The 55,471-nt window shown below is 37.8% G+C and carries 63 protein-coding genes and 1 tRNA gene (2 of these 64 cut by a window edge); 35 read left to right on the forward strand and 29 right to left on the reverse strand.

Annotated elements, in window-relative coordinates:
• The 4 genes in view from LEP1GSC203_RS04685 to LEP1GSC203_RS04700 are tightly spaced (at most 21 nt apart) and all read right to left on the reverse strand, a layout consistent with a single transcriptional unit that may run on beyond the window.
• Positions 1-160: the beginning of a hypothetical protein gene (locus LEP1GSC203_RS04685; RefSeq protein ID WP_002972355.1), read on the reverse strand. 530 nt of this gene lie to the left of the window's left edge; 160 of the gene's 690 nt are visible here — the first part of the coding sequence; its start codon is at positions 158-160; its stop codon lies off the left edge, out of view.
• A gap of 14 nt (positions 161-174) precedes the next feature.
• The gene (locus tag LEP1GSC203_RS04690; RefSeq protein WP_002972246.1) at positions 175-1,191 is read right to left on the reverse strand and encodes an aldo/keto reductase; all 1,017 of its coding nucleotides are present in this window, start codon (positions 1,189-1,191) and stop codon (positions 175-177) included.
• Between the two features lies 1 nt (position 1,192).
• Positions 1,193-1,480, reverse strand: a complete 288-nt coding sequence (locus LEP1GSC203_RS04695) for an acylphosphatase (protein ID WP_002972948.1) — start codon at positions 1,478-1,480, stop codon at positions 1,193-1,195.
• Between the two features lie 21 nt (positions 1,481-1,501).
• Complete coding sequence (locus LEP1GSC203_RS04700; protein ID WP_002972859.1) at positions 1,502-2,020, reverse strand: RNA pyrophosphohydrolase; 519 nt, start codon at positions 2,018-2,020, stop codon at positions 1,502-1,504.
• 72 nt (positions 2,021-2,092) lie between these two features.
• On the opposite strand from LEP1GSC203_RS04700, the gene sixA reads away from it, so the two are divergent.
• A complete protein-coding gene (sixA, locus tag LEP1GSC203_RS04705) occupies positions 2,093-2,581 on the forward strand; it encodes a phosphohistidine phosphatase SixA (RefSeq protein WP_002972386.1) in 489 nt (162 codons plus the stop codon).
• 57 nt (positions 2,582-2,638) lie between these two features.
• A tRNA-Pro gene (locus LEP1GSC203_RS04710) sits at positions 2,639-2,710 on the forward strand.
• Between the two features lie 84 nt (positions 2,711-2,794).
• Here LEP1GSC203_RS04710 and LEP1GSC203_RS04715 read toward each other — a convergent pair.
• Positions 2,795-3,085 carry an LIMLP_16025 family protein gene (locus LEP1GSC203_RS04715; RefSeq protein WP_002972751.1) on the reverse strand — a complete coding sequence of 97 codons (291 nt, stop codon included), beginning with the start codon at positions 3,083-3,085 and terminating at the stop codon, positions 2,795-2,797.
• A gap of 44 nt (positions 3,086-3,129) precedes the next feature.
• Here LEP1GSC203_RS04715 and LEP1GSC203_RS04720 point away from each other — a divergent pair, with 44 nt between their 5' ends.
• Together LEP1GSC203_RS04720 and LEP1GSC203_RS04725 are read left to right on the forward strand one after the other, a co-directional pair.
• Positions 3,130-4,224, forward strand: a complete 1,095-nt coding sequence (locus LEP1GSC203_RS04720; RefSeq protein WP_002972610.1) for a hypothetical protein — start codon at positions 3,130-3,132, stop codon at positions 4,222-4,224.
• A 3-nt stretch (positions 4,225-4,227) separates the two neighbouring features.
• On the forward strand, positions 4,228-4,749 hold the full coding sequence (locus tag LEP1GSC203_RS04725) for a DUF1697 domain-containing protein (RefSeq protein WP_002972520.1): 522 nt from the start codon (positions 4,228-4,230) through the stop codon (positions 4,747-4,749).
• 2 nt (positions 4,750-4,751) lie between these two features.
• On the opposite strand, the gene LEP1GSC203_RS04730 is transcribed toward LEP1GSC203_RS04725, so the two are convergent.
• A complete protein-coding gene (locus tag LEP1GSC203_RS04730) occupies positions 4,752-5,222 on the reverse strand; it encodes a hypothetical protein (protein ID WP_002972832.1) in 471 nt (156 codons plus the stop codon).
• 1 nt (position 5,223) lies between these two features.
• Positions 5,224-5,814: a TetR/AcrR family transcriptional regulator gene (locus tag LEP1GSC203_RS04735; RefSeq protein WP_039937243.1), complete on the reverse strand. Its 591-nt coding sequence runs from the start codon at positions 5,812-5,814 to the stop codon at positions 5,224-5,226.
• 137 nt (positions 5,815-5,951) lie between these two features.
• Between LEP1GSC203_RS04735 and LEP1GSC203_RS04740 the strand changes: the two genes are divergently transcribed.
• Positions 5,952-6,701, forward strand: a complete 750-nt coding sequence (locus tag LEP1GSC203_RS04740) for an SDR family oxidoreductase (protein ID WP_002972376.1) — start codon at positions 5,952-5,954, stop codon at positions 6,699-6,701.
• On the opposite strand, the gene LEP1GSC203_RS04745 is transcribed toward LEP1GSC203_RS04740, so the two are convergent.
• Entirely contained in the window at positions 6,693-7,169 is a 477-nt protein-coding gene (locus tag LEP1GSC203_RS04745; RefSeq protein WP_002972239.1) for a crossover junction endodeoxyribonuclease RuvC, read from the reverse strand. The genes LEP1GSC203_RS04740 and LEP1GSC203_RS04745 overlap by 9 nt on opposite strands.
• Before the next feature lie 133 nt (positions 7,170-7,302).
• On the opposite strand from LEP1GSC203_RS04745, the gene LEP1GSC203_RS04750 reads away from it, so the two are divergent.
• The 4 genes from LEP1GSC203_RS04750 to LEP1GSC203_RS04765 all read left to right on the forward strand — a co-directional run bounded on the left by LEP1GSC203_RS04750 (position 7,303) and on the right by LEP1GSC203_RS04765 (position 11,117).
• Positions 7,303-8,979, forward strand: coding sequence for an acyl-CoA dehydrogenase family protein (locus LEP1GSC203_RS04750; protein ID WP_002972248.1), 1,677 nt, complete (start codon positions 7,303-7,305; stop codon positions 8,977-8,979).
• A 154-nt stretch (positions 8,980-9,133) separates the two neighbouring features.
• Positions 9,134-9,511 (forward strand): bleomycin resistance protein, encoded by a 378-nt coding sequence (locus tag LEP1GSC203_RS04755; protein WP_002972577.1) that lies wholly within the window; start codon positions 9,134-9,136, stop codon positions 9,509-9,511.
• 215 nt (positions 9,512-9,726) lie between these two features.
• Positions 9,727-10,443, forward strand: a complete 717-nt coding sequence (locus LEP1GSC203_RS04760; protein WP_002972462.1) for a hypothetical protein — start codon at positions 9,727-9,729, stop codon at positions 10,441-10,443.
• A gap of 17 nt (positions 10,444-10,460) precedes the next feature.
• Positions 10,461-11,117, forward strand: a complete 657-nt coding sequence (locus tag LEP1GSC203_RS04765; RefSeq protein ID WP_002972414.1) for a hypothetical protein — start codon at positions 10,461-10,463, stop codon at positions 11,115-11,117.
• Between the two features lie 59 nt (positions 11,118-11,176).
• Here the strand turns inward: LEP1GSC203_RS04765 and LEP1GSC203_RS04770 are convergent, their stop codons facing one another.
• The 3 genes from LEP1GSC203_RS04770 to LEP1GSC203_RS04780 are packed head-to-tail and all read right to left on the reverse strand — an operon-like array spanning position 11,177 to position 13,597.
• Positions 11,177-11,860: an START domain-containing protein gene (locus LEP1GSC203_RS04770; protein ID WP_002972534.1), complete on the reverse strand. Its 684-nt coding sequence runs from the start codon at positions 11,858-11,860 to the stop codon at positions 11,177-11,179.
• Between the two features lie 3 nt (positions 11,861-11,863).
• Complete coding sequence (locus tag LEP1GSC203_RS04775; RefSeq protein WP_002972150.1) at positions 11,864-13,111, reverse strand: serine hydrolase domain-containing protein; 1,248 nt, start codon at positions 13,109-13,111, stop codon at positions 11,864-11,866.
• 12 nt (positions 13,112-13,123) lie between these two features.
• Positions 13,124-13,597 carry a TIGR04452 family lipoprotein gene (locus LEP1GSC203_RS04780; RefSeq protein WP_002972724.1) on the reverse strand — a complete coding sequence of 158 codons (474 nt, stop codon included), beginning with the start codon at positions 13,595-13,597 and terminating at the stop codon, positions 13,124-13,126.
• A gap of 23 nt (positions 13,598-13,620) precedes the next feature.
• Here LEP1GSC203_RS04780 and LEP1GSC203_RS04785 point away from each other — a divergent pair, with 23 nt between their 5' ends.
• Complete coding sequence (locus LEP1GSC203_RS04785; RefSeq protein WP_002972623.1) at positions 13,621-14,331, forward strand: class I SAM-dependent methyltransferase; 711 nt, start codon at positions 13,621-13,623, stop codon at positions 14,329-14,331.
• Positions 14,332-14,428: 97 nt separating this feature from the next.
• Here the strand turns inward: LEP1GSC203_RS04785 and LEP1GSC203_RS04790 are convergent, their stop codons facing one another.
• Positions 14,429-14,920 (reverse strand): TerB family tellurite resistance protein, encoded by a 492-nt coding sequence (locus LEP1GSC203_RS04790; protein WP_002972568.1) that lies wholly within the window; start codon positions 14,918-14,920, stop codon positions 14,429-14,431.
• 119 nt (positions 14,921-15,039) lie between these two features.
• Here LEP1GSC203_RS04790 and metG point away from each other — a divergent pair, with 119 nt between their 5' ends.
• From metG to LEP1GSC203_RS04810, 4 genes are read left to right on the forward strand one after another with little or no spacing between them, the layout of a single operon-like run.
• Entirely contained in the window at positions 15,040-17,079 is a 2,040-nt protein-coding gene (gene metG / locus LEP1GSC203_RS04795; RefSeq protein WP_002972904.1) for a methionine--tRNA ligase, read from the forward strand.
• 4 nt (positions 17,080-17,083) lie between these two features.
• The gene (locus LEP1GSC203_RS04800; protein ID WP_002972800.1) at positions 17,084-18,382 is read left to right on the forward strand and encodes an adenylate/guanylate cyclase domain-containing protein; all 1,299 of its coding nucleotides are present in this window, start codon (positions 17,084-17,086) and stop codon (positions 18,380-18,382) included.
• Positions 18,379-18,981 carry a phosphoribosyl-AMP cyclohydrolase gene (locus tag LEP1GSC203_RS04805; protein WP_002972379.1) on the forward strand — a complete coding sequence of 201 codons (603 nt, stop codon included), beginning with the start codon at positions 18,379-18,381 and terminating at the stop codon, positions 18,979-18,981. Before LEP1GSC203_RS04800 ends, LEP1GSC203_RS04805 begins: the two co-directional genes overlap by 4 nt.
• A gap of 2 nt (positions 18,982-18,983) precedes the next feature.
• Entirely contained in the window at positions 18,984-19,340 is a 357-nt protein-coding gene (locus LEP1GSC203_RS04810) for a rhodanese-like domain-containing protein (RefSeq protein ID WP_002972216.1), read from the forward strand.
• A gap of 66 nt (positions 19,341-19,406) precedes the next feature.
• Here the strand turns inward: LEP1GSC203_RS04810 and LEP1GSC203_RS04815 are convergent, their stop codons facing one another.
• On the reverse strand, positions 19,407-19,880 hold the full coding sequence (locus LEP1GSC203_RS04815) for a nuclear transport factor 2 family protein (protein WP_002972451.1): 474 nt from the start codon (positions 19,878-19,880) through the stop codon (positions 19,407-19,409).
• Positions 19,881-19,931: 51 nt separating this feature from the next.
• Here LEP1GSC203_RS04815 and LEP1GSC203_RS04820 point away from each other — a divergent pair, with 51 nt between their 5' ends.
• Positions 19,932-20,453 carry an SRPBCC family protein gene (locus LEP1GSC203_RS04820; protein WP_002972571.1) on the forward strand — a complete coding sequence of 174 codons (522 nt, stop codon included), beginning with the start codon at positions 19,932-19,934 and terminating at the stop codon, positions 20,451-20,453.
• 14 nt (positions 20,454-20,467) lie between these two features.
• Here LEP1GSC203_RS04820 and LEP1GSC203_RS04825 read toward each other — a convergent pair whose 3' ends face one another.
• A complete protein-coding gene (locus LEP1GSC203_RS04825; RefSeq protein ID WP_002972882.1) occupies positions 20,468-22,345 on the reverse strand; it encodes an alpha/beta fold hydrolase in 1,878 nt (625 codons plus the stop codon).
• 92 nt (positions 22,346-22,437) lie between these two features.
• Between LEP1GSC203_RS04825 and thyX the strand changes: the two genes are divergently transcribed.
• From thyX to LEP1GSC203_RS04845, 4 genes are all read left to right on the forward strand, one after another.
• Complete coding sequence (thyX, locus tag LEP1GSC203_RS04830) at positions 22,438-23,361, forward strand: FAD-dependent thymidylate synthase (RefSeq protein WP_039937150.1); 924 nt, start codon at positions 22,438-22,440, stop codon at positions 23,359-23,361.
• Between the two features lie 66 nt (positions 23,362-23,427).
• Entirely contained in the window at positions 23,428-24,123 is a 696-nt protein-coding gene (locus LEP1GSC203_RS04835) for a FecR family protein (protein WP_232225779.1), read from the forward strand.
• A complete protein-coding gene (locus tag LEP1GSC203_RS04840) occupies positions 24,120-25,517 on the forward strand; it encodes a hypothetical protein (RefSeq protein ID WP_039937154.1) in 1,398 nt (465 codons plus the stop codon). The genes LEP1GSC203_RS04835 and LEP1GSC203_RS04840 overlap by 4 nt, the downstream gene beginning before the upstream one ends.
• 10 nt (positions 25,518-25,527) lie before the next feature.
• The gene (locus tag LEP1GSC203_RS04845) at positions 25,528-26,823 is read left to right on the forward strand and encodes a protein-disulfide reductase DsbD family protein (RefSeq protein WP_002972619.1); all 1,296 of its coding nucleotides are present in this window, start codon (positions 25,528-25,530) and stop codon (positions 26,821-26,823) included.
• Positions 26,824-26,937: 114 nt separating this feature from the next.
• Here the strand turns inward: LEP1GSC203_RS04845 and LEP1GSC203_RS04850 are convergent, their stop codons facing one another.
• Positions 26,938-27,879 (reverse strand): NAD(P)H-dependent flavin oxidoreductase, encoded by a 942-nt coding sequence (locus LEP1GSC203_RS04850; RefSeq protein WP_002972730.1) that lies wholly within the window; start codon positions 27,877-27,879, stop codon positions 26,938-26,940.
• Between the two features lie 18 nt (positions 27,880-27,897).
• Positions 27,898-28,194 (reverse strand): hypothetical protein, encoded by a 297-nt coding sequence (locus tag LEP1GSC203_RS04855; RefSeq protein WP_002972789.1) that lies wholly within the window; start codon positions 28,192-28,194, stop codon positions 27,898-27,900.
• Between the two features lie 36 nt (positions 28,195-28,230).
• On the opposite strand from LEP1GSC203_RS04855, the gene LEP1GSC203_RS04860 reads away from it, so the two are divergent.
• Positions 28,231-30,183, forward strand: coding sequence for a PP2C family protein-serine/threonine phosphatase (locus tag LEP1GSC203_RS04860; RefSeq protein ID WP_002972911.1), 1,953 nt, complete (start codon positions 28,231-28,233; stop codon positions 30,181-30,183).
• Positions 30,184-30,267: 84 nt separating this feature from the next.
• On the opposite strand, the gene LEP1GSC203_RS04865 is transcribed toward LEP1GSC203_RS04860, so the two are convergent.
• Positions 30,268-31,305, reverse strand: coding sequence for a zinc-binding dehydrogenase (locus tag LEP1GSC203_RS04865; RefSeq protein ID WP_002972586.1), 1,038 nt, complete (start codon positions 31,303-31,305; stop codon positions 30,268-30,270).
• Positions 31,302-31,925 carry a hypothetical protein gene (locus tag LEP1GSC203_RS04870; protein WP_198008546.1) on the reverse strand — a complete coding sequence of 208 codons (624 nt, stop codon included), beginning with the start codon at positions 31,923-31,925 and terminating at the stop codon, positions 31,302-31,304. Before LEP1GSC203_RS04870 ends, LEP1GSC203_RS04865 begins: the two co-directional genes overlap by 4 nt.
• An 82-nt stretch (positions 31,926-32,007) precedes the next feature.
• On the opposite strand from LEP1GSC203_RS04870, the gene LEP1GSC203_RS04875 reads away from it, so the two are divergent.
• The 7 genes from LEP1GSC203_RS04875 to LEP1GSC203_RS04905 all read left to right on the forward strand — a co-directional run bounded on the left by LEP1GSC203_RS04875 (position 32,008) and on the right by LEP1GSC203_RS04905 (position 39,242).
• Positions 32,008-32,823 (forward strand): adhesin OmpL37 family surface protein, encoded by an 816-nt coding sequence (locus LEP1GSC203_RS04875; RefSeq protein ID WP_002972786.1) that lies wholly within the window; start codon positions 32,008-32,010, stop codon positions 32,821-32,823.
• Between the two features lie 5 nt (positions 32,824-32,828).
• Entirely contained in the window at positions 32,829-33,491 is a 663-nt protein-coding gene (locus LEP1GSC203_RS04880) for a rhomboid family intramembrane serine protease (RefSeq protein WP_002972506.1), read from the forward strand.
• Complete coding sequence (locus LEP1GSC203_RS04885; RefSeq protein ID WP_002972559.1) at positions 33,491-34,933, forward strand: alcohol dehydrogenase catalytic domain-containing protein; 1,443 nt, start codon at positions 33,491-33,493, stop codon at positions 34,931-34,933. The genes LEP1GSC203_RS04880 and LEP1GSC203_RS04885 overlap by 1 nt, the downstream gene beginning before the upstream one ends.
• A 1-nt stretch (position 34,934) precedes the next feature.
• On the forward strand, positions 34,935-37,388 hold the full coding sequence (locus tag LEP1GSC203_RS04890) for a hypothetical protein (protein WP_002972555.1): 2,454 nt from the start codon (positions 34,935-34,937) through the stop codon (positions 37,386-37,388).
• Positions 37,385-37,807 carry an NUDIX domain-containing protein gene (locus LEP1GSC203_RS04895; RefSeq protein ID WP_002972387.1) on the forward strand — a complete coding sequence of 141 codons (423 nt, stop codon included), beginning with the start codon at positions 37,385-37,387 and terminating at the stop codon, positions 37,805-37,807. Before LEP1GSC203_RS04890 ends, LEP1GSC203_RS04895 begins: the two co-directional genes overlap by 4 nt.
• Entirely contained in the window at positions 37,800-38,945 is a 1,146-nt protein-coding gene (locus tag LEP1GSC203_RS04900; protein WP_002972330.1) for a carbon-nitrogen hydrolase family protein, read from the forward strand. The genes LEP1GSC203_RS04895 and LEP1GSC203_RS04900 overlap by 8 nt, the downstream gene beginning before the upstream one ends.
• Positions 38,946-39,044: 99 nt before the next feature.
• Positions 39,045-39,242: a hypothetical protein gene (locus tag LEP1GSC203_RS04905; RefSeq protein ID WP_002972909.1), complete on the forward strand. Its 198-nt coding sequence runs from the start codon at positions 39,045-39,047 to the stop codon at positions 39,240-39,242.
• On the opposite strand, the gene LEP1GSC203_RS04910 is transcribed toward LEP1GSC203_RS04905, so the two are convergent.
• Positions 39,239-40,369, reverse strand: coding sequence for a hypothetical protein (locus tag LEP1GSC203_RS04910; RefSeq protein WP_002972157.1), 1,131 nt, complete (start codon positions 40,367-40,369; stop codon positions 39,239-39,241). The two genes, LEP1GSC203_RS04905 and LEP1GSC203_RS04910, sit on opposite strands and share 4 nt — an antisense overlap.
• Positions 40,366-40,986 carry a hypothetical protein gene (locus LEP1GSC203_RS04915; RefSeq protein WP_002972670.1) on the reverse strand — a complete coding sequence of 207 codons (621 nt, stop codon included), beginning with the start codon at positions 40,984-40,986 and terminating at the stop codon, positions 40,366-40,368. Before LEP1GSC203_RS04915 ends, LEP1GSC203_RS04910 begins: the two co-directional genes overlap by 4 nt.
• A gap of 67 nt (positions 40,987-41,053) precedes the next feature.
• Here LEP1GSC203_RS04915 and prfA point away from each other — a divergent pair, with 67 nt between their 5' ends.
• The 3 genes from prfA (at position 41,054) to LEP1GSC203_RS04930 (ending at position 44,475) form a co-directional block, all read left to right on the forward strand.
• Entirely contained in the window at positions 41,054-42,115 is a 1,062-nt protein-coding gene (prfA, locus tag LEP1GSC203_RS04920; RefSeq protein ID WP_002972593.1) for a peptide chain release factor 1, read from the forward strand.
• A gap of 80 nt (positions 42,116-42,195) precedes the next feature.
• Positions 42,196-43,890: a S8 family serine peptidase gene (locus tag LEP1GSC203_RS04925; protein WP_002972576.1), complete on the forward strand. Its 1,695-nt coding sequence runs from the start codon at positions 42,196-42,198 to the stop codon at positions 43,888-43,890.
• A 21-nt stretch (positions 43,891-43,911) separates the two neighbouring features.
• A complete protein-coding gene (locus LEP1GSC203_RS04930) occupies positions 43,912-44,475 on the forward strand; it encodes a hypothetical protein (protein ID WP_198008547.1) in 564 nt (187 codons plus the stop codon).
• 24 nt (positions 44,476-44,499) lie between these two features.
• On the opposite strand, the gene LEP1GSC203_RS04935 is transcribed toward LEP1GSC203_RS04930, so the two are convergent.
• From LEP1GSC203_RS04935 to LEP1GSC203_RS04945, 3 genes are read right to left on the reverse strand one after another with little or no spacing between them, the layout of a single operon-like run.
• Positions 44,500-46,110 carry an ATP-binding protein gene (locus LEP1GSC203_RS04935; RefSeq protein ID WP_002972529.1) on the reverse strand — a complete coding sequence of 537 codons (1,611 nt, stop codon included), beginning with the start codon at positions 46,108-46,110 and terminating at the stop codon, positions 44,500-44,502.
• On the reverse strand, positions 46,110-46,712 hold the full coding sequence (locus LEP1GSC203_RS04940; protein ID WP_002972596.1) for a chemotaxis protein CheX: 603 nt from the start codon (positions 46,710-46,712) through the stop codon (positions 46,110-46,112). The genes LEP1GSC203_RS04935 and LEP1GSC203_RS04940 overlap by 1 nt, the downstream gene beginning before the upstream one ends.
• 2 nt (positions 46,713-46,714) lie before the next feature.
• The gene (locus LEP1GSC203_RS04945; protein ID WP_084764900.1) at positions 46,715-47,074 is read right to left on the reverse strand and encodes a response regulator transcription factor; all 360 of its coding nucleotides are present in this window, start codon (positions 47,072-47,074) and stop codon (positions 46,715-46,717) included.
• 85 nt (positions 47,075-47,159) lie between these two features.
• Here LEP1GSC203_RS04945 and LEP1GSC203_RS04950 point away from each other — a divergent pair, with 85 nt between their 5' ends.
• Positions 47,160-47,657: an MORN repeat-containing protein gene (locus LEP1GSC203_RS04950; RefSeq protein ID WP_002972720.1), complete on the forward strand. Its 498-nt coding sequence runs from the start codon at positions 47,160-47,162 to the stop codon at positions 47,655-47,657.
• Here the strand turns inward: LEP1GSC203_RS04950 and metF are convergent.
• Entirely contained in the window at positions 47,622-48,509 is an 888-nt protein-coding gene (metF, locus tag LEP1GSC203_RS04955; RefSeq protein WP_002972651.1) for a methylenetetrahydrofolate reductase [NAD(P)H], read from the reverse strand. The genes LEP1GSC203_RS04950 and metF overlap by 36 nt on opposite strands.
• Positions 48,510-48,521: 12 nt before the next feature.
• Positions 48,522-49,337, reverse strand: coding sequence for an SDR family NAD(P)-dependent oxidoreductase (locus LEP1GSC203_RS04960; protein ID WP_002972804.1), 816 nt, complete (start codon positions 49,335-49,337; stop codon positions 48,522-48,524).
• Positions 49,338-49,396: 59 nt separating this feature from the next.
• Here LEP1GSC203_RS04960 and LEP1GSC203_RS04965 point away from each other — a divergent pair, with 59 nt between their 5' ends.
• The gene (locus LEP1GSC203_RS04965; RefSeq protein WP_039937159.1) at positions 49,397-50,152 is read left to right on the forward strand and encodes a biotin--[acetyl-CoA-carboxylase] ligase; all 756 of its coding nucleotides are present in this window, start codon (positions 49,397-49,399) and stop codon (positions 50,150-50,152) included.
• Complete coding sequence (locus LEP1GSC203_RS04970) at positions 50,153-50,944, forward strand: type III pantothenate kinase (RefSeq protein ID WP_002972444.1); 792 nt, start codon at positions 50,153-50,155, stop codon at positions 50,942-50,944.
• On the opposite strand, the gene LEP1GSC203_RS04975 is transcribed toward LEP1GSC203_RS04970, so the two are convergent.
• From LEP1GSC203_RS04975 to LEP1GSC203_RS04990, 4 genes are all read right to left on the reverse strand, one after another.
• Positions 50,933-51,460, reverse strand: coding sequence for an SGNH/GDSL hydrolase family protein (locus tag LEP1GSC203_RS04975; protein ID WP_002972212.1), 528 nt, complete (start codon positions 51,458-51,460; stop codon positions 50,933-50,935). The genes LEP1GSC203_RS04970 and LEP1GSC203_RS04975 overlap by 12 nt on opposite strands.
• Before the next feature lie 119 nt (positions 51,461-51,579).
• Entirely contained in the window at positions 51,580-53,016 is a 1,437-nt protein-coding gene (locus LEP1GSC203_RS04980; protein ID WP_039937161.1) for an ArnT family glycosyltransferase, read from the reverse strand.
• 7 nt (positions 53,017-53,023) lie between these two features.
• On the reverse strand, positions 53,024-53,362 hold the full coding sequence (locus tag LEP1GSC203_RS04985; protein ID WP_002975971.1) for an STAS domain-containing protein: 339 nt from the start codon (positions 53,360-53,362) through the stop codon (positions 53,024-53,026).
• Between the two features lie 55 nt (positions 53,363-53,417).
• Positions 53,418-54,035: a tyrosine-type recombinase/integrase gene (locus LEP1GSC203_RS04990; protein ID WP_002972214.1), complete on the reverse strand. Its 618-nt coding sequence runs from the start codon at positions 54,033-54,035 to the stop codon at positions 53,418-53,420.
• Between the two features lie 192 nt (positions 54,036-54,227).
• Between LEP1GSC203_RS04990 and LEP1GSC203_RS05000 the strand changes: the two genes are divergently transcribed.
• Both LEP1GSC203_RS05000 and LEP1GSC203_RS05005 read left to right on the forward strand, forming a co-directional pair.
• On the forward strand, positions 54,228-55,298 hold the full coding sequence (locus LEP1GSC203_RS05000; protein ID WP_002972436.1) for a toxic anion resistance protein: 1,071 nt from the start codon (positions 54,228-54,230) through the stop codon (positions 55,296-55,298).
• Between the two features lies 1 nt (position 55,299).
• Positions 55,300-55,471, forward strand: partial view of a DUF4870 domain-containing protein gene (locus LEP1GSC203_RS05005; RefSeq protein WP_002972842.1) — the beginning only. 707 nt of this gene lie beyond the right edge of the window; the window shows 172 of its 879 coding nt (coding positions 1-172); the start codon lies at positions 55,300-55,302; the stop codon falls past the right edge of the window.

The following is a 55,471-nucleotide window of genomic DNA, read 5'->3' on the forward strand; positions in this document are numbered from 1 at the left end:
TTGAACAATCAGGAAAAAGATAAGTAATTAGAAATAGTATCAAAAACTTTCGAAAGATACCCGAAGTAATCCTTTCAAATTTTGAGATTTTTTTAACCGATGGATTTGAGTCTCCATCAGGTTGTTTTTCTTTGTAATGATCATCCAGTTTAGAACTCATAGGTAATTGATTCCTTAACCCATGGGGTATTGAATCTTTTTGGAAACAAGATTGATTTCCGATAAGATTTCTTCTGACAAAACCACATCAGTTGCTTTTAATGATTCTTCTAACTGAGAAACTGTATTGGCTCCAATGATAGTAGAAGCAACATAGTCATGTTGTTTACTCCAAGCAATAGATAAAACAGTGGAGCTCATTCCGTATTTTTCTGCAATAGCCATCAGTTCTACTGTGGAAGCTAAAGTGTTTTCATTTAAGAAACGAGAGGCCATACGTTTTTGTCTTTCTCCTTCGGCCATATAACGAACAAACCGTGAACCTTCTGGCGGAACAGATCCGTTGTACTTACCAGTGAGAACACCACCTGCAAGTGGAGAATAAGGAAGTAAGGAGACTCCCTCTTTTCGGCAAACTTGTGCTAACTCATCTTCGAAACGTCGGTTTAGAATTGAAAAATTATTTTGAATGGAATCATAACGAATGAGATTGTGTTTGTCTGAAGTCCAAAGACTTTTCATAAGCCCAAAAGAAGTTTCATTGGAACAACCTGCATAACGGATTTTCCCTTCGTCTTTCAATTCTGTTAGGGCTTCCATGGTTTCATCATATGCCATATCATGATCTGGCCAATGAGTTTGGTACAAATCAATGGTATCTACACCTAATCTTTGTAAGGAACCTTCAATGGCCCGACGGGTATGGTATTTGTCTAATGCTGTTTTTCCCTCACGCAGTGGCGGACTAAACCAACCGTGACCAGGTCCTGCCACTTTCGTGGCGATGATGATTCCATCACGAGGTTTCGTTTTTAGCCATTTACCAAAAATTTCTTCGGTTCTGTGAACCCAAGATTTTTGAGGAGGGACTGGGTAAATTTCTGCAGTATCATAAAAATCGATTCCGGCATCATAAGCACGATCCAATATTCGAAACGCCTCATCTTCGTTACATGAGGAACCAAAAGTCATGGTACCCATACAAATTTCGGATACCACCATACCTGTTTTGCCAAGTCTTCGTTTTTTCATGTTATTTTTTAATTAAAAATGTTCTGAATTGGTTTTTGGGATCACTCCATTCAATGACGTGATCTTTCACCTTCGCTTTTGTTGGTCCTCGTTGCATGGCTCTGTACAAATCTTCTATAAAAAGTTTGTCTCCTTCTACAACGGCTTCTACTTCCCCGTTAGGTAAGTTCTGAGTATAACCTTTGAGTCTCATCTCTTGGGCTTTTTGGAGGATGTAATAACGAAATCCGACCCCTTGTACAGTTCCCCGTATTACAATTCTCGCTCTTGATTCTTCTGATTTTCCCAAAGATTGTCTCCTTTCTTGAACTTACTTGGATTTTGATTTCTCGGCAATGTAATTTTGGATGGCCGATTTAAAAAGAGGAACAAACTTTTCATAGACGGACCGTTTGAATTCCACAACGGCTTGGATAGTTTCTTCAATATCCATAAATTGGATGGTCAAAAACTCTTGTTCGTGGTGAACTAAATCACATTCTTCCAAAGTCCCATCCCAATAAAAAAGGATCCATCTTTGCAATTGACCACGAAATTTTTGTAAGTGTGAATTAAGACCAAGTGAATTGGGAAAGTCATAGGGTATCCAATCAGGATATTCTGTTACATAGGTTGCTTTTTTGATACCAAGTTCTTCATATAATTCTCGTTTAGCGGCATCTAGATAATCTTCCTCATCATCAATGCCACCTTGTGGAAACTGCCAAGAACCTGGGAATTGTATTCGCTCCCCTACGATCACTTTTCCTAATGAATTAAAAACCACCATGCCTACGTTTTTGCGGTAGGGTTTGTCTGTCATATTCCTTAGAATGTCTCTATCATTCATTTTCGCAAGAAATTCCTTAATTTTTTGTTTCTCCGTTAGTCCGTGGTTCCAATCTTGGGATTAGGAGAGACTATGAAGATCATTTTGGTTCGTCACGGTGAGGCTGAAAATGCAACTCCTGCCATTTCCGATTCCCAAAGGGAATTAACAGACAAAGGGGTCAGTGACATTCACAAAATCGGAAAGTTCATTAAAAACTCTGCCTTAGCAGTCAAACAAGTTTATTATAGTCCTTATCTAAGAACCAAACACACAGCCGAAATCCTATCTGAAGAACTGAAATATGGTGGGGAAATGTTAGCTTCCGATGATCTCGCAGCTGGCAAAGGTTGTTCCGATATAATCTCTTGTTTAGTAAATTTTTCCAATTCCGACACTGTTTTGTTAGTTGGTCATAATCCAGACATTACTTACTTTGCAGCAAGGCTTCTTGGAAATGCAACCGTTGCTGAGAACTTAATTTTCCAACCGGGATCTACGATCGCTATCAATGTGGCTCGAGAAAAATTTGCGCATGGTCAAATTATCTGGGCAATTTCACCAGACAATCTAGGCATTTGAATTCCTATTAGTAAGGCTTGACCCGTTTTGGATCGCAAGGTTTTTGGATTTAGAACGCGGGGTGTAGCGCAGCGGTAGCGCACTTGTCTGGGGGGCAAGGGGTCGCCGGTTCAAATCCGGTCACTCCGAGAAGTTCAATTCCTAAAAAACCCAGCAGGCCTGCGAACAAACCTGCCGGAAGAAAATTCAGGATGGTGATATACAAAATAAAACTTAAGAAGGTTTTGTTTCGTTTCCTTCTTTGACTTTGTCCAAATACTTAACGACGTTGTCTTTGAGTTCGTCAAAACGAACGATTCCCCAAGCAATACCCATTTTTACTTTTAAAGCATTGTCACTGGTGTCGCTTTCGCCTTGTTCTTTTAACTTTTGAAAGTTTGTTTCGAATTTGCTTTTTTTCTCGTTCAGGTCTACGACGAGTTTCTCCCAAACTTCTTTGGAAGTCTTTACGGCGCCAATCCCAGCATTTACGATATCTTGAAGCTTGTTTTCCACATTGCTCATCGGATGTTACTCCTTATGGTTCCATTATTTTGCAGTGCACAATAATGTCTAGAAAGATTTTTCTGGAGGAATCTGAAATCCTGAACCAAAATGGTCGGATGCGCGTAAAAACTCTATGGACTCTCCTTTCCATTTCTACCCTCGTTTTCCTGATTTTGGATTGCGGTGGTCAAATCCAGGAAAAGCCAATTGCTGGCTGTGAACGAATTTCTGGGACTCCCGGCCCTGAAGACCTAGATCTTATCCGAGATACATCTACAGTGATTGTATCTTCTCATGAACGACGAAATGGATTGAAAGATATTGGAGCTTTGTTTGAAGTTTCCATGCAAGATACCAATCAAAAATTAGAAGCTAAAAAAATTGAAACAGATTATCCAAAAAACTTCAGACCGCATGGAATTAGTTATGCGAAAGTGAAAGGAGTCGATACCTTAGCTGTAATCTCCCATACATTAGAAGATGAAAATCCACATACGATCGAAATCTTTGAGCGCTCAAAATCGGGCAAATGGACCCATAAGAAAACGTTAAGTGATCCTACACTGACTAGTCCTAACGATATTTTCATGAATGAAGCAGGTGAAATTTTTGCTTCGAATGACAATGGAACAAACAATGCATTTCGAAAGTACTGGGATATGATCATTCGCAGTGGTCGGGCAGACATAACTTATTATGATGGAAAATCTTTTTTGGCATTGGATGTTCCCGTGATGCTTGGAAATGGAATCTACATTCGTAAAAAAGGAAACGAAGAACTTTTATACAGATCTGTGTTTGCTGAAAAAGCGATAAGAGTGTATCAAGTTGAACGGACTGGAGGAAAAATTCAATTAAAGTATTTGGAATCCATTGCTATTGGTGCAGGACCAGATAATATTTTAGAAGATGAAAATGGAATCCTTTGGCTTGCAGCGCACGACTCTACTTATAAATTCATTCGCCATGTAATGAACCGAACCAACTTAGCTCCCACTCGCGTTTTCAAAATCAATCCTGAAAACAAAGAAGTGACGGAAGTGTATGCAAACGAAGGAGCAGAAATTTCTGCAGGAAGTACTGGGCTTGTTTTCAAAAACAAACTTTTGATTTCGCAAGTGTTTGAAGATTTTCTTTTGGTTTGTCCAAGGCCATAGGCCATGAAATACATCGCATTGTTTAGAGGAATCAATGTCGGCGGAAACCGAAAAGTGGAAATGAAAAAACTAAAGGGGCTGTTTGAATCCTTAGGTTATACTGAAGTTTCCACTTATATCAATTCTGGTAATATTCTTTTTGAATCAGATCTTGATACAAAGTCCGTTCTCACAAAAATCACAAAGACCTTTGAAAAAACTTTTGATTTTGAAATCCCTACTCTTGTGAAGACAGAAAAGGAAATGAAAAAAATTGCAGATGCCATCCCAAAGGATTGGCAAAATGATCCTACGCAACGAACGGACATTGCCTATTTGTTTCCCGAAATAGATTCAAAAAAAATCATCGAAGAACTACCATTCAAAAAAGAATTTGTGGATGTTCGCTATACCAAAGGTGCTATCATCTGGAATATTAAAAAAGTAAATGTGAACAAAAGCAATTTAGCAAAATTAATTAGTCATAAATTATATAAGTCTATGACGATCCGCAATGTGAACACCGCGAGATTTTTAGCAGGATAGATTCAATTTAATTCTTTAAAATGATTTCGGATCAACTTTTTCCAACGGAACTGTCTCCATCGATAGAAAACACTAGCAAAGATAACTATAAAAATCGTTAGAATACCTGCTTTTATCTCTATCCTATCAATATATCTAACTAAATTTTCATTTTTTGTTTTTCGAATGAAAATCCAATGATCCCAAGTGTTGATGAGAGAACTATAACCATTATCTCTTAATATAAATTCATTTGGATTGGCTTCTTTAATTTTTTCGATAACTATTGTTTGGCTACTAAATGGTATGATCCCAAATAATTTCATTTTTGCCAAATAGTCCCCATTTTTCCAATTCTCTGGAAATCCATTTGGATTTGCAGGCTCAAAAACAACCATTGGTTTTGCAATGTAATCTAATGTTTTGGAAAGCATAACATAACTTGTAATCGTTTCAAAATTACTGGCAAAGTGAGTTTCTATATTAATAACCATTTCAAACCAATCCTTTTAATACTGCTTCTATCGTTTGTAGTAACAATGGTTCGCGATTTTCTTCGCTATGTTGTGCCACAAGTTTTGGGTGAGTAAAAGCTGTTCCTGCAGAAATAAGAATTTCTGTGACCATTTTTACATCTTTCTTTTTTAACTTTTTTTGCTCCATGGCTTCTGTAACTAACTTCGACATTTGATTTCGCATATTGGATAAATGAGTTTGGATGAATGGTTTGGATTGTTCGGCCGCCATATCAAATGCCTTATACAATTCGGGATCTAGTTTTACTTTTTCCAATTTCATCCGGTGCAAATTTTGAAACCATGTGAGAACCTTCTGTAATGGATCTCGTTTTTCTAAAACTAACAAATCCTGTTTTTGGTCCAGGTTCACAAGCCAACGTTCGGATACGGCATCCAAAAGTGCTGTTTTGTCTTGGAAATGAGAGTAGAGGGCTGCGTGGCTAATCCCCATTTCTTTGGCCACATCCACTAAACGAACCTTTTCAAAGCCTTTGGCACGCATTTGGTCGATGGCGATTTCCACTGCTTTATCCTGTATTTCCGAAGGTGAGAGACCAGTCCGAGGCATAGGGAAAGGGTCGGATTTACCCATTCCGGGTCAATTCGAAATTACAAAATGAAAAAAACGTTAGTTTTGAAACTTACGGACTTGACTTTTTGTAACTTACATAATATTGTAAATGTAAGTAAGGAAATACCAACAAAATGCACCTGAATGGAAATACAATATTGATTACCGGCGGAACGAGTGGGATTGGACTGGCTTTGGCCAAGCGACTCTCTAACCTCGGAAACCGCATCCTAGTTTGCGGAACGAACGCAAAGAAAATGGAAGAGTTAAAAAAATCCCATCCTGATTGGGGGACTTACCTCTGTGATGTTTCACGCCCTGAGGAAAGGTTACGTTTGTTTCTAGAAACTACCAAAGACTATCCAGAGCTGAATGTGTTATTCAATAATGCAGGCATCCAACGTTACCCTAAATTAAATGAGGTGGAACCTTGGTCAGACTTAGGTAAAGAGATTGATATCAATTTGGGAGCTCCCATCCATCTCTCTACGTTATTCGCCAAACATCTGTTCGCAAGAAAAAATGCAGCGATTTTAAATACCACTTCCGGATTGTCTCATATTCCTTTGGCCTATGCTCCGGTTTATAGTGCTACCAAGGCAGCATTACACTCCTTCACATTGACAATGCGATTTCAATTTCGCAATGAGCCAATCAAAATCATAGAAGTTTCCCCTCCTATGGTGGATACGGATTTAGGAATCCCTAACACGCATACTGCGGGACTGAATTTGGATGAATATGCTGATTCTGTAATCAGTGGATTACAGAATGGAGATCTGGAAATCACCACAGGATTTTCTACGGTCTCAGCGAATGCAAGTCGAGAGAAAAAGGATGAAATCTTTTTGTCTATGAACCAAGCTCGGAGTGGATCAAACTAAAGACCGACCGACAAAGGCACAAGCGATGGCATCCCAAGAGTCATCGTGGCCTTTCAGATCCTTAAATCCTAAAATCATTTGGATCGCTGCCCGAACTTCTTTTTTGGTAGCGTTTCCTTTTGTGGAAATTCCTTTTTTGATTTGAGTGGCTGTGAGTGATACAACCGGAATTTGTTTTTCACCAAGGGATAGAAGAATCACCCCACGTGACTCCGCTACTTTCATTCCTGTGGTGGTATTCTGAACAAAAAACAATTCCTCTACGGCCGCAGCCTCTGGTTTGAATTCAGTCAGGATATCCATAAGTTCTAAGCGTATTTGGAGTAAATTGTCGGGAGAAGGGGTTTTGGGTGCTACTTCTATGGTACCGTAGGTAAGGAGTTCAGGATTACGACGGAGGCCCTCAGGAAAGGACAAAATGGCGTATCCGACTCGGTGGGATCCAGGATCTATTCCTATGACTTTCAATAATTTCTTTCCAAGTTCCGTTCTTTTGTCCAGTTTCGACCTCCCCGACCCAAAACCTAGTCTAAAAATGAAAATGACAGGGTACTTTCCTTCCGTATAGTGGAAGAAAACCACCCGCAGGAACGTTAAACACATGACCGCAACGGCAGTGAAACTCGAAAAATCCCAGGCGGAGAAGGCTCTTAGTGCTCAAGCCGCCCTCCTCAATGATGTAACCAAACGACTCGCTCAGAAAAATTCCGATAACGGCAAAGTTTCCGTAAGCAAAATGGACAAAACGCAACACGTGTTTTACCAATTGGCTTGGATGACAGCTCAACAACGTGTTGCTGAGAACTTTATCGTTTATGCTTGGGATGCTTCCAAGGGAACTGGAGAAATGGAACAGAAAATGGCCCTTACTTTTGCGGCTGAGACTGTATCCAACATTCGTTCAGAACTCGCAGCGCGCCCTGCTGAGTATGAACTAACTTACCAAGAACTATTCTCCAAACTTTTTTCTGATGAAATCAACACTTTCGTAGAAGCAGCCTCTAAAATGGAAAACTACGAAGCGATTGTAGACAAGATCGTTGATCTTGGACACTTCGGTGCGTATGGACTTTCTGAAGACCATGAAAACTTCCGTGGAATCTTTAAAGATTTTGCTGAAAATGTAGTGGTTCCTCATGCAGAACATGTCCACAGACATGACGACCTCATCCCACAAGAAATCATCAATGGACTCAAAGACATGGGTTGTTTTGGTCTTTGTATTCCAGAACAATTTGGTGGAATCCAACCTGATGACCGTCCAGACAACATTTCCATGTTAGTCGTTACAGAGGAACTTTCTAGAGGTTCCCTCGGTGCTGCCGGATCCCTCATCACAAGACCAGAAATTATGTCCAAGGCTCTCCTCAAAGGCGGAACCGAAGAACAAAAAAATAAATGGTTACCACTACTTGCCTCTGGCGAAAAATTTGCAGGGATTATGGTTACAGAACCTAACTACGGTTCCGATGTTGCTGGCGTTTCTGTCACAGCTAAAGAAGTGGACGGTGGGTTTGTCATCAACGGTGTAAAAACTTGGTGTACATTTGCAGGTTATGCGAACCTGCTTCTCATCCTTTGCCGTACAGAATCTGATCCAAGTCTCAAACACAGAGGTCTTTCCATCCTACTTGCGGAAAAACCTTCCTTTGATGGACATGAATTCAGTTACAAACAAGACGGTGGCGGAACCATTCAAGGAAAAGCGATCGGAACCATTGGATACCGAGGAATGCACTCTTACGAAGTATCTTTCGAAGACTACTTTGTTCCAAAAGAAAACCTTCTTGGTGGAGATGCTGGACGCGGTAAAGGATTCTATTTCCAAATGGAAGGATTTGCTGGTGGACGTATCCAAACGGCAGCTCGTGCCAATGGTGTAATGCAAGCAGCTCTCGAAGCAGCACTTCGTTATTCTCAAGAACGTAAAGTATTTGCAAAACCAATTTACGATTATACTTTAACTAAGTTCAAAATTGCGAAGATGGCAATGATTGTCCAAGCAACTCGCCAATACACTAACTATGTAGCAACACTACTCGATGAACACAAAGGCCAAATGGAAGCTACACTTGTAAAATTGTATGCATCCAAAATTGCTGAATGGGTGACAAGAGAAGCAATGCAAATTCATGGTGGTATGGGTTATGCGGAAGAGTATCCTGTATCTCGTTACTTTGTGGATGCTCGTGTATTCTCGATCTTTGAAGGTGCGGAAGAAGTAATGGCTCTTCGCGTTGTAGCGAAAGACCTACTTGACCAAGCACTCGCTTCTTAATTAGAAACAAATTTTGTCTTTGCTGGAAAGGTTCGACCCGAAAGGCAAAGATGAATGTGGAAAAAGCCCGAATTTTCGGGCTTTTTTTATATCTAAAACAAAAATGAATCCGACATTTTATTGAAACATTTAATAAAACTGGAAGACCAACTCAATGATTCCGGGTTACACTGAGAGAAACATGATCAAAAAATCAATACCACAACTACCATCCATGAATCTTTTAAGATCAAAGGAATTCTACGAAGTAAATTTAGGTTTCAAAACGTTTAAACATTATGATGATATTCTGTTATTGGAAAAAGATGGAATTGAACTTCATCTTTGGTTATGCGATGACCCATCCATTCCTCAAAATTCAAGCGTTTACTACCATGTAGATGGAATTGATTCCATGTATTCAGATTACAAAAGTAAAGGAATTGTCCATAAAAATGCTCATTTGAAGGACCAACCCTGGGGGATGAGGGAATTTTATGTTTCCGATTTGGACGGCAATCTATTAAAGTTTGGACAATCTATCAGTTTATGAACAAAGAGGAAATTAAAATTTTAGAGTCTAAATCGAGTAGATTAATCTTATCTGTGTTAACTGTAATTTTATTTTTTGCCAACTATTGAATTGTTGTGTTTATTTGAATTTGGAATTCTACCAAATAGGAGTTTAAAGATTCAGTGAAGAGCAATCGAATATTCTTTTGTGTTTTTGTTATAATCTTAATGATAACATTCGCGTGTAAAACTCCTATGCCCGAGCTAAGTTCTGAAGCCAAACTAACTCAAGGAAAAATAATTTCCATACGGTGGACCACGACAGATCCAGTTTTAGCAAAAGTATTTAATGAAGTTTTTCCTGTCCCACCTGCTATCCTCCTGGATGAAAATGCAAATGTTACTGATTTAACAACGATTCCACTTCCTGATCCAAATCCAAGCCATGCTCCTAAACCAAAAATTGAAAAACCTATAAACCCGAATGAATTACCTCGGTGGGATCGTGGATTTGAACTTTCCAATATCGACAATCTAACGTTAGTCATCCGAAAAGAAAGCCAAAGACCATTTTATAGTATTGGAATCAGTTTACTTGCGTTGACTATGTTGTATTATGGGACAATGGAGGCAGAAGCAGAACTAGTTTGGACTTCGGGAGAAAATTCTCTTCATAGAATTTCCTTTTTATCCACTTATGAAACGATTTGGGCACCAATGCCATTTTATATTGGAACTGGTTCTACAATTGTGGCCCCAGCCCTCAATTCGAATCGTTATCCATCCCATATACAAAAATATTGTACATTAGATAAACCAAGTAAATTACGAGAATCCTTAGAGCAGACAAAGTCAGACAACTGTAAGGAATATGAAATGTTTTTAAGGCGTTTGTTCTTACAAAATTATGACTCCATCCATTCTCAGTTAAAAGAATGGGAAAAACGAAATCAAGATTGGTTTCAGCCATAATAAAGGACCAATTTCATTTGAATCGAAATCAGAAACTCATTCATTCTTTGTTTCGAAAAATCGTAGTTATTATTTCTTTTGTGTTTCTCTCAACGGTAATCCCGCTAAAAGAACTGAACTCAATTTCAATCCCAAAAGAAAATTGGAATCTTATACTTTATGGCGGAATTTTTACAACGACAGACCTCATCCCTATTGTGTTTCGTCAGAAGACGGATTATAAAGAATCGTATATAGGAAGTTTGGGAATTTCAAGACCACTCGATTATCGAATTCGATGGTTTGATTTTTTGTGGGAAGGAAATGTTACCAAACATTTTGGTGAAATGAATCATTGGGAGGTGAATGGTTTTTATATTGTTAAAATTGATCGAATGTATGGTTCTCCTATTAGTTTATCGTTAGGTGAGGGTTTGTCTCTTGCGTCTGAAAATCCAAAATTAGAAAATAAAGCAAAAGGATACTATCTAGATGGGTTACAAAAAGATGCAATTGAATCAAGAGCGCTTCTTAACTATATGATGGTGGAATTCAGTTCTTACTTACCATTTGAAAGAAAAACAGAACTGTTTTTACGAGTGCACCATAGGTCTGGTATTTTTGGACTCTATTGCCCTCCAGATCCCAATTGTGGTTCGAACTTTGTGAGTTATGGGTTTCGAACTTCATTTTGATCCCGCAGCACAACAGTTAAACGTAAAACTGCAAGACCAATTTTTTATAACGAGAAAAACTAATTAGGATTCGTTTTGGAAGGTTCTTTGATCCAATCAAACTTTGTGTCTTTATGTTTTCCTTCATCCACTAACGTTTTTAGATTCAGCAGAGATTCATAAGGAGTATCTGTTAAAACTAAGTTGATAACAGATTGTGGAACGGATCCACCTGGTTCAAAATGGGCTTGGTATTCAATTTTTAATTTTCCATTGGTCTGTGGAATGATTCGCCAAACACCTTCAAAGTTTTCCATTCGAGTGACACCAGACGGAACAGGGCGAGCATTAGAATCGAGACGTTTGATTTTCATCACAGTGGCTAATGATTTTTCGTTTTGTTCAAATCCTCGATCCATAATCAAATCGCGATCATTGACTGGCCAAGGCGCACCATTCCTAAGATACACAATAGATTTTTTCTCTGTTCCCGAAAGAACGGTGAGTTCTTTGCATTGATGGTAAAGATTTTTGCAAGAAGCAGGATCTGTTAATAGAGCAACAACTTGAGAAATGGATGCATCTACTTCTGTTCGTCCCAAAAATTCATCTAGGTTTGAACCAACAAAAGGACGAGTCAAAACTTGAATTCCTTTTTTTCGTTTGGACTCCGACCATTCTGGTGATTGGGCGAAAAGAGAGGATACAGTTGATAGCAGGGAAACTCCTATCAATGTCAGTATTAGGATTTGTTTTTTTGTCATGGGTTACCTGCCTATTTGTAAGTGAATGAGTGGTCTCACTGTTTCTGCAAAGAATAATGAGGTTGATGAAGCTGGTAACAAACTCAATCCATTTTTTCTTCCTATATTATTTACAGCAAGGATGGCCATATAATTTCGATTTTTATCTAGCCATGGGTAAAATCCGTTGATTCCTATACTATGAGAGATAAGGTCTCGATCGCATTCTGAGGGAATATCCGTAGTAGTACAAAATCTCCAGTTGCCTAGACCATATTGCCAACGATAACCAAAAGCCGAAAATTGAGAGTAACCAATCTTTGCACCATTGTATTGGTCTGCTAAAATTTCCGTAACCGATGTTGTAGAAAGAAAATTTGCGATATTGGCCCCTGCGGCATTTTTTGCAGTTCCATTGGTTAACAGTGCATTAAGCATTCGAGCATAGTGTTCTGGGGAAATGGAGAGACCAAAGGCACCAGACAAACTTCCATCAGTAACTTCTGAAGTTCTATAATTTCCCCTCCAAACAGCTTGGCTTGCATCCCAACCAAGTGGAGTCACGATGAGTTGAGTGAACAAAGTATCCCAAGTTTTAGCACATGAAACCTCTAACATTCGTTGTGCGACTGCCATGTGATTGGAATTGTATTGGAAAAGGGCACCTGGTGTCCCAGTGGATTGGTCACGGATTTCATTAACACAAGTATCCTTTTGTGTTCCAGTGGCTCCCACAGGCAATGTAGAGATACAAGTGGCTTGTCCAGATCCATTCCCGCCTCCTGCATTGAGACCCGAAGTAAAGGATAATAATTGACGAAGTGTGATGGTTCCTTTGGTTCCTGTCCATCCGAGAATTTCACCTGTGGTTCTACTGAGTGAAAGGGCTCCACCTGTCACACAAGTTCCTGTAGTGACCGTACCACAACCTGCAAAAGTTCCACTGTTGGTATTACAATCAATGGCTCGCATTGCGGTAATGGCAGTTACCCATTTGGAACCAGAAGCAATCGGCCGGTAAGTATTATAATCTAATACGGATTGTCTCGCATAAATTCTGTTACCTGATTGATCATAAACTTGAAAACTGGCACCTTCATCAGTAGTTTTAGCATATTGATCAAAACAAGAATCGATGGTAAAACAAGAACCAACAATACCAGCCAATAGAATTGACCTGGCATCTTTGTCCGTTTCAACAGATTTTAGACAATTGAAAAATAAACAAAACGAGATTAGAGATAATAATAGTGTATTGAAAGTAGATTTCATAAGATTCCTCATTTAAAAACGAATTGGTTCTATAGTAATGATTTTTCCTGTTTTTTCTAAGTCACAGGAGGCAAACTCAGGTAAAAGGATCGCATCACGAGTCCCTCCCCCAACAGTTGTTAAACCATCATAGATACTTCCCAAAACCAAAGCTCCTTTGGTTTTGATGTCGGATTCGCACTGTAAAACAGAAGATTCCATAAACGAATCTTGATCTTCAATCGTGGCAATGTAAGAATACAGGATTTTGGCTAAAAATCCATTGATGATCAGAAGAGGGGAAATGGGGCCTTGCCCTCCTTTCATTCCGGACTGAGCCAACCAAAACGATGATGCAGTTGATTCTGCTTCAAAAATCGCGTCTGAAATTCTTTTTTTTGCTTCAGATCCTTTGATGGCACCGTACGTCGGAATTCCAATTCCTTCTGTAAGCATACAATTTGTCAGAAAGACAAAGAAAAGAATAGATAGAAAAATATTCTTCATGTGATTTTTATCCTTAATAGAGAATGAAACGATCTGTAAACTTTTCCTTTCACCACATGGTTCGGATTCCTGAACCAGAACTTATGGAAGATTTTACTCAAGTAGAATCTTATGCCAAAGCCGATTTTGAATCGGCTCATTCTTTCCTCGTTCGTAAATTACAAGATAGAATCCCCTTACGTTTTGCTCCTGAGTCCATTTTAGACCTAGGTTGTGGACCTGGAGATATGTCTTCTCGTTTGTATTTACAATTTCCGATGGCGAATTTTACATTTTTAGATGGTTCCGAATTCATGTTAGATTTTTGTAAGAAGCGTATCGATACATTGGTTCCAAAAAAAAGAAACAATAAAATTGATTTTAAAAAAGAACTCATTCAGGATTTTGTTCCTGAATCGCCGTACGATTTAATATTTTCCAATTCATTATTGCATCACTTACATGATCCATTTGAATTTTGGGCAGCGGTGCAAAGGTCTATGCACCAAGATAGTTTTATCTTTATCTCTGATTTGATGCGCCCTGATTCAGTTGGGATTGCCAATCAACTAATGAATCGTTATGCGAATGGAGAATCTGAAGTTTTAAAACAAGATTTTTATAATAGTTTACTGGCGGCTTATCGAATTGAAGAAGTCAAAGAAATGTTAGAGATTGTTCGGTTGGACTCAAAATTAAATCTAGAACCCATCACTGACCGGCATTGGATTTGTTATTCAAAACAAAGAAACTAATTGGTTAGTGAAACTCTATATTTTTAGGTCATCAACCACTCTGATTTTCATGGGAACTTGTGAGGACTAAATGAAAATCGAAAAGATTGGAAGTCACTTAAGCCAAATATTTTTTTTCAACTCTCACTTTGTCCATATGACTAATTTTGAGTTCATTGGCAAGGTCATCTAAAAACCGAATTTCTTCCTGGTTGAGTGCCCCATCGGAGGCAACAATACAGACGGCATCTTCAAAAAAATTTAATGCATATTCATCGTTATCCAAAACAACTTTAGTAATGGTTTTCATTGGGAGAGGATTTTCAAAAGTCTTTGAAAGAATTTCTAAAACTGGTTTTTTTTGGGCCTGAAATCCACTGAGGAGGCAATCAGGTTCAAAGAGTACGTTGACTAGTTCCCCTACAATATCCCCTTCTTTTTTTTTGAACTGACCATCGGCATTACAGGCATAAGACCACAAACTAAGCAGGACTTTGGCATATTCAATGTGAAGGTCACTTTCGATGTCCAGAGTCGATTGGATCGATTCCGGATGTTTGTTTTTGTTTCCCTTGACTTGTTTTAAATTTTGAACGATTTTCTTTGCCATAACAAACGTGAATTTTAATACTTCAGATTCTTCCGTAACTTCATTTTTTTACTCTTTTCTTGATTTTTCCCAAAAATGGGCTGAATTGGAAGTTCGAATCAGGAAACTGGAATTAATCTATGTCGAAAAACATACTCGTTACAAGTGCTCTTCCCTATGCCAACGGTTCCATCCACTTAGGCCATGTTTTGGAAGCAGTCCAAACAGATATTTGGGTACGTTTCCAAAAGTTAGTTGGAAACAATTGTTATTTTTTCTGTGCCGATGACACACATGGAACTCCAATTATGATTGCTGCAAAAAAAGCAGGCAAAACTCCTGAGTCCATGATCGAAGAAGTACAGAAGGAACATTTCAAAGATTTAACTGCTTTTGGAGTTTCGTATGATAACTATTATACGACAAACTCAGAAGAAAATAAAAAATTCTCAGAATCTATCTATCTTACTTTAAAGAAAAATGGTCATATCGTAGCAAGAAACATCGAACAGTCGTACTGCGAACATGATCAAATGTTTTTACCTGACAGATTTATCAAAGGAACTTGTCCCAAATGTGGCGCCAAAGACCAATATGGTGATTCTTGCGAAGTTTGTGGAACCAGTTACTCTCCTAAAGATCTAAAGGATTCTTATTGTTCTATCTGTGGAACTAAACCGGTTCTCAAAGAATCCAAACATTTATTTTTTAAACTCCAAGACTTCCAATCACAATTACAATCTTGGATGGAAGAGGGAAGTCGCTTGAATGAAGGAGCACAGAAAAAACTAAAGGAATGGTTTACTTCTGGCCTACAAGAGTGGGATATAAGTCGCGATGGCCCTTACTTTGGATTTGCAATTCCAGAAGAAGAAAACAAATATTTTTATGTTTGGTTGGATGCACCAATTGGATACATGGCATCTGCTTTAAACTTTCTAAAAGATGAAAAAAAGTTCAATGAAATTTGGAAAGAAGGAAAAGGTAAAATTGTTCACTTCATAGGAAAAGACATTCTTTACTTTCATGGACTTTTTTGGCCAGCGATGCTTATGGGATCTGGTTACAAAACACCAGCGCAACTTAATGTACATGGATTTTTGACAGTTAACGGCGAGAAGATGTCCAAATCAAGAGGAACATTTATCAATGCATCTACATTTGCCAAGTATTTGGATGTAGAACATTTTCGCTTCTATCTTGCTTGTCGATTGGGTTCTGGAATGGAAGACGTAGATATTTCTTTTGATGATTTTGTATCTAGAGTCAATTCTGATCTCATTGGAAATTTAGTAAATTTGGTATCTCGTGTTTCGACCTCCATTCTTGATAAAATGGATCGAAAGTTAGGTGTACTTTCTGCAGAAGGAAAAATACTTGTTGAGGAACTTCTTTCAAAAGATTCAGAAATTAGAGAAGCATATGATTCGCGTAACTATTCTAAGGTGATGCGAGAAATTACTGGGCTCGGTGATAAAGTTAATAAATATGTAAATGATTATGCTCCTTGGAACCTAATCAAAACGGACGTAGAAAAAGCTAGAGAAGTAGTCACCACTTCCCTTAATTGTGCTAAGATTTTATTCACTTATATGGCGCCTGTGACTCCAGAGATTGTGAGTTCCTTAGCATCTTTATTCCAAGTCCAGAATTTAAGTTTTTTAAATTTAACTGAGACTTTGGAAAACAAAGTTCTTGGGCCATACCAAATGTTATCAAAACGCGTTGAGGAAAAAAATATTTCACTTATGATTGAAGAAACCAAAGAAGCTTTTGAAAAGGCAAATCCAGATAAAACAAAATCAGAACAAGGAAAAAAAACTGATTCTGATACAGCGACTGTTTCGGAAGACGGATACATTACCATTGATGAACTTTCCAAAGTAGAACTAAGAGTTGGTCACATTGTAGAGGCAAATCCTGTAGAAGGAGCCGACAAACTCTTGTTTGTGAAAGTAAACTTGGGAGAAAAAGGAATCAAAAATGTATTTGCCGGAATCAAAGCAAGTTACACAGCAGAAGAGTTGGTAGGTAAAAAAGTAGTAGTAGTTGCCAACTTAAAACCGCGACAAATGAAATTTGGTTTATCGGAAGCGATGTTACTTGCTTCAGGAAAAGATAAAACTTTATCTTTATTTGTTCCTGATCGTGATGCAAATCCTGGAGATCTTCTGAAATAAAACAATGGCAACAAAGTCGGAACAAATCTTACGAGAAAAGGAAATTGAAGGGATTAAATTTAGCCTCTATGGAAAAATTATTATCTTTTCGCTTCTTACGATTGGAACCTTTTTTGTTGCACAAACTTTATTTGAAATTCTAACGATAACCTCCATTTCGTTAGCTTTAAATGTAGTACTTTATATTTTATCTAAGTTTTTAAAACAAGGGAAGTTCGTTTCTTTTGTTGGATTGTTTTGTGTTGTGATTGATTTATTTATCATTACTCTCCTCCCATTTATTTGGTACAATGCTGTAGGGGGAGAATCACAAGTTCCTAGGACTTATTTAATCAAAACTTACTTACATTTTATCATTGCTGGCACTTTGATAATGAACGCATTTAGCATCCAACCGATTTACCCAATGATTTATGCTTTGGGTGTTGTGATAAGCCAAGCTGGTATTTTGGTTTATGCTCAACAAGACCCTAGGTTCGTGAGTACAGAAAGTTTTAAAGAAGCTTTTCTTGGACCTGCGGCCCATGTCAATAATTACATAATGTCCATGGGAATCATCGGTGTTTTAGGATTTTTTTTGGCTTACCTTACTTATCGTGTTAGGCGGACTGTCCTTACTGCTGTTACTAATGAAATCAAGATGACTCAACTTTCCCGCTACTTTTCTCCTAACGTTGCATACCAAATGGGGCAAGCAGGAGATGATTTTTTCAAACCAGGAGGAAAGGAATCAACTGTAGCAGTGTTATTCTGTGATATTGCAAATTTCACAAATATTTCCGAAACCCTTGGACCTGAAAAGACCATGTCTTTACTTTCCGAATACCATAGTTTTATGTTAGATGTTGTTTTTAATCACGGTGGGACACTCGATAAATTTATTGGTGATGGGATGATGGTTACTTTTGGAACACCACTTCCAGCAAAAGAGGATGCAACAAATGCTGCCAAAGCTGGTGTAGCCATGATCCAAGCATTATCTCTTTGGAATCAGAATCGCGAAAAAATGGGAGAAAAACCAGTTTCCATTCGGATTGGAATCCACTATGGAACAGTGATTGTTGGCAATGTGGGTGTGGAGAAACGCCTTGAATACACAGTGATTGGAGATACGGTCAATGCTGCCAGTAGGTTAGAATCTTTAGGCAAAGATTTGAAGAGAAACTTTTTGATTTCAAAAGAATTATATGATCAGATATCTCTCGAATTTCGACAAAATCTAAAGATCAAATCCATGGGAACATTGTCCCTACGTGGAAAAACAAAAACTACAGAAATATTATCTGTGGAGACAAGTTTATGATCCAGCTTCCTTCAGGAAAAGAAATTACAATCATTTCCAAACCTTCGTTAGAATCTAAAGATGTTACTTTACGCGTTGTTAGTTCTAAACTAGCACAAGAATTTGTTGATCATTTTGAATTTGGAAACAAACAATTATTTGTAGATTGTGATGAAGATGCTTTGTTGGAAATTGATCCTAATGTCAAAGAAGAAAGCAAACGACTGTTATGGGAGTCTGGAAATTTGAAATTCACAGCTGATGATTGGAAGTCATTTCAAGAAACCATTCCACCTCTCTCTCCGTTTCTTGCTCAAGATTTATCCGGAAAGGATTTGATGTTGGCTTGGGGGAAAAAGGAAAGTCTTTTGTCTGCAGTGGATTCAGGACTTGGTACTTACTTTAGTCGGTCGCGAAATGGGAAGTGGGTGAAAGGAGAAGAGTCAGGTCACTTGCAGAATTTATCTGCGATTTATGTACATTCTAATCCATTTTTTATACAATATGTTACAGGCCAAATCGGAGCTGCTTGCCATACTGGTTATTATTCTTGTTTTTTTCGTGAGCTTGGTCCGAAAAATACCATATCATTCGTCTATTCAAATAAAGTAGGAGCGTAATTTTGAATCGAATTGTTCTCATCATTTTAGTTGTCGTTTGTGTTATCTTTATTGTTTATAAATTAAAAACTTCATTAGGTGCAAACCAGACCCAACTAAAAGAAAAAATTGATAGTGGAGCACTCGTTGTAGATGTTCGGACTGTTGCTGAGTTTCAATCTGGGCATTTTCCAGGTGCGGTAAATATACCTGTAGACCAAGTCTCAAAACGTCTGGACGAGTTTGGTGACAAAAACCATTCGATCGTTGTCTATTGTGCTTCAGGTGGTCGCAGTGGAAGTGCCAAATCCTTTTTGGAATCTGTAGGTTTTACCGATGTGATCAATGCGGGCGGCCTTTCCAATATGCCAAACCCGTAATAGAATTCTCTGATCAGAAAAATATTGAAGTTTCTAAAGGGAAGTGGTTTCCCTTTAGAAAATAAACTACATTCTTTTTCGTTTCATATACAATTGCAATCCAGTCAAAGCTTCTTTCTTTACTTTGTTTCCGAGTGCCGGCCACCAGCCAAGTAAGTAACCAACAGGACCCATAGCCATTCCCAACCACTTCCACATCGAAAAATGATCTTTATGAATGAGAATCTTTCCGTCTTTAAACGTAAAATTTGCATGGATTTTATTTTGCACCGTTCTGCCAGTTTTACTAAAACTATAATCCGCTTCCCAATCGGCAGAACCTTTGAAATCATCCGCTTTGATATTAGAAAAACGAATGGTTAGATTTTGGCTTCGTTCGATTAACATGAGCCACATTGCTCCTGCTTCCTTTCCTTTAAGGGAACCAAAAGCAGGATCTTGGAATTCGATATCAGGATGGTAACAACCCACCATGGTTTGTCCGTCTTTGTTTTGGAAGGCTGTGTAAAACTTTTGAATCAACTGTTCATTTGCATGCATTGTGGGAAAGATTATGATTGATCAATCCCGGTCTTAGCAAGAAAAAAAGTTATGAAACGAATTGTTCTCTTTGCCTTTGGAACCAGTTTTTTGCTTATTGGGCTCGTTGTTCTTTTTTTAGCCGTCGGTTACTTTCAAGAACCAAAATTCCACTCAGAAACCAGCGAATGGTTGAAAGCCGAACCAGAAGACATTTGGAACTATATCACAGATATCAAGGACCTACCGAATCGCAGAAAAGAGGTAGTGGCGATCAAAATTTTAGAAACTAGACCAGATGGAACTCCGACAAAGTGGGAAGAAACTCCAGATATGGGTGGGTACATGATTTTTGAACTCCGCGAGTTCATTCCAAACAAACTTTGGAAAATTGAACTAACCGACACCAGTTTTAAAATGCGTGGGTCTTGGACTTATTCATTGGAACCGAAGGTCCCAGGAACAGTTGTGACGATTACGGAAGATTCCGAAATCACAAGCATTCCTGTCAGAGGAGCCTACTTCCTCGCCGGTCGTAATGCCACCCTTCAAAAAGAGATGGAACTCATCCACAACCGGTTTAGCGGGCGTTAGGGGAAAAAGTTATACTATTTTAAACCTTGGATCCATTCATTGATCCCCTTACAAATTTTACGAACGGTTTCTCCGTGAAAGATGATTCCAAGGTGGCCTTGTTCATAATAAGTGATCACCTTGTTTTCTGATTTGAGATCTTTCAGTTCCGTGAGACTTTCTTCCGGTACAATTTTATCTACCGTTCCGACAACACTATAGATAGGCATATTAAAATTATTTAGGAAGTTTTCGGTATAATTGATGCGGCCATCGTTTGACCAGAAACTTCTTTCATTAGAAATCTGGCTTTGGAAAAACTGCATAATCACAGAAACTGATTCTTCGCAAAACACGTCTTCCATAAGAAAATACCATTCAGGAGGAGTGATTTCTTTATAACCCACAAAGTCTTTGATCGTCAAAACTTTGGTTCCAATATTATAACTAAAACTTCTTAAACTGGAATGAAGGTTCAAAATCAATTTGAAGAATTTTTTTAAGTCAATGGTTTGGATAGTTGCTTGCATAGAAAAACTAGCCATACTCAAAATCATATCCGAAATCATTTTATGTGGTAACATACTGAACCCACGTTTCAGAGTATCGAGCCCAATAAAATTAGATTTCAAACTGATGTAGTTTGGGGAAGTAATGGAAACAATACCTGCAATGTATTCTTCAGGTTGTGGTAAATTGAATTCTTCTTTAAGTTCTTTGATTTTTTCATAGGAAGAAACATAAAAACGAGGAATCATTCCACCCATACTGTGACCGAGGACAACTGTCCTTTCACTTGGATAGTGCCAGCGAATCCAACGAAGAATTTCTGGAAAATCATCTTGGATGTAATTATCAACAGTCCATCCTTCTTTTTTGCCGTGTTTAGGCATGGTTTGTCTGGACCTTCCTCGCATATCCATAAGGAAAACTCGGTAACCATATTTCAGCGCCAGTTCTTTTGCGAGTTTATCCATAACTGAACGGCGGCAAAAAAATCCAGGTATGAGCAAAAGATTTTTTCCGGTATTGTTTAATTTTTCCGGAGTAAAACTTTTTAAGGAAACCGCATAACCATCAGTAGTTGGGATGATAAAAGATGCATCCATTCTATATTCAATATTGTACTGGTGAGATTTGAATATAATCGATGTGACCGGTTCTTTTTGGTCTTTGGTGGTTGTATAAAATAAGTTTCGTGAATTGGAAACTGTATCAGCCTTTTCGATATTTTTTTGAGCAATGTAATGGTCATTTCCAGATTCCATTTCTTTTGCCACTACAAACTCAATCACATCAAACAAAGAATAGAGTTGGAGAGTGAGGGGACGGATTTTGTCTTCAGGAATTGGATCTTTAGTTATCCCCCACAAAATCCCAATTGGGTTTTCATTCACAAAGAGAGGAATTCCAATCGCATGGTTCATGGTTTCTGAGAGTAAAACTTTTTTCTCAGGATGGATTTCTTCTTCTTTCAAATTAACAAAGATGACTTCCGGTCTTAGGCCTTTATTAAAATCAATGATGGACTTACGAATGAATCCTGCAGACTCGTTACGAGGATCTCCCAAATGGATGGGGCGAGATTTTTTGATGTATTCCTCAATTCCAGGAATTCTACGGCGTTCCGCAATTTCCTTTAGTTTGAAGTGTGTGGCTGTGGCCACAATTTTCATTTCATCTTGGTCAATAACTTCAAAAATTGAAAAGTTGAAAATGGGATCATCGTTGAAATCAACTAAAGAAACCATTTTATTAGTAAAGGATTGCCAAATATTTTCCAAAAACTGGAAGGTAGTTTTGGGAACCGGAAAAATATAGATTTTGTCCGGGCTCACCATGAGACTTTTATTGCTGTCCCTGGTGGAAATTTTGATCAAACGATCTTCCAGCGAATTTTCTTCAAGAGCCATTTAGCTTCCTTTCTATTGATGATGGCGATACGGTACGCTATAACTCTATTTTCGACTTTTCATATGCCTGTGAACTAAAAAATAAAGCTAATATGCAACAATCTGATTTCGAATCCATTTCAAGAGTTTCCGTTCCCGAATTAGACTCCATTCTAGGAAAACCATTCCCAATTTTGGACGATGGATTTGTCAGACTCGTTGATTACATGGGATCTGATGAATCGATCGTTCAGGCTGCACGCGTTTCGTACGGAAAAGGAACAAAAAAGGTAAATGAAGACCGAGGTCTTATTCGTTATTTAATGCGTCACCGCCACAGCACTCCTTTCGAAATGTGCGAACTCAAGCTACATGTTCGCGTTCCTATGGACACTTGGCGTCAGTGGATTCGTCACCGTATGGCAAATGTCAATGAATACTCTACGCGTTACTCCGTAGCCATTGATTCTGCCCAAACGACACTTCCGGGAGAATGGCGAGTTCAATCGGTTGGAAACAAACAAGGTAGTGATGGATATTTAGAATTATCCAAAGGTGACCACCTAACGAAAAAAGAAACAGAATTCCAGAAGTTTGCTTCAGATATTTATAATGAAAGATTAGAGATGGGTGTTGCTCGTGAACAAGCAAGAAAAGACTTACCACTTGCAACCTATACAGAAGCCTATTGGAAGGTGGATCTTCACAATTTACTCCACTTTTTGGCACTTCGAATGGATGACCATGCGCAATTAGAAATACGTCTTTTTGCAAAAACAATTGGAGAACAAATTGTACAAAAATGGGTTCCGAATGCTTGGGAAGCATTTGTCGACTATCGATTAAATGCACTCAACCTAACCAAATATGATACCCAAATCATTCATGCTTTTAATACTTCCGGTAAAGAGGGAGCAAAGAAGAAAGCAATCGAACTCGGATTATTGGATGCCGAAGGAACCACAGCGAAAAAAAGCCGAGAACGTGAGGAATTGGAATCCAAATTAAAAGATATGGGATTTTCCATTCCATGGTAATTTAAGCTACAACCGAATTTATAAATTCGGTTGATAATTTTTTTCCTTCTGTTTGTTAGAGAGATTATGAGCCTCAGAATCTTTCTAACCCTCTCTTCCTTAATTATGATCAGTGTTTCCCTTTCGGCGGATGAATTTGCTGTGGCAACTTTTACCCGCGGTAAGGTGAGTTTTCTTTCTTCTACTGACTCCTCCAAACTTTGGAAGACTCTCAAAGTAAACGATATCTTAAAACCTGGTGATAGAATCAAAACCGGTAACGGATCCAAAGTAGATTTTTTATACCAAGAAACCGAAATTCGAATCCAACCTAACACGGATTTTACACTGAAAGAATGGAATACTGAAAATAAAGTGGCAAAAGCCTATGTGGAAAAAGGGGCGGCTTGGTTTCGGGTCAGTAACTTTAAAAAAGGAAGTTTTGAAGTTTCTACTCCTACTACAACGGCAGGTGTAAGAGGGACAGCCTTCGGTGTGTTTTACGAAGAAAAAGAAAAGAAAGGATACACTTGTGTTTGCGAAGGTAAAGTCAATATCAATGGATCGGATTTTTCTAAAGGAAGTGGTGGAGCATTAAAAATGGGAGCCACAGATTTAGAAAAAAATGATTACAAAGATTTAATCACAAAAGAAGGTGCTACCATTCAGTTTAGAGAAAAACGAAAAGAGATCTCCATGTTGTCTCGTTGCCTTCCTTGTCACAAACCAGTTGGTTGGGAAGATACTAGTTTTACTCCGGACGAAACTTACGGTAAAAAGTGAAATTATATTTCCGATTCATTGTACTTTTATGCTTCTTCGCTTATCCTTTGTTAGGTGAAGAAGTTGTTACTACGAAAAAAGACGAACCTGATGGCTATTACGGACTCAAACTTGGTGCCATCTTAACCCCCACAGCTTCCTACCGAATTCGAGACAAAGCCTCCGGGACAACCGACCTTACCCCCTCCGATAAAGCAGGTTTTTCTCTTCCATGGACAATGATCACGATGTCCAAAGAATGGGAAAATACAGGAATGAAGGCTGAATTTTGGGGAGAAATCCTTCGCAATGATGCCCTTACCAATGACACTTTAGCGGGAACTGGGAACAAATCTAATCCTTATGTATTTTTGGTTAGGCGAGCAAACCTTGCTAAATCTTTTGAACTAGGAAATACAAAACACCAAATTCAGTTTGGTATGTTTGAACTGCCTCATATGTTTTCCGTTTGGTCAGGAAACTATGATTGGCGTTACTTTGATAAATCGCCATTAGAGTCCATGGGTTTTGCAAAAGATCCCGTGGATCTTGGAATTAATTATATACTTCGTTGGAATTCTTTTTCTGTTCAAACTGCAATTGTAAACGGAGAAGGTTACCGAAATACTCAGAATACAACAAACACTGGTTATGATGTCATTGGAAAACTAGGTTGGGAGCCAACCTGGTCAGAAAATTTAAAAACAGGAATTCATCTTTTAGGAAGAGCATCGAATGCTTTAGGTTATGCGAGTGATGAATGCCGTGAAGGTAAAACAAGTTGCCTTGCTAGCGATGGAAATCCAGCGACTAGAAAACAGGGAAGTGTTTCTCTCAACCAAGAACAAGTGGTTGCTGTTGAATCTCACCTAGTTTGGAAAGAAATACTCAATTTGGGCTTGGGTGGAATGGCCAAAAAACATTTGGGTGGGGAAATCGTAGACCGATTGGCTCCTTACCAACCTGCTACGAAAGTTGCTGAATCTACGGGACGAGGAGCCTATGCTTGGGCTGGTCTTGGAAATGGAATTCTTCGGCTTGTGGTTCGCGGAGAAATTGCCACTGGGGGTCCTGCCACTGGTTTACGAGCTACAGAAACTGTGGAAAAGGAACCATGGCTTCGGTTCAAACCGGGAACTACGGATCCTGCTTATTCAGACCAGTCTTATTATATCACTCGCCAAATCTTTGGGGAATGGTTTCTAACCCCTTCGGCAAGATTGGCACTGGGATACACTGAGGTTCGCTCCTTTGATACTAGAGGTGAACCAAATAAATGGTATGTAGACAGTACCGGGGAGGCATCAAATCGTGTCGAATATATAGAACAGTTTTCAAAACCTATCTCGCATCCGATCTCTGAATACGGAAGATTGGATCGAAGTATTGTTTTGAAAGCCACAGCTACGTTCTAAGACAGAGTGTATGGTATCTGAAATCCAAGCCTTTATTGAATCCCAATTGTCTTCTGGCTCTTTTTCGTTTTTAAGTATTTTCTTTTTAGCCCTAGGTGGACTTCTCGCCGGTCTTTTGCCCTGTGTGTATCCGTTGTATCCCATCACAGCGGGAATTCTAAAATCTCGTGTGTCTAAACACAAATGGTCACATCCTTTGGTTTATTATATTGGTCTTGCCACTATGTATGCAGTTTTTGGTCTGATTGCAGGCCTTAGCGGAGGGGCATTCAATTCTTTTTTACGTTACCCAGAAACGCAATTGGTACTCGCTATTTTACTTTTTATCTTGGGACTCAGTGTCGCGGAGTTTTTATACTTTCCTTTTTTCTCTGGGGATTTGCGAAATTCAGTAAATGTTAGTTATGCGAATACATTTTTTCTTGGTATTGGAGCGGGGCTTCTTTCATCGCCTTGTGTAGGGCCAGTAGTAGTTTCTATTCTTGTCCAACTCATTACGTACCAAACGGAAGGAATTCGTATTGTTCCAATTCTTTTTACTTCTTTAAAAATGTTTGTTTTTGGTTTGGGACTGGGAATTCCTTTTTTGCTCATTGGAGTTTTTGGATTTGCCTTACCGAAATCTGGTAAGTGGATGAAGTCAGTACAGTGGATTCTTGCACTGCTCATTCTATACTTTTCCTATACTTATCTAGAAAAGGCATTTGTCCTCTGGGGTTACGATTCTGGTTTGTCTGCAAAAGTATTTTTAATTTGGAGTTTGGCATTAACCTTTCTCTACTTACAAAAGAAAGAAGGCCTTCCTTGCGAAAGGATGAAACTATCTTTGTTTCAATTGGGTGCTTATAGCTCGCTCGTGGTTCTAGTTCTACTTTTACAATCTGCCATTTTTAAATTTCAGACAGCTATCGGGGAATCAGATCCAGGGTCAAATTCAGTTCCAATGGAAGTTCATGGAAATCTAGAATGGCACCGATCGAAAACAGAAGTGTTCCGACTCGCAAAGGAAACAGGTAAACCGATATTTATCGATTTTTATGCAGACTGGTGTACAAACTGTAAAGAGTTTCAAAAACTAACCCTAACGAATAAAGAATGGAATGAAACTTTCAAAAAGAATACAATTCTTTGGAAAGTTTACGATACCGATCCTATCTTTGAAGAATTTGCTAACGACCCGAATTATCCTGAATTAAAAATCGGTTTGCCTTTCTTTTTAATCCTTAATGCAGACGGTAAGATGATTTATAAATCGAATGATTATTTAGATACCAAAGGAATGATCGAAGCGATTCGGAAACTATAGGTTTTTAATACTTTTTTGATGTGTAAAATTGAATATACTTAGAAAATTCAAATTTTATTTAAGTAAATTTTTTGCAATGCGATCCGGCGAAATACCGATTCGCATTGCGCTTGTTTAACGAGGCAAATTGTTGACTGTTGCCAAGTATTCATTCGCGATTTCTTTTACGATTTCTCCGGCCGGTTTCACTTCATGGATTTGAGCCACACCTTGGCCTGCAGACCAAATATCTCTCCAACGTTTGTATTCCTGTTCGATGGCTTTTTCTCCCCCGGCATGACCAGCGGCAATTTTTTTCGGGCCGTCTTCTAAAATTTCTGGGGAACGTTCCACCGATTTTGCTAACCAGTTTGCTGGAATTCCTGAAATTTTTTCAGTATAAACGATTTCGTCCGGACTTGAGTCAATTAACATTTGTTTGTATTCGTTTTGTGCCCTTGACTCTGGTGTTGCAATGAAACGAGTTCCAATATAAACTGCATCTGCACCTAAAGACAATGCTGCGGCCATTTGGGAACCGGTAGAAATGGCACCTGCAGCAATGACCGGCAAACCAACTTCTTTTTTTAGATAAGGAATTAAAGCAAACGGTGTAATTGCACCGGCATGACCACCGGCCCCTTGGGAAACGGCAATGAGAGCATCTGCTCCTGACTTTGCTACTATGTTTGCATGTTTTAATGTGGTCACATCGCAAAACAAAGTGGATCCATTAGATTTGATTTCTTTTGCAATGGTTCTTGGAGTTCCCAGACTTGTAATGATAAGTTCTACTTTTAAATCCATAACCACTTCAAATTGTTTCGCCCAATTGGGGTTATGTTCCTTGTGAAGGATCAAATTGACACCAATTGGTTTTTTGGTTTTGGAACGAATTTCCAGAATTCCTTCGTGTAACTGTTCGGGTGTTCTATAGTTTAAAGAAGGAAAACAGCCAATTCCGCCTGCTTCGGAGACCGCGACCACTAACTCCGGATAGGAGACGAGGAACATGGGAGCTGCGATGATCGGTAGATCAATTTTCAACATTTCACTGATTTTTGTTTTGATTTTCATAAATCTCCTGTTATACGATTATGGTTGAGTCGGTTTTGGGATCAGATTTGGTAATTCAGCGGGATATCTTCCAGTTCTTGGAATACAACTCATCGCAAAACCTTGGATAATGTAACAGATGGAATCTTGTGAGATACACTTAAGTGATTTCTGGTATTCTTGTCCGTCAATTTCCGTGGCGATGGAATAACATTCCATTTTGTCTTCCACGAATCGTTCTTGGGCGGTTTTCTCTTCTTGGGCCATTAGCGCAGTAAGAGACAATAATAGTAGGGGAAGTAGGTAAAAAAATGATAGGAATCGATTGCGATTCATTGAACTTAATCCTGCTTATCCTATAGGAATAAAAATTTGAAAGAAGTCAAACCATATAAATCGATCCATACTTTCTTACGGATCGTTCTTTATTTAGGGTTTGTAGTTTTATTTTGCGGGTGTTTGGATTTACATTCGGAAGTTACACCTGACCGCCAATTCCAACAGTCTGTTTATCTTTTGGATCGATACTTTTTTTGGTCGTCTGAGGAATTAAAAGACCCTCATTCGATTCCAGAAAACGTATGGAAAAAAATGGATTCGAATCAGTTGGGATTTGAATCAATAGAAAATCAATATTTATATATTAAGTTTAGTGATCAGTTTGTAAGGCAACTCAAAAGTCCTGTTCTCTATGCAGAAATAGCATTGGAACAATTTAAAATTTTTCAAGGGAATGACCTGGTTTTTGAATCAAAACTTAAAGATCATATTTTCCCTTATATCATTCCATTAAATCAAAACCCATCTGGTTCACTCATCATCCAATTCCAATCGCGGTATCGTGGTTTTATCGGAATGGATCGCGACGTTTATTTGAAAGACCATTCTATGGCATTGGTGGATTTGTTTTTAGATAATTTTTCAGAAACATTCTTCGCTCCCATTTTACTTGTGCTTTCCACAATTTTCCTTGGCTTTTATTTTCTTAGAAAAAGAGAAATTATCTTTTTGAATTTCTCAATACTTTTGTTTTCTGCATCTCTCATCGAAGCATTCAATGGTTTTGTTGGTTTTTCGCTCACACAGTTTTCCTATATTGTTGTTCCTCTTACTTATTTCAATATTGCATTTTTTCCTTTTGCACTTTTGCTTTTTTTAATTGGGATTTTCCCTCCATTTTTTCGAAATTTATTCAAGATACTCGCAAGCATACATCTCATCGTTTTTTTAGTATCCATTCTTAGTAATTATGAAGATGGAATTTCTTTTCTCAATAGCGAAGACGATTACAATTGGGTGATTGTATTAGAAGCAATTGGAGCCATTTTTTCTTCTGTTTATGTTCTGATTAAAGGAAACAATAATCTTCGAGCGATAACCTTGGGACTCCTCATCATTGTGTTTGCAGGACTACATGATATTTTGGTCGATCTTGAGTTCTTTCGACATGGGCATAGGGTCATTCATTATGGATTTTTTTTAATGTTAGCTTTGTTTGGATTTTATGTTTTCAAACATTATTGGCAGCTCTTACATTCAATCAACAGAATGAACGCCGAATTAAGGACGAAAAATAAAGAGTTACAAAGGTTAATTCAAATAGACAAGGATTTGGCTCTTGCTCATGCATTGCAAAAATCATTGTTATCATCTAAGTACAATGAAGATGAAAAAATTCGGATCATTGGTTTTTCGCAAAACTTAGAGTCTGTGGGCGGTGATTATTTTGACCATACCAAAGATAGTATGGGGAATTGGGCCATACTTATGGCAGATGTTTCTGGTCATGGAATTTCTTCTGCCATGGTGGCTGCTATGTCAAAGATGGCATTTGTTGGTGCTGGTCCTTATTTACAATTCCCATCACGTGTGTTTCATTTGATGAACAGGCATTTGGTAGGAAAAACAAAAAATCTATTTATTACCGCCTCATATGTATTTATCGATACCGAATCTTATACAGCTACATTCAGTAATGCAGGTCATCCAGGTTTTTTTCTCATTAGAAATTCAGAACCAGATGTCATTTATTTAAACGCGAAAGGAAAACCATTGGGTTTATTTTCGCATTTGCCTTTTGCAGAGGAAATGGTGAAACTAAAGCCAGGAGATAGGATCTTACTCTACACTGATGGAATATTCGATCTACTCAATGAGGAAGGTGAAAGTTTCGGGGAAGAAAGACTCAAATCATTGTTATGGGACAATCGGTATCAAAAATTTCAAGAATTGGCAACAATAGTACAAGACTCACTCTTTCGGTTTTCTTCGGGATGGAAATACCAAATGGACGATTTGAGTTTCTTATTAGTAGAAATTAAATAGAATCAATTTTAAATTCAAAATTTGAGACCATAACGCTATCATTTTGGAATCTGATCTATAACCTAATGAAATTAAATTTAGAAACTATAATTCTGGATTGATGATGAATCGAATGGGATTTCCCTTTTTCTCTTCCAAGGCATGTAAAAACTCATTTGTTTCTTCTAACTTATGAACACCACTAATTGATTTCGTTAAACTTAGCTTTTTGTCTTTATAGAGTTGGATGAGTTCAGGAATTGCCCTTCTATCAGAACCATAGGATCCTGTGATTCTAATTTGTCGTTCGATAAGAAAAAAGGGCATAGGTATTTCTAATTTGTTTCTGCCTATTCCAACAAGGACAATTCGTCCACCACGACTCATGGCTCGAACCGAATTTTCTATATTGGGCATATAACCAGAAAAGTCACATAACAAGTCAATACCGCCAGATTTTTCTTTTAAAACTTTGCCGACTTGCATGTTTTTTTCAACTAAGATGAGTTCGTCGGCTCCATAGGCTTTTGCATTTTCTAAGGAACCGCTGTCAATGTCGACTGCAAAGATTCGACCTGCACCTAAAGCTTTGGCAATGGCAACCGCATGGATTCCGAGACCTCCGCAACCAATGATGGCTACTGTATCACCTGGTTTGATTTCCCCTTGGTATTTGACAGCATGGTAGGGTGTGGAGACGGCATCAGCAAGAATGGCTCCTTCGGTAAATGGAATTTCATCAGGCAATTGGTGTAAGTATCGTTCTTCGATTTGTAAGTATTCGGCAAATCCACCACGTTGGTTGAATCCAAGAACTCCGATTTCTTCGCAAAGGTTTTCCCGACCCGCCAAACAGTGTTTACATTTTCCACAAGAAGTCCCGGCGCTAACAACCACCCGGTCTCCTTTTTTGAATTTTGTAACCTCTTCTCCAATTTCTTCAACAACACCAGAAGTTTCATGTCCGGGGACACAAGGAGTATAACTGGCTTTCATTTTTCCATGGAGAACTAAGTGGATGTCTGACCCACAAATTCCACAGGCTTTGACTTTGATTTTTACTTGGTTGGGTAAAAGTGTGGGAAGATCTAAATCTTGAATTTCAAGAGATCTTGAGCCTTGGGGAAGTACAGCTGCTTTCATTGAAAGATTCCATCTAACTCCGTCAACATGTCGCTTGCATCCGTTTCATTGAGTTGTTCTAACGTTACTTCGATTGTATCAGTGAGATAGTATTTAAAATTTTTATATGTGGATAAAAACTCTTTTAGTTTTTCTTTTTCATCATCGGAAAGTCGATTTTCCATATTGAGTTTGCATAAGGCAAGAACAGCGAATGCAGATTTTAATTCATCAGAATTAGAAGCTATGGTAAAAAGTTCGCGAATATCAAGTTCAGCAAAAGTGGGAAGCAAATCTGAAATGAGTTCCATGGCACCAATGGGAATGGCACGGTCGAGTGATTTGACATAATTCAGTAACACTCGGTAACTTTTGGAATCACCCACGTAGGACAGAAGATAAACCATACCTGACAATAATGATTTATGGTATCCCCAACTCAGTCGACCAGAGTCGGCTTCCCTAATGATTTGGTAGATCATAGTCCAGGTGTTTTTATCACCATCAGCAGCTAATTTCATCAAATCCAAAAGACGCGATTCCCAGACTGGTTGGTCCATTTCGGATTTAAGGAGGTCAATGGCTTCCAAAGGGGAAGTTGGTAGTGATCCTAACTTTTGCACAGGTTCCTCTCTCGACATAATACTAGAATATGAGACGTAAATGTCTTTTCTTTTTTATCATGCTAATGTTTTCTGCGTACGACCGAAACTATTTCCATAGATGAAACGTTTTTCGGTAATAGTACTGCTCTTTCTGACAGCAATCGGAGAGATGACACCGGATCAGTCCAGTTCCAAAGCAACCCAGTTAATCCGTGTTAGCTATGGACTTAAGGACAACTACGAGTTTCTACGCATTTTAAATTCTACAATTAGCAATCGAGGAACAGAAGACCAAAAAAAATATTTCAAACGTTGCGTACAACACCATATAGAATCGGAAATTCTTCATTTACAAATGGATTTGGGACGTTCTTATGCAGAACTTAGAAGGACACAAGGATTACTCATCCAACTTTATATCTATGTTTTAGAAGATGAAATTGAAGAATTGGAAATAGAATTGGGTCGTCTTGCGAGACTTGCCAATGGCAAAGAAAAAACAGAAACTAAATCCTACCTACGTTTAGGATATCGTGAAATTGCTGTTGCAAAACAGAAGTTAATCATTGGAAAAAACATTCGACCTTATTTGTATTTAATGAAACTCCAAGAGTTGGCTTATTCCTTGAAGTCTCTCAAACAAGCGGAAAAGTACATTGTGCTTCTTGGACTTTTACATGATTCCATTGACGAATTTGATAAAGAAAGCCGGACCTTTGAAGAGATGGTTCATGAAGTAAACAGAATCATTTTTTCTGATCGTGAAAAGTATTTACGTTTGCTTTACGATAGCCATTTTGATTCTTATGGGGCATTGGATTATTATGAGCTTATCTGGAAGCAGCCTGATTTACATGAATTGGCTGCAGGGATTCCCGGTTTTGATCCCGCTTACGTAAGAAACCCAGAAGAAGCAGTTCCACCCACATTTTAATAGTTATGCGATCATTTATTTGGGAATTCCCACTCACTGCCGGTTTTTCGTTATTTCTTTTTTTGTTATACCCAATTGTTTCTATTTTTTTTCCCGATTTGATTGGGCCGTATTTTATCGCAACTCCAGGGGAATTAGAACCAATCAATTGGATTTTATCTACTTTTTTCCATGGATCGGGGGCTCACCTTCTCTCTAATTTATTTTTTCTCCTACTTCTGGGAAGAGTAGTAGAAAACCGAGTTGGTAAAGGGAAATGGCTACTTTTTTATTTTATGGCAGGTATACTTTCCGTGTTAGGCGATGGAATTGTAAGGGGTCTAATTTTGGGAGATAGAACCCCCATTGTAGGAGCTAGTGGTGCAATTTCTGGGTTAGCATCTGCGGCCACATTACTTTCCCCTTTTCGTTTCCCCATCTCAAAAACAAAATCCATTCCCTTTCCCGTTTTTCTATTTGGTTGGATGATGGTTTATTCAGATGTTACTAATTTGTTCGCACGCGACCAAGTGGCACACTGGGCACATCTTGGAGGATTTTTTTCCGTCTTTGTTACTAGTTACTTGCTTGGTGATAAAGAGAGGCGAGAAATCAGACAGGGCTTTCTTTTGAACTTTACCTTTTTTACATTGACTATCATTCTTCTATTTTTTATCAACAATAGGTAATGAACTTAAAATTCCGAGCGAAGGATTACACATCCGATGACTCGTTTGAATCAGCAGAATACGAGTATTTTGGCAATGAAAAAGAAGGTTGGGAGATTTCACGTAACGGAAGTCCCTACCTCCATCTAGGACCTGGTTATATCCCTCTCAAAACCATATCCTGCGGTGTTTGTTCCACTGACATTGACCGACGTTTTTTACCATTCCCTCTCCCACAGATCATTGGGCATGAAGTTCTTGCCGAAGGACTTGGTGAGAACCAAGGCAAACAGTATGTTGTCGAAATCAATGATACCTTTGAAGCACGCGGAGACAAAAACCAAGACGCTTTTTGTAACGAAGGAATCCCAACCCATTCCCCAGAAAGAAGGGTGCTCGGGATTGACCGGCTTCCTGGAGGTTTCGGTCCTTATATTTTAGCACCGATCCACGCAGCAATTTCCCTAGAAGGAGTTTCACCAAAAGCTGCGGTTCTTATGGAACCATTTGCTGCTGCCTTACAGGCGATCCTTGCTTCCCCTCCGAAACCGGGAGATCATGTGGCAGTTCTTGGACCACGAAGATTGGGAAGTTTAATTTTAGCGGCACTTGCCTCTTATCGAAAAACAAACCAATCAGATTTTCGCATAACTGCGATCACTCGCCATGATCATTTAGTGACTTTATCCAAAGCTATGGGTGCAGACGAAGTCGTAGACCTACGAAAAACTGACTTGAGTTTATTAAAAAACCAATTTGATATTGTTTACGATACAACTTCCACAGCGTCTGGTTTTGAATCTGCCTTACAAATAACCAAACGCGAAGTCCATCTCAAAACGACTAATGGACAAGTGATGGCAGGGATCGCCCACTTAACTGAGCTTGTGGTAGATGAACTTTCTATCCTTCCTTATTCAGAAGCAAATACATCGTTTCACTGGCAAAAGGAAACCCGCAAAAACCAGAATGTATTTGTGTTTAGCGGTGTATCGGAAATCATCAAAGAAAATTTAAAAAAACAATTCACAGTATTTGAAGGAAATTCTTTGGAAGCGGAAACTTTTTTAAACTCCGATGCATTTTCCAATCGAGTTCCTCGTTTTGACTTTGTTGTTGTATCCAATCCTGAAGAGTTGAGCCTTGCTATCCGACCCAATCCGAAGAACGAAAATTCTTTGGTTCGCCCGAGAGGAGCGATCCTAGTGGACTGTAATCAAACCAAAAATTGGCCAGAAAACGCTAGTTTGGTCGGTACTTTTTTTTCCGCTGGAAAAGAAATTCATAGTTCACGCTGCGGAGATTTTCATATGGCAATCTCTTTACTTCGTGATAATCCAGAGATTACTCATGCACTGGAGACAAACTTAATTTCTCATCGGTTTTCTTCTGACCAATTGGAATTAGCGTATGCGACTGCAAAAGATCCCTCTAGTGTTAAGGTAGTGGTTGATTTTAAATAAAATGATTACAGAACCGAAACAGATACATACTTCTTTAGGACCTGTTCTTGTACCTGTGGAAGATGGCCTTTGGGAGATAGACCTCACACATTTAAGAATTTTTTTTGGACTTTCCATTCTTTCTCGTACAATCGGAGAAGAGATCGGAAACCAATTAAATTCCTTACCTGGCGATTTATCTTTTACATATAAAATAAATCCTAACATCAACCATGAGTTAGTGGATATGCATATCCAACATGTCCAGGTTTTTGCAAGAGCAGGAATATTAAAAGATTGGGTATTGTTTAGAGAACAATTTGAAGAAAATTTACGTTTTGTTTTTGGATCTTTCCAACAACAATCCGTAGCAAAAAAAATTCATCCCGAATTTTATGGCGAAGACCCAAATCGAAATTCTTCTGTTGCCTTATTGTTTCCCTTTGAAGCAGATTTTGTTCATCCTTCCGGTTATTACATACTGATGGAAAGGGTGGCAAGCCAATATCGAATCGGAGATTTTTTTCTTCGCATAACAATAGATACACAGGAAGATGGATGTTTGAATTTGGCAAATATCAAACATGAAATCATTAGTGATGCCCATACGAGAACTTACATTGCAGGTGCTTCAAAGATAAGTGAGTCGCTTAGTAATGGAATGATCAATGCTGCACAAAAGGGCGAAACTTTTTACGAAGAAGAAAATAGCCATTTTAGTAAAGTTTTTTCTCAAATCGAAAAAACTCCTCTTGGAAAACTGACGAACATTAATTTCTATTGGGAAGAACAATACCGAAACTTGATTTTGAGTTCAGATCCCAGTGTTTCATTAGCCATCCTTAAAAAACTTTTTCTTTTATTGGAAGATTCTTCTGCTTCAAAAAAAATCAAAGAAGGAAATACCATTCGGGCCCTCATTGGTAAAGTTTCTGTTTATGTAGATCTTTCCCGTTTAGATCGTGTTTTGAATTTTAGTATCAATCAGAAAAGAACCTTACTCGATTCTTCCTTTTATTTGAAACGAATGCCTCTATTGGAACAAATTGCGAATTCCAATGGACATAAATATAGTTTAGAAGGAATCAATGTATTTTTAATTCATCATATCACTTCAGAGATTATATCACTCATCGAAGCCTTTCGAAGATTAAAGGTAAATTCCTTAGATGTTGCCTTTGTTAAGTATGGTGGAAACATTCCGCCAGTGTATTTGGATATTTTACTAGATATTCCAACAGAAACGTTTTTTATGTCGGGACTTGAGTTTAAACTTACGAAAAACAATACTCCGTATTATGGTGTATCACCACTATATAGTGATTTTGAAATCCATTCCACATTCCGTCATAAGTTAGAAGATGCTAAATTAGGTTTTTTTGACGCAATGAGACGACTGGCAGTTTTTTTATTTTTAAACAAATTATTATCTATCATTCCAAAAAATGAAAAGCTGATCCTGATTGAAGATGGTGGTTATGTAGCCCCCATTTTAAATGAACGTGCGTTAGATGGAATTTCTTTTGGTGCTGTTTTGGATGAGTTTTGGGTAGAAACAAAAGATCGTTCCATAAAAGAAAAACAATTCAGTGAAATTCTAAAAACCTATGTTGTTGGAACGATTGAACATACTCGAAATGGTTATGATCGTTTGGTTAAAGTGAAAGAAAATAAAAAATCTCTATTTTTACCTGCCTTTTCTATTGCCATCTCTAATGAAAAAACACAAGAAGAATCGAAGGAAGTAGCTCGTTCGATTTTGAATGCTCTAGACAATACTTTACATGGAATAGGAAAAGTATTGTCTAAAAGGAAAGTTCTATTACTTGGGTCAAAAGGAAACATCGGTGGGTTTTTAAAAAGGTACCTTATTGGTGGTTTTCTTCATGAGAATCATTTAGATATTCTAGAAGTAGATCGTAAATTAAATGCCGAGTCGCGATATTTAAAATCAGATTTCTCTCATGTATCTGATTCTGAATTTGCGGAAATTGATATGATAATCGGTGTTACAGGTGAATCCATCATTTTACCTAAAACTTGGGAAAATTGGATATTGAACAGTAAACATAAACAATTGTTTATAGCATCTGGTTCTACAAAAACAGTAGAATTTGCAGATTTTATCAAATGGATCAATGAATTGAATTTGTCCGATAATCCAAAGTTAAGCGGTGAAGATTTGACTATTTCTTTTCATAGGATTTTAGATCCACAAACACAGATGGATTTAGGATCTAGAATTCTTTTTAAGATAGAGAAAAAACAAATCGAAAAAGAAGTGTTTCTTGTCAGTGACGGAAGTCCAGTGAACTTTTTGTTTTTTGGTGTTCCGACCGAATCAATGGATCCTATCATTTCACAACTTGCTTGCGTATCTTTAGGAATGGTTCATTTTTATAAAACGGAAAAACTTCCGAATCCGGATTTATATGCAGTTGATCACCAAATTGATGTTTGGGGAAAGTTTTTGTGAGTAACCACGGTTTTTTTCAAATTACACAAAAGTTGTTCCTTCGCGATGGAAACCAATTGTTGGTTTTGCGAGATAGTAAGTCCGGCCATGGTGATCTTCCTGGTGGTCGTATGAATGAAGATGAATTTTTTTCAGATTGGTCAGAAAGTATTTTTCGGGAAGTTTCCGAAGAATTGGGAGACCAAATTAAAATTGATGTAAATCCAGAACCAATTTTTATACATAAACATAGGGTCAATGAAGGAAATTTCCCTTGTGTCATCATTGCATATTCTGCCAAACTTGTGGAAGGAATCATTCAATTATCTGATGAACACGACTTTATGGACTGGGTTGATATATCAAAATTTGACCCATCCAATCTTTTTTCGGAGTATATGTTGGATGCAGTCCAACTTTATTTAAAAAAATATGCATAATTTATATGTTCCGCCTTATAAAATTCTCACTTTTATCGTTTTGTTTTGTTTCGGTTTTTTTTCTGCCTCTTATCTTAAAGATGATCAAACAACCTTACCAAAATTTGATATTCCAAAACCAGATGTAAGTTTCGATCTCAAATTTAATTTTGATTTTAATTTTAGCAAACCTGAAGTAGATGAAGATATTTCGAAACCTACAAAATCTTGGAATGATGTAGTCATTCAAACCAACGGAACAGATCGAAAGTATGGAAATTTAGTTGGAATTCAGTTAGTTCTACAACCGGAAGACTTTGTCAAAGAAGAATGGTGGCGAGAACGAATCGAAGAGACCTTAAACAAAGGAAAAACCTCTGGAATTTTTGATCGAAAAACAATTGTTATCCTTCCTGAACATACAGGAACTGGATTGTTATTCTTAGATGAAAAATCGAGATTTTTAAATGCGGATTCTCTAGAGTCTGCTCTTAAAACCAAAAGTGATCAATTTACCGTTTCCGATTTATTTTATTTGAAAGCGGAGAAAATGGCTGATGTTTATGTTAGAACTTTTTCAGAATTAGCAAAACAATACAACGTACCGATTTTAGCTGGAACTATTATTCTACCGAATCCGAAGATTGTGAAAGGAAGTCTTGTTCTCGATCCGAAAGGTCCATTGTACAACGTAGCAGTTCCATTTTCGGCAGATGGAAAATTAATGGATCCGCTTGTTAAAAAAACTTTATTAACAGAAGACGAATTAAAAATACTTTCTCCTGGTGAAATCACACAAGATCGAGTTTGGATTGTTCCAGGTTGGAAAGTAGCAATCTTCATTGGACAGGAAGTTTTTGATATTAATATTTACAACCGTCTTGTTGGAAAACCTATTGATGGTTTGATTTCGCCATCTGCCTCTTACCCAAATATGAAATGGCAGTCCTTAGATTTGGAAGATACGAATATTTGGAAACAAGAAGGATTGGCAAAGTTCATTAAATCTACAAAAGCACAAGACTTAGTGCAAGTGTTCTTAAGCGGGCATTTATATGGTAAAAACTGGAATGGAAAAACATTTAATCTTCGAGACTTTTCTAATGAAGATCAGGTAAGGTCGGTTGAAAATCCTACAATCTTAAACTTGTACTTTTAATTTTCACAGGATTTAACGGTTTTTTGAACCCTTAATTTTGGGACCGGACCCAAAATCGATTTGACAGGGGATTCCTTTCCACAAAAAATTTTCAGAGTTATGGCACAGAAGTCCCTTCCTAAAAATGAGTTTTATGTAAAATGCCCTTTGTATACTAAAGGACTTTCTGTTTGTCCTAGTTCCAAAGATCGTTTGCAGACTGAGGATTTGGAAAGACTGACTTCTCATTGTATTGCGGATACTTATAAAGTTTGCGATATCTTTTCGGCTAAAAAAGAAAAAGAACAGGCAGCTTAGCCATCATTCAATTTTCTAACTTTTTTGAAATATTCATAAATCATCCAATCTTCAGCTGAAAAAACTAGGTCATCTAACACCAGTTCTCCTCTTCTGCTTTCATAAACAATTTTGTCACTAGCAACTCCCCATAATCTTTCTATAAAGAATGGGAAGTGTTCCTTTTTACCAGAAACTTTCCATTTCATGGGTTGATTGGGTTCGTTTTGGTTTGTAGCGATAAATTCATCTTTCCCACTCATTCGCCATGAGAAAGCTTCCCTTGTCACAATGGGAATTCCTCGATTGATTGAGGGAGTTTTCCCTTGATGGTAGACCACTTCTTTTAAGTAAAGGTCACCTATTTTTCCCCCGACCACGTAGCCCGAATTGCCATTGTTATAGTAAAATCTTGGAAGTATGATATCTTTCGAAAGTAGAACAACTCTTTTGGTTTCCAAATTTAGAAAAAATAAATTATAGGAACCAGCAATTCCCGACCAAACTAAAAACTCATTTCCTATAGAAGTTATGTGATAGTGTGTTTTTAATTTAGGAAAAGGGGTGGGAAATAAGTCTCCAGGGAGAAACTTTTCTGGTTTAGAACTATTGCCAGTTTTTTCAACGAACAATTGGTTTTCAAAGAAATATAGTAACAGGTCTCCTGAATTTGAGATTGTCATTCCCGTTTTGCAAGGTATATGAACAATGGATTCATGTTCTAATGATGAGTCAGATGTGGAATAACCAAATAAGGCACAACCTCCGTATTGTTTCAAAGGGTATTGTACGGCTACATAATTTCCGTTAGCCGATACTTGGATTGAGTCGGGCCGGAGTTTTAATTCAATAGAATTTCTATTGTCATTTACTAAATCTTTAAAAAAGAGAGTTTTGTTTTCTGTCCAAACAATCTTTGTTCTGTCTTCTGAAAGCGCAAATAACCTCGGTTGGTTTGGTTTATTTTTCGAAAGTATTTCCGACGTTGGCCGATTGGCGGAAAGTCTATCTTGCAATAGAACCATAGCTTTTTCATATTTTTCTTTTGATATTAAATCTTCTATTTCGGATACTAATGATTCGTGTTTTGATTGGCAAGAGAAAAGAAATAAGGCAACAATTGGGATTAGGAAGGAAAATAATTTCACTGAGACTCCAAAAATTCTCTGATTTCTTCTGAATGGATTTCTTTAGAAAAAAGATCCATAGCGGTTTTGCCAACACGTTTCGTGTCATAATAGGCAAAGGTACCTGTCACTACAGCACCTCCAATCGGGATCCAACGTGCAAATTGTTTGCGAATAATTGATTTAGATATTAGTATTCCCAATTTTTCTAACATGGTTTGAAATACTCTAACGGTAGTTGGGCGAATCAAAATTTTAAGAGAGGATTCTTCGATTATTTTACGGAAAACCTGAGCACCTCCATGTTTGAAAAGGCAATATAACAACAATTCTTTTGTAACTTGGACTTCTTTTCCATAAAGTGCCGCAATGTCCAAAATCAAATGTCCTTGAATTCGATACACAAAAAGTAACTCAGGAAGTATGCTGAGAATCCCTAAGGGACCTGGGGGAAGAGAGCAGGTTGCGCTGACGAGTCCAGATTTGAAAGAAGCATTTTGGACCAATTCCTGAATGAGATTGTCAGGAGGTTGGATTGTGGGCGCATAGGGGCTTCTATAGTCCTCTAAGCCGGCGAATAATTCGACTAGGCCCTCTAAAAAACCTTCGGTTTTGACCTGAGATGGCGATTCGTTCACTGGTTTCTTAAATCCTCCTTAGATTTTGGTTTATCAAAAACAGGCATTCTATATCCTTTCCATAGACATGATAGATAGATTGAAAAAAATTCAAGAAAAATACCTGCGTATCGAGGATGAGCTCGCTAAAGCCACTTCATCTGATACATTGAAGAATCTATCGAAAGAAAGATCTCGCCTAACTCCCGTATATACAAAAGCTGATGAATATTTAAAAATTACTAAAGATTGCCAAGATGCAAAATCTCTTCTTGAGTCCGATAATGATCCAGACATGCACGCCATGTTGAAATCGGAAATTGAAGAAGGTGAAAAAAAGTTAGAAGAGTTAGCCAAAGAACTTGAAATTATGTTATTACCTCCAGATCCAAATTCTGGAAAAAGTATCCTTGTCGAAATTCGTGCTGGAACAGGCGGAGAAGAATCAGGGTTGTTCTGTGCAGATTTATTCCGCATGTACAATAAGTATGCTGATAAACAAGGAATCAGGGCCGAGATCATCGATGCAAGTCCTACAGGGATCGGTGGTTTTAAAGAAATTGTATTTTCATTAGATGATGATAGAGCATACGATTTATTTAAGTTTGAATCAGGAACTCATCGTGTTCAAAGAATCCCTGAAACAGAATCTGGTGGAAGAATCCATACTTCCGCTGTAACAGTTGCTATACTACCTGAAGCAGAGGAAAAAGAGGTCGAGATTAGAGAAAGTGATCTCAGGATTGACGTATATCGCTCGTCAGGTGCTGGTGGGCAACACGTCAACACAACCGACTCTGCTGTTCGAATTACCCATATTCCGACTGGCATAGTAGTTGCGTCTCAGGAAGAACGTTCTCAAATCAAAAACCGTGATAAAGCAATGCGAGTTTTACGTGCGAGGATTGTTGACCAAATGGCTGACGCTGCTAAACAAAGTGCTGATGCTTTGAAAAAAGCCCAGGTTGGGTCAGGTGACCGGTCAGAACGAATTCGAACCTATAACTTTCCTCAAGGGCGTTGTACTGACCACAGAATCGGTTATACCAGCCATAATCTTCCTGCAATCATGGAAGGTGACTTGGATGAATTGATCGATGCATTAGTACAAGAAGACAGATCGAAACGATTGGCAGAAGCAAAAGCTTAAAAAGTTTCCAAATTTCTCTGGAATTGGATTGATTCGGGTGGTTGGAATGTTATAAGAAGTAGGTCAGGAAATTCCATCAGATGAATCGTATGAAAACTGCAATTTCTATCCTTGTTTTCGTTAGCTTGTCCTTTGGAAATTGTAGATCAGTCCATAATAATGATCCGTTCAGTGATGCACTGTTATACTATCTTCTTTTTAATGCAATAGCAAATGCTTCTGAAGAAAATTGCAATTTTTCTCCTTCAGCAAGTTTTGACTCTCTTTACAGTGACCAATGGCATTTACAAAACATTAGCCAATTCGGTGGGACATTTGGTGAAGACGCCAATGTCAATAATGTTTGGAACCAGGGTATATCAGGAAACCAAGTAATTGTAAGTGTAGTTGACGACGGTCTTGACATTCGACATGAAGATTTATCTTCCAATATTTCAGTCACAGCCAGAGGGTTAAATCTCCTTAATAATACTATCTATCCAACTCATTCCTACTCCAATAGTTTCCATGGTTCAGCTGTCGGTGGTGTAATTGCCGCCAGAGGTGGGAACGGTATTGGAGTCCGGGGAGCTGCCCCCTGTTCTAAGTTAGTCGGTGTGAATCTTTTAGAAAAATCTACTATTTATACCTCTGATGAATATAGAGCGATGGTCAATGAAACTGCTCGTGTCTCTATATCCAATAATAGTTGGGGTTCTCCGGATGGTTATGGTTGGCTCTGGCCTTCAAGTGCTCTTTGGCAACAAGGAGTGAATGAGGGAACTCAAAAAGGTAAATCCGGGAAAGGTACTGTATATGTTTGGGCTGCAGGGAATGGTGCAAACGGTGGGACAATTGCATCCCCCATTCTTGTAGATAATGCCAATTACGATGGACAGGCGAATTATTATGGTGTTATGGCGATAGGCGGGATTGGACAAGATGGTACAAAGGCAAACTATTCGGAATCTGGTGCCAACTTATGGGCAGTTGCTCATACTCAAGGGAATAATGCAACAGCCTATACTACGGCCATTTCGACAACAGATGCCACAGGTGCATTTGGACTGAATGCGGGTGGAACCTCTGGAGATTATTCGCAATCAAACTACACTAAAAAATTTAATGGAACATCCTCTGCAACTCCTTTGGCCGCAGGAGTCATAGCCTTGTTGTTAAGCCAATATCCAGATTTGAATTGGCGCGACGTACGCGAGTTAGTTGCCTATTCTGCAAGACAAAACGATCCAGGCGATACTGATTGGAGCATGAATGGTGCTGGTTTAAATATCAATCATAAGTACGGATTTGGTGCTCTGGATGCTACAAATCTGCTAATGAATGCAAGTAACTGGGTCCGTATTTCAACCCCACAAATCATTGATGCGAAAGCTATTTTATCTCCTAATACTCCTATTCCTGATAATGATTTAGTTACAGGGGCCACAGTAAATTATCCTGTTACCACAGGCATTAGTTATATCGAATATGTGGATGTAGAATTTACTTCCAATCATACGTACTTTCCAGAGTTGTATGTACTCATTACCTCACCCAGTGGAACTACTAGTTTTCTTTCTGAAGCACATGCCTGTGCTAATCCATATAGTAATACTTTATGTACCTCGGGAAATACTTCTATCGCCACAATGACAGGATCTTCCACTTACCGTTTTGGACTGGCTCGCAATTTAGGAGAAAATCCGAATGGAAATTGGACCATACGAGTGTATGATGCGAGTGCCACTGATACAGGATCCATCAACTCCGTTCGATTACGAATTTATGGAAGGTAGCCTATGAATCAGAATTTGAGAATGAAATCTATCAATTGGATTAGTTTAGTTGTTATAGTTTTTACTTCCTTTATTGAATTGAACGCTGAACCTAAAGATCCACCGAGTTCAATAACCTTTGTCGAAGGTGGAGTCACAAAAACTTTTTATCGAAATCCCAATGTAGTTGCAGAATTTGTAAATGAACAACAGGCTCAAACAAATCAAAAAGTAAACCAGGGCAAACTAGGTATCAAATTTGGATGGAATGTTCGTCCAGCAGGTAAGGAACTTTTTCCTAAATCGACCAAATCGACTACTAATTCTAAAGTAACGGAAGTATACTCCACCTCCGTTGGTGCGGGTGCAAATCTTGTTTTGCCTGGGATATTAATCGTATCATTTTCTATTGATCAATCAGCAGTTTCTTTAGATCGAATTTCTAAAAAGTATGGTATCAAAGTCCAGAATCAATTTTCTCCACGTTTGGTGAGTTTCCAAACAGAACCTGGTTTTATTTCCGTTGAAAAAGCTAATGAAGTACTTTCTGAACCGAATGTTTTAGAAGCTTATCCTGATACAGCAGTAGAAAAAAGTTTGAAATAATGTTCACCTAATCTAAGTAAGCATTTACATAGCTAGGTAAAAATACATTAATTTTAGGATTTCTTGTTTTCTAACAGGTTTTGGTAAATAAGAAGTAATTCCGGCTAAAAAACTTTTACTAATGTCTTCCTTTTGAACATTTGCCGAAATAGCAATTATTGGTACGGAGTCGCTCGCTCTGATTTGGTTTGCCAATTCTATCTTTCTGATTTCTCTTGTTGCTTCTAATCCATCCATCTCTGGCATTTGCATATCCATCAAAATGATATCGAATTTTAGTGATTTAAATTTTTCCAATGCTTCTTTTCCATTATAAGCAACAGTAATCTCAATTGGATATTTACGAAAAAATGTTTTGATGATAAAAACATTTTCTTCTGAATCTTCTGCTAATAGAATTTTGCAATTAGGAAACTTTTCTGGTTCAGGAAGTTCTAAATTGAGCCAATGTTGGTGGATACCTGACATTCGTTTGATAAACCCTTCATACGGTATCTCAAAAATAAATTTAGATCCAACTCCAACTTGACTGATTACAGAAATATCGCCACCCATTAGTTGAATTAACTTTTTCGTAATCGTTAAACCAAGTCCAGTTCCTCCATACTTTCTTGTAGTAGAACTGTCCACTTGTGTAAAACTTTCAAAAATCGAAATTATCTTTTCGGTGGGTATACCAATTCCTGTATCTTCAACGGAGATTATTAAATTCTTTTTGTTCTTAGAGAGAGAGCTGTTAACAACAATTTTTCCTTTTTCAGTAAATTTCATCGCATTACCGAGTAAGTTTATCAGAACTTGTTGTAACCTTGTCGAATCGCCTGCAATACTTTCTGAAATCTCATCTTCTACATGAAATTCAATTTCTATTCCTTTACCTTTTGCTTTCATATAAAATAAGGAAATCGTTTCACTCATCAATTCTCTAATTGAAAAATGGATATGTTCCATTTCTAATTTTCCTGATTCGATTCGAGATAAATCTAATATATCGTTTATAATGTTAAAGAGAGCTTTTCCCGAGTTTCTTAGCACAGTTAAATACTCTTGTTGTTCTTCGGTTAGCTCGGTTTCATTTAATGTGTCGGTCATCCCAAGAATTGCGTTTAATGGTGTTCGTATCTCATGGCTCATAGAAGCTAAAAAATCAGTTTTAGCTTGTGATGCTTTTTGCGCTTCTATTTCCCGCAAATTTGCTAAATTCATTTGTTCTCGTAATAATTTTTCACGAACTACTTGTTGGGAAACATCTGAAATTTGAATCATACAAAAATGATCTGTTTCATCTTCGATTGATATTGGAATCACATGCAAATATTGATAAATTCGTTCGCCAGCAGATTTTGTTTTCTCGTTATCAAAAAGTGGAAAAGGAAAAGGATTTAACGTGTGAGTCAATATAGAATATTGCGAATATTGCAAACAGAGTTCAATTGATTTGAATGTACGTGTATTTTTAAGGTCGGGGAAAACATCTAAAAAAGAGGAATTTTCTAAATCTGATTCTTTAAATCCAGAACTCTTGAGAAACCAACTATTGACTAAAACAATATTAAGATTTTTATCCAGGATGAGGATTCCAATCCCAGATTTTTTAATAATTGTTAGTAAATGCTTTTCACTTAGAGAATTCACTACTTCAACTTTTCAATGAGTACTCTAGAAAGATTTTTTATACTATCGAAATTAAGAATGAAAAAAATATACCCTTTGATGTCTTTTCCGCTTAGTTTATAATCAATAAAAACTAAAAGAATAGAGTTGTCTTTTTTTGGATTTCGCCTAAGGAGTAAGTCTTCATATTTCCCTGAAAAAAATTCAGGAACATGAGTTTCTATTTTATAATCAGACATTTTTGCTAAATTTGAGAGTATCGCGTTGAGAATTATATTGCCAATTTCACTTAAAGCATCTTTTTCAAATTGCGAAACTTCATTCAAAGCAACATAATCTTTCATCATCATTTTAACAATTTCCAAACTTGCACTTTTGTGAAATAAAAGGAATGCTGATCCTTCACCAATCCCACCAATAAACTTTTGTTCTATGGTGCATACATCTTGGTCTGCAAGATATTCAATGTTTTTAGCCTCTTCCGTGCTAATTAGTTTTAAGCTGGGAACAGTGAGCAAAATTTCATCGGAAATCATTTCGCTCATTAGTTTAGCTGCCCCGCCCAAACTAATATTGAATAGTTCACACAACGAATCTCGTTCAATTTCAGTTAGAAAATTCATAGTTAGTCCAAATGTGGGATAATTTTTTCTGACGTGACTGGTTTTTCTACAAAATCAATTCCGATCGTCTTTGCTCTATTTTTAATCGCATCTTGAATGTTAGCTGTGATTAATACGATTTTTGCAACTTTGTAGTTGTTTTTGAGGTCTTCTGCTAAATCCAATCCTGACAACGTTCCTGGCATGTTTTGGTCCAAACTAAAAAAATCGAAGTCTCGATGATCTTTTAAAAGCGACTTAGCATCGTCTGCAGAACTTGCCTCCAGAATCTCCCAATCTGGGTATTTGTCTAAGATTATCTTTCGGATCATTAAACGGGTAACTGTGCTATCATCTACGATCAGCGCTTTTTTTTGTGACATATGTATTGCCTTAATTCCGAACTAGTTTATAAATGAGATTGCACGTAATAATTGACGGAAAAAAAATCTATCTCCCAAAGCAACCATGCGACTCAAATATTTTTTATTACTATTTTTATCCCTTTTCAGCTTCTGTAAGTCGAACCAAAAAATCTGCGAGGGGGAAAATTGCAGAAATGGAAAGTTCCAGATCTCTTATGAGAATGGAGATCGTTTTGATGGAGAATTTTCTGAAGATATCAAACATGGTGCAGGGATCTACCAATACTCGAATGGTGATATTTTTGAAGGAATTTACCAATTTGGTTATAAAGAAGGTCCAGGAATCTATCGTTATGGAAACGGAGACAAATTCATTGGCTCTTATTTCAAAGGCAAACGACAAGGTTTTGGAAAGTATATATATTCAGATGGTTTGATACTCGAAGGTTATTGGGAAAAAAACCATTTGCAAGGAAATGCAAAGATAATCAATGCTAAAGGGAGTTTGGTGTTAGAGGGAATTTGGAAAGACAGTCAGTGGACGGGTATCGCACCAACTCCATCATCAACCAATGCTATCGAAATTTCGAATCCCGAGTGATTCATAGATTTTTCGTGTCGCCTTAGACTTGTTAAGCGTATACATATGGATGCCAGCAATTTTATGATCAAGTAGATCTCTGACTTGTTCTGTTGCCCAGTGGATTCCAACATTTTCTGCATAGGCATCATCTTCTGCTCGAGAAAGAGACTTTAAAAGTTTCGCCGGGAAATTGGTTCCTAACGAAAGTTCGGCCATTCTTGCCATTCCCTTTCTTGAAGTAATTGGCATAATACCAGCAATGATAGGAACTTTGATTCCTGCAATTTCACATCTTTCTACAAAATCATAAAAATCATTATTGTTAAAGAAGAGTTGCGTACAAATGTAATCGGCACCTTGGTCAACCTTCCATTTTAGATTTTCAATTTCTTTTAAGCGGTTGGGTGTTGAAGGATGTCCTTCAGGAAAACCGGCAACTCCAATCCCCATTTGTGGAAATTCTTTTTTGATAAATCCAACTAATTCACCTGCAAATTCGAAACCGTTTTCCGTTTTTTGAAATTCAGTTTGTCCTTTGGGAGGATCACCACGTAGAGCCATGATATTATGGATTCCACTCTTTTCGTACCGTTTCAAGATCTCTCGGATTTCTTCCCTTGTGGAACCAACGCAAGTAAGATGACTAACAATTGTTAATCCTGTTTGCTCTTGAAGTTTTACAACCAGATCGTGTGTGAGATCTCTTGTAGATCCCCCAGCCCCAAAGGTGACACTTACATAAGCTGGGTTCATTTGTGACAATTCTTGGATGTTTCGGAACAAATCCTCAGAGGCTTCCGCATTTTTTGGAGGAAAAAATTCGAAACTGATGGTTGTTTGTTTTTTACCGAGTATCTGAGAAATGTGCATAAAACCTATCCTCTAAACAGGAATATTTTTCTCAAGCCCCTTGTTAGCCACAAGCCAACCTTTTGATGCTTTTGTTTTCACAGCCAACCAAAGTGCAAATTTTGGAAATAAGGCCGGTAGGATGACAATGGAAGCTCGTAGGTACGATGGAACTAAAACTTCACCTGGATTCTTTTTAATGGCGTAAATTATGGCATCCGCCACCTGCGAGGGCTCAATCACGGGAGTAAAAATAGACGGTTTGACTCCATGTATCATTCTGGTATTGACCATAGTTGGACAAATCCAGCTAACACCAATTTGAGTATCATAGAGTTCCATTTTAAGTGCTTGAGAAAAACCAACCATAGCATGTTTAGTTGCAGAATAGGTTACAGTTCCTTCCGTTCCAAATTTACCTGCAATACTAGCTAAATTGATGATAGTTGCTTCTTTTTGTTCTTTGAGTAAGGGAAGTGCTAGATACACCAATTTCATAGGTCCAGCGACATTAATTTGGATGGCTTTGTTCCAAACGGAAAAATTCTTTCCATCATAAGCACCACTCGGGGCGATTCCTGCATTGTTAATTATAATTTGGAATATTAGATTTTTCTTTTTGATTTGTTTGAATAGTGATTCAATGTCTGTCTCTTTAGAAAGGTCGCAAGCAAAGCCGTAAAACTTCCTTCCTAACGATTCTACTTTGGTTTGAATTTCTTTTAATAAGGGTAATTTAATATCAACACCTATGATATCGTTTCCTTCTTTAGCTAATCGTTCTGCTGTTAAAGCTCCGATTCCCATACCACAACCAGTGATTAATATTGTATTTCCCGATAGTTTCATACCTTAAACTTAATACATTTTTTACTTTCGTCAATCCGAATCGGATGAGAAATAGACGCATGGAATATAGATTGTTAAAATTAGAACTGGGTCATAGACTTTCTACTGTTGAGTCTACAAATGAATGGATTCGGGATGGAAAAATTCCTTTTGGGTCATGGGTGATTGCCGATGAACAAACTGCCGGAAAAGGTCGCGGACAAAATGTTTGGCAATCGTTAGGCGAAGATCCACTGATTTTTTCTGGAAAAATCAGATTATCGGCTGCCGAAATTTCTCTTCCGTTATTATCCATTTTCGTTTCTTCTGCAGTTTTAAAATCGATCTTTCATTTCTTTCCGGAGCGAGAAATTGATACAACCGTAAAGTGGCCTAATGATATCTATCGGAAAGATAAAAAAGTAGGAGGAATATTAGTTCAGTCTGAATTTACTAGCGGAGTTTTTGATGTGGTGATCGGAATTGGTCTAAATTTTTTTGGTAACTACATTCCAGATCCGTTAAAAGACAAGGCTGCTTTTTTATGTGATGTAGCATTGGAAGAAGGAGTTTTAGAACGGTTTGTGAACCAACTCGTTGTAGACTTAAACCAATCTGTGATTTCCCTATTAGACCAAGGGCAAGTCCTTAAAGATTTAGTTTGGATTGAGGACCATTCCTTATTAAAACACAAAGTGATAGAAACAGAATGGCAATCCAGAATGGTACGAGGACGTGTTTTGGGAATTGATGAATTAGGATTCCTTCTCATTATGACCGAAACCGGCGAAAAGATTGAGCTCATGGACACTTCACCAAAATTTCGGATTATATAAATGTCAGAATCACCATTATTATTAGTTATCGATGTGGGAAATACAAACACCGTATTTGGTGTGTTTCGTGAAGGGGAGGATACTCCTGACTTTCACAAACGAACAGTAACAAGAAGAGACAGAACCTCTGACGAACTTGGCCTTTTTTTGAAAGGATTTTTGACTCAAGAAAATGTAAAAGCCGATCGAGTAAAGACTGCCATCTATTCTAGTGTTGTTCCTTCTTTAAATCCAATCGTAGAGCGTATGTTAGAAGATTGGTTTAATGTAAATCCACTTCGTGTTCATTACCAAATGAAACTCAATTTTGGTATTAGTTACCCTCGTCCATTTGAAATAGGAGCCGATCGATTGGTGAATGCAGCTTACTGTGCAAAAACTTATCCTGGAAAAAAGGCAATACTTGTGGATTTGGGAACTGCAACTACATTCTGCGTGATCAATGAAAAACCTGAATATGTAGGTGGTGTGATTGCACCCGGTCTAAAAATTTCCATGGATGCTCTAACTCGTAATACAGCCCAACTACCGCCGATAGTATTTGGATCGCCAAAGCGCGTATTAGGTGAGTCAACTGTCGAATCCATCCAGGCAGGATTTTTCTTTGGTTGGATAGGTTTGCTCAAAGAAATTGTAAGGGCCATCAAAGAAGAACACCCAGGTGATTATGTGGTAGTTGGAACGGGTGGACTTGTCACGACCATCCATGCATCGCATAACCAGGTGTTTGATGAAATTGATCCCATGATGACTTTGAAGGGATTAAAAATTTTAGCGGATTTAAATTCCTAATATTTTTTTCCGATATGCCTCACCCATAAGTTCATAGCCTATCTGGTTGGGGTGTATGGGGTCGGATAGGGGATACAAAGGAACACCAGTAGGATTTAATTCAAATATTGATTCAATTTCCACATAATCGATATTTGGTTTATTCTCTTTCAGTAGTCGGATGGTTTGGTTATTGGCTTTTATAGTTTCTTTTATGGAAGCCATATTGGTCAAAGGGATTGTTGTGAGTAGCACCTTTGATACTTGTGAAGATTCTAAAAAAGAAATAAGTTCTCGCGTTCTAGATTCAAAACCAATCGTTCCATAAACCATTGCATCATTGGTACCAAGTTCCAAGATCCATAGATCAGTTGGAATTGCATTCAATCGATCTTTATTTTGTAACCAGTCTTCCGTTGTGAAACCTGCAATGGAAAGGTCAGTGACTTTAAATTCGGCTGGTAGTTTTGATTTGAGTCCAAATCCATCGGACCATTGTCCCAAAGAATCTCCTACAATTGTGATCTGACGGTTCACTGAAATTTCTCCTAATAACGATAGATATTGGTTATTTGTTTTGTCTGAATGGTAACACCCAGTTGTTAAAAAAAAACAAACCAATGGAACTAAGTAAGTTGAAAAGGGAAACAGGACGTTCATTTTTTTGTATAAACAATAGTTTTATAGTGTAACCAATGTTTGCCTGAAACAGGAATTTCCCATTCTTCTCTTTTCCAAGATGATTTTTTTAAATAATCTTGGATCACATGATTCATTAATTGGTCATCATAGAAAACAAAACTGTCTCGTGATTTGATAGTTTGGATGTAAGCTTCTGAAGGAATGTCTAACTCTCCTGGAATAAATTCCAAAATATTCAGATCGGGTCGTTTTTTTCGTAAATCGAAATAGGGATCGGGTAAGGCCTGCAAATACACTGACTTAGAATTTGCCAAACTCATTTCTAAATGTTGAAAATGCGATTCTAGAATTTTTTTAGAATCAATTTGAAACCAGTGGATGTGATTTGTATATAGTAGGGCAAAAAGAGATAACAATATTCCTGAATATGCTAATTTCGAACCTAATTGTGTATAATCGCATAACAAAGCCATTCCAAATGCTAAAGGGAAAAGGATATGGAAAACATACCATCCTTCAGAAGAAGTATATAAAGCGATTCCAATGGATAAAATCCAAATCCAAAACAAAATCCATTTTTGATCTAGTTTCCCAAACTGTTTGAAGAGTCGAAAGGAAATAAAAGCTAAAGAAACGAGCTCAGTTAGGATGATTAACAATCTTAATTTTGGAAATCCAAATCCAAAGGAAAATACTTTCACTTTGTCTATCAGTGTGAAGGACTCGAGTAAGTTCCTTTTACGAGTGAGTTGTGCTCCGAATTGGATTTCAAACCAATCCCAATGGGGATGGATGTAATACAACCAACCTAAAATGGGAAGGATTCCTCCGAGAAAAAACCAAGGAAGGGACTTTAATCCAAAATTTCTCCAGACCAAAAACAATGTGACAAGTCCAAAAGAAGCACCAATGGGATGAGATAAGAAAGAAAATGAGAGTGTAACACCTGCTAAAAAAACATACCATTGTTTGGATTTATCTTTGTTAGTAGCAAACTGTAAACTAATGATAAAGAAAAAAGCGGTGAGACCTTCCATCCTGGCAGCTGTTCCAAAACGAAACAAAAGCGGCTCCCATAAGATACTTGCCAATGCAATTTGGCAGGCAAATTCGGAAAAAGTTTTTCTTTTCAATAAACAGTAAAAACCAACTGCTGCTGCATAAACTATTACAACATTCGCAATGCGAACCGTTGTGAGTGTGTCAGGAAAAAAAGATAATGAAAGGCCGGAGAAAAGTAAATACAGAGGCGGCATCCAAAGCGTTTTGAATTCCATACCGGGGATGAGACCATTTAAAACTTCTGTTTGTAAATGGCCTTTTGTTGCAAAAGACAAAGCAGGTGAGAAAAATAAAACTTCATCTGGCCAGACAACAGGGAAAACTTCCAAATTGATCCAAACCTGGAAGAAAAACAGTGCTGAGAGAATGAAAAACGAGGCGTAAGCCACGTGATTTTTATTTGGAGAGGGAATTAACGGCTTCTTGTTCCGTCTCAAAGACTTCAAACAAGTCCAAAAGTTCCACAACATCGAACACCTTTTTGACTGGAGGTGTGATACAGCAAAGTTTCAACTTTCTACCTTGTTTGTCCAATTCCCGAACCATTCCAACAAAGATGCGGATTCCAGAGGAAGAGATGTAAGAGATAAGCTCAAGGTTGATGATAATGTCGCCCTCGCCGTTTTGCACGTCGTCGGCCAATTTGGCCTCCACTTCATCCGAATGGGTAATGTCCAAACGACCGTTAAGGTGAACGAGTGTGTGCTTTCCGATTTTTTTGGTCTTAATTTCCAAAGCGAGCCTACTTGGAGACTAGAATCTCTGAAAACACCAAAGGTTCAAGAAATTTTTAGGCTGCTTGGTTTTTGTTTCGATTAAAAAGTCGCGGATCTGTTCGTTCTTCGACCGGAATGTGCAATAATATTCTTTGCTTGGTAGAACGAGTGGATCTATGTCCCAAAAACTCTTGGATTTCCCAAACAGGAAAACCTTTTTTGAAAAGATCCAATGCAATCACATCACGTAGAAATGGGATATGGATTTCTTTTGAGATTAGGTTACTCGCGTTCTTAAGAATTTTTTGAATGGTTCTTGTCCTTAATTTTCCATAACGACCTGGAAATAGATAATCAGTGGGTGCGAACTCAGACGAATAACGATAGAGTTCTAAAGCTAAGTTAGGTTCAATGAAGATCTTTCTTCTACGCAAACGACCACCGTTCTTTAATTTGAAAAGGCTTCTTTCGGGATTGAAGTCCGAGATTTTGAGATGGATAATTTCTGGCAGCGACAGGCCAGTACATACCAAAAACTTAATAATTAAGTAGTGTAAGTAGTTCCTATCGCGGAGTCGGAACAATAGAGTTCGAACTTCGGATTGGTCTATCAAACGATTGTCAAGTGTCATGACATCGACTGTCAAAACTTGTGGGAGTAGGGCCGGTAATTTCAAATCATTATTTAGCATAAATTTTTCTCGCAGGAATGTAACAGTTATAACAATCCATGCAATCAAATTGTCACCAAACCTCGGTTTTGGATCAAATTCCTAGAGAAATATATTTACTTGTTCATGTTTTTGCACCTTCCTATTTTCTGCTTGATTCATATTCTAAAAACGATCCTATCTTTGGGAGAAACGATAAAGGACAGACACTCAATGGACTCTTTGGAACTGAAAACGAATGACCCGGAACTACAACTCACGAAGGAAGATTTACAAAAAGTTGAGGAACTAACCGGACAAATTAAACTCAACAACCCGAATGATGTTGTCTCTTATGGTGCCTCTGCACAAGCCAAGGTATCCGAATTTGCTGATAAAGTTCTTTCTGAGATCAAAACAAAAGATTCGGGATATGCTGGTGAACTCTTAAATAACCTTCTTTTCAAAATCAAAGATTTGAATCTGGATAGTTTTGCAGGTGAAGGGAGCGGTTTATCAAAAATTCCGCTGATCGGAGGTCTTTTTGACGCTTCGCGAAAATTCTTAGCCAAATTTGAAGACTTACAATCTCAAATTGAAAAGATCGTGGAAGAATTGCATACAGCACGGACCAATCTCACAAAAGACATAACATTATTACAGGCGTTATATGAGAAAAACTTGGAATATTTTAAGGAAATCCAAGTGTACATCGCTGCAGGTGATAAAAAAGTTCAAGATTTAAGAGACAAAATCCTACCAGAAATGTTGGCAAAAGCGAAGGCCCAAGGGGATACTTTGGCTTCTCAACAATACCAGGATATGGTACAAATGGTGGATCGATTTGAGAAAAAAATTCATGATCTCAAACTCACTCGAATTTTATCCTTACAGACAGGACCACAAATCCGTCTGATCCAAAATGGAAACCAAGTCCTCGTAGAAAAAATTCAAAGTTCCATTCTAAACACAATTCCACTTTGGAAAAATCAAATCGTCATCGCATTGGGTTTGTTACGCCAAAGAAAGGCATTGGAAGCTCAAAAACAAGTTTCTAAAACCACCAATGATCTAATCCAAAAAAATGCGGAAATGTTAAAAACAGGTACAGTGGAAATTGCAAGGGAATCCGAAAAAGGAATCATTGAAATTGAAACTTTAAAAACAGTAAACCAACAGTTGATAGAAACTATCACGGAAACTTTAAAAATCCAAGAAGATGGTCGTCAAAAACGAAAATCCGCAGAACAAGAAATGATAAAAATCGAATCAGAAATCAAACAAAAACTATTGGAATCAAAATAGAATGACCGAAGCGCAATTAGAACAAACGGAACAAAATCCAGATGAAAAGAAATGGGCAAGACGTGCCCATCTCTCTACAATCCTAACTTATCCAATGGCTTTATTGCCTTTTCCTTTTTTTATCTCTTCACTGGGAGCTATGGTTTATCCATTTGTTATGTGGCTCTCAAGAA

This window comes from Leptospira terpstrae serovar Hualin str. LT 11-33 = ATCC 700639, assembly GCF_000332495.1.
Classification (GTDB): domain Bacteria; phylum Spirochaetota; class Leptospiria; order Leptospirales; family Leptospiraceae; genus Leptospira_A; species Leptospira_A terpstrae.

Coding starts and splice junctions, on each gene's coding strand:
- LEP1GSC203_RS04825 (WP_002972882.1), bottom strand. CDS start 22,345: ATGGCTCTTGAAGAAAATTCGCTGGAAGATCGTTTGATCAAAATTTCC.
- LEP1GSC203_RS04760 (WP_002972462.1), top strand. CDS start 9,727: ATGCCCGAGCTAAGTTCTGAAGCCAAACTAACTCAAGGAAAAATAATT.
- LEP1GSC203_RS04715 (WP_002972751.1), bottom strand. CDS start 3,085: ATGAGCAATGTGGAAAACAAGCTTCAAGATATCGTAAATGCTGGGATT.
- LEP1GSC203_RS04940 (WP_002972596.1), bottom strand. CDS start 46,712: ATGAATTTTCTAACTGAAATTGAACGAGATTCGTTGTGTGAACTATTC.
- metG (WP_002972904.1), top strand. CDS start 15,040: ATGTCGAAAAACATACTCGTTACAAGTGCTCTTCCCTATGCCAACGGT.
- LEP1GSC203_RS04750 (WP_002972248.1), top strand. CDS start 7,303: ATGACCGCAACGGCAGTGAAACTCGAAAAATCCCAGGCGGAGAAGGCT.
- thyX (WP_039937150.1), top strand. CDS start 22,438: ATGCAACAATCTGATTTCGAATCCATTTCAAGAGTTTCCGTTCCCGAA.
- LEP1GSC203_RS04725 (WP_002972520.1), top strand. CDS start 4,228: ATGAAATACATCGCATTGTTTAGAGGAATCAATGTCGGCGGAAACCGA.
- LEP1GSC203_RS04925 (WP_002972576.1), top strand. CDS start 42,196: ATGAATCGTATGAAAACTGCAATTTCTATCCTTGTTTTCGTTAGCTTG.
- LEP1GSC203_RS04800 (WP_002972800.1), top strand. CDS start 17,084: ATGGCAACAAAGTCGGAACAAATCTTACGAGAAAAGGAAATTGAAGGG.
- metF (WP_002972651.1), bottom strand. CDS start 48,509: ATGCACATTTCTCAGATACTCGGTAAAAAACAAACAACCATCAGTTTC.
- LEP1GSC203_RS04875 (WP_002972786.1), top strand. CDS start 32,008: ATGAAACGTTTTTCGGTAATAGTACTGCTCTTTCTGACAGCAATCGGA.
- LEP1GSC203_RS04960 (WP_002972804.1), bottom strand. CDS start 49,337: ATGAAACTATCGGGAAATACAATATTAATCACTGGTTGTGGTATGGGA.
- LEP1GSC203_RS04990 (WP_002972214.1), bottom strand. CDS start 54,035: ATGCTAAATAATGATTTGAAATTACCGGCCCTACTCCCACAAGTTTTG.
- LEP1GSC203_RS04730 (WP_002972832.1), bottom strand. CDS start 5,222: ATGGTTATTAATATAGAAACTCACTTTGCCAGTAATTTTGAAACGATT.
- LEP1GSC203_RS04790 (WP_002972568.1), bottom strand. CDS start 14,920: ATGGCAAAGAAAATCGTTCAAAATTTAAAACAAGTCAAGGGAAACAAA.
- LEP1GSC203_RS04700 (WP_002972859.1), bottom strand. CDS start 2,020: ATGAATGATAGAGACATTCTAAGGAATATGACAGACAAACCCTACCGC.
- LEP1GSC203_RS04850 (WP_002972730.1), bottom strand. CDS start 27,879: ATGAAAATCAAAACAAAAATCAGTGAAATGTTGAAAATTGATCTACCG.
- LEP1GSC203_RS04855 (WP_002972789.1), bottom strand. CDS start 28,194: ATGAATCGCAATCGATTCCTATCATTTTTTTACCTACTTCCCCTACTA.
- LEP1GSC203_RS04785 (WP_002972623.1), top strand. CDS start 13,621: ATGAAACGATCTGTAAACTTTTCCTTTCACCACATGGTTCGGATTCCT.
- LEP1GSC203_RS04885 (WP_002972559.1), top strand. CDS start 33,491: ATGAACTTAAAATTCCGAGCGAAGGATTACACATCCGATGACTCGTTT.
- sixA (WP_002972386.1), top strand. CDS start 2,093: ATGAAGATCATTTTGGTTCGTCACGGTGAGGCTGAAAATGCAACTCCT.
- LEP1GSC203_RS04720 (WP_002972610.1), top strand. CDS start 3,130: ATGTCTAGAAAGATTTTTCTGGAGGAATCTGAAATCCTGAACCAAAAT.
- LEP1GSC203_RS04755 (WP_002972577.1), top strand. CDS start 9,134: ATGATTCCGGGTTACACTGAGAGAAACATGATCAAAAAATCAATACCA.
- LEP1GSC203_RS04775 (WP_002972150.1), bottom strand. CDS start 13,111: ATGAAATCTACTTTCAATACACTATTATTATCTCTAATCTCGTTTTGT.
- LEP1GSC203_RS04905 (WP_002972909.1), top strand. CDS start 39,045: ATGGCACAGAAGTCCCTTCCTAAAAATGAGTTTTATGTAAAATGCCCT.
- LEP1GSC203_RS04780 (WP_002972724.1), bottom strand. CDS start 13,597: ATGAAGAATATTTTTCTATCTATTCTTTTCTTTGTCTTTCTGACAAAT.
- LEP1GSC203_RS04880 (WP_002972506.1), top strand. CDS start 32,829: ATGCGATCATTTATTTGGGAATTCCCACTCACTGCCGGTTTTTCGTTA.
- LEP1GSC203_RS04815 (WP_002972451.1), bottom strand. CDS start 19,880: ATGCATGCAAATGAACAGTTGATTCAAAAGTTTTACACAGCCTTCCAA.
- LEP1GSC203_RS04690 (WP_002972246.1), bottom strand. CDS start 1,191: ATGAAAAAACGAAGACTTGGCAAAACAGGTATGGTGGTATCCGAAATT.
- LEP1GSC203_RS04740 (WP_002972376.1), top strand. CDS start 5,952: ATGCACCTGAATGGAAATACAATATTGATTACCGGCGGAACGAGTGGG.
- LEP1GSC203_RS04865 (WP_002972586.1), bottom strand. CDS start 31,305: ATGAAAGCAGCTGTACTTCCCCAAGGCTCAAGATCTCTTGAAATTCAA.
- LEP1GSC203_RS04970 (WP_002972444.1), top strand. CDS start 50,153: ATGTCAGAATCACCATTATTATTAGTTATCGATGTGGGAAATACAAAC.
- LEP1GSC203_RS04950 (WP_002972720.1), top strand. CDS start 47,160: ATGCGACTCAAATATTTTTTATTACTATTTTTATCCCTTTTCAGCTTC.
- LEP1GSC203_RS04820 (WP_002972571.1), top strand. CDS start 19,932: ATGAAACGAATTGTTCTCTTTGCCTTTGGAACCAGTTTTTTGCTTATT.
- LEP1GSC203_RS04930 (WP_198008547.1), top strand. CDS start 43,912: ATGAAATCTATCAATTGGATTAGTTTAGTTGTTATAGTTTTTACTTCC.
- LEP1GSC203_RS04845 (WP_002972619.1), top strand. CDS start 25,528: ATGGTATCTGAAATCCAAGCCTTTATTGAATCCCAATTGTCTTCTGGC.
- LEP1GSC203_RS04945 (WP_084764900.1), bottom strand. CDS start 47,074: ATGTCACAAAAAAAAGCGCTGATCGTAGATGATAGCACAGTTACCCGT.
- LEP1GSC203_RS04965 (WP_039937159.1), top strand. CDS start 49,397: ATGGAATATAGATTGTTAAAATTAGAACTGGGTCATAGACTTTCTACT.
- LEP1GSC203_RS04870 (WP_198008546.1), bottom strand. CDS start 31,925: ATGTCGAGAGAGGAACCTGTGCAAAAGTTAGGATCACTACCAACTTCC.
- LEP1GSC203_RS04735 (WP_039937243.1), bottom strand. CDS start 5,814: ATGCCTCGGACTGGTCTCTCACCTTCGGAAATACAGGATAAAGCAGTG.
- prfA (WP_002972593.1), top strand. CDS start 41,054: ATGATAGATAGATTGAAAAAAATTCAAGAAAAATACCTGCGTATCGAG.
- LEP1GSC203_RS05000 (WP_002972436.1), top strand. CDS start 54,228: ATGGACTCTTTGGAACTGAAAACGAATGACCCGGAACTACAACTCACG.
- LEP1GSC203_RS04770 (WP_002972534.1), bottom strand. CDS start 11,860: ATGACAAAAAAACAAATCCTAATACTGACATTGATAGGAGTTTCCCTG.
- LEP1GSC203_RS04900 (WP_002972330.1), top strand. CDS start 37,800: ATGCATAATTTATATGTTCCGCCTTATAAAATTCTCACTTTTATCGTT.
- LEP1GSC203_RS04890 (WP_002972555.1), top strand. CDS start 34,935: ATGATTACAGAACCGAAACAGATACATACTTCTTTAGGACCTGTTCTT.
- LEP1GSC203_RS04805 (WP_002972379.1), top strand. CDS start 18,379: ATGATCCAGCTTCCTTCAGGAAAAGAAATTACAATCATTTCCAAACCT.
- LEP1GSC203_RS04835 (WP_232225779.1), top strand. CDS start 23,428: ATGAGCCTCAGAATCTTTCTAACCCTCTCTTCCTTAATTATGATCAGT.